The sequence below is a fragment of the Herminiimonas contaminans genome (assembly GCF_015645465.1).
In the GTDB taxonomy this organism is placed as follows: Bacteria; Pseudomonadota; Gammaproteobacteria; order Burkholderiales; family Burkholderiaceae_D; genus Oxalicibacterium; species Oxalicibacterium contaminans.
Window position 1 is genome coordinate 56,270 of sequence record NZ_JADOEL010000011.1, and the last position, 55,023, is coordinate 111,292.

The 55,023-nt window shown below is 54.8% G+C and carries 60 protein-coding genes (2 of these 60 only partly in view); 34 read left to right on the forward strand and 26 right to left on the reverse strand.

Translation table 11 applies throughout. The annotated features are described in order from the left end of the window. Positions 1–790 carry the 3' portion of an MFS transporter gene (locus tag IXC47_RS13420; protein ID WP_195875937.1) on the forward strand. The gene continues 443 nt to the left of window position 1, outside the view, so 790 of the gene's 1,233 nt are visible here — the last part of the coding sequence; its start codon lies beyond the left edge, outside the window; the stop codon is at positions 788–790. A gap of 110 nt (positions 791–900) precedes the next feature. Beyond that, a complete protein-coding gene (locus tag IXC47_RS13425; protein ID WP_175625861.1) occupies positions 901–1,506 on the forward strand; it encodes a class I SAM-dependent DNA methyltransferase in 606 nt (201 codons plus the stop codon). A gap of 92 nt (positions 1,507–1,598) precedes the next feature. Here the strand turns inward: IXC47_RS13425 and IXC47_RS13430 are convergent, their stop codons facing one another. Further along, complete coding sequence (locus IXC47_RS13430) at positions 1,599–1,919, reverse strand: PepSY domain-containing protein (protein ID WP_195875938.1); 321 nt, start codon at positions 1,917–1,919, stop codon at positions 1,599–1,601. Positions 1,920–2,041: 122 nt separating this feature from the next. Between IXC47_RS13430 and IXC47_RS13435 the strand changes: the two genes are divergently transcribed. Genes IXC47_RS13435 through IXC47_RS13445 form a run of 3 tightly spaced genes read left to right on the forward strand, consistent with a single transcriptional unit; the run spans position 2,042 to position 4,383 of the window. Then, on the forward strand, positions 2,042–2,344 hold the full coding sequence (locus tag IXC47_RS13435) for a PepSY domain-containing protein (RefSeq protein WP_175625863.1): 303 nt from the start codon (positions 2,042–2,044) through the stop codon (positions 2,342–2,344). Between the two features lie 12 nt (positions 2,345–2,356). Next, positions 2,357–3,022, forward strand: a complete 666-nt coding sequence (locus IXC47_RS13440) for a response regulator transcription factor (RefSeq protein WP_175625864.1) — start codon at positions 2,357–2,359, stop codon at positions 3,020–3,022. Positions 3,023–3,051: 29 nt separating this feature from the next. Continuing rightward, positions 3,052–4,383 carry a sensor histidine kinase gene (locus IXC47_RS13445; protein ID WP_230089554.1) on the forward strand — a complete coding sequence of 444 codons (1,332 nt, stop codon included), beginning with the start codon at positions 3,052–3,054 and terminating at the stop codon, positions 4,381–4,383. Between the two features lie 18 nt (positions 4,384–4,401). Here the strand turns inward: IXC47_RS13445 and IXC47_RS13450 are convergent, their stop codons facing one another. Next, positions 4,402–5,328, reverse strand: a complete 927-nt coding sequence (locus IXC47_RS13450) for a LysR family transcriptional regulator (protein ID WP_175625866.1) — start codon at positions 5,326–5,328, stop codon at positions 4,402–4,404. A gap of 100 nt (positions 5,329–5,428) precedes the next feature. On the opposite strand from IXC47_RS13450, the gene IXC47_RS13455 reads away from it, so the two are divergent. After that, entirely contained in the window at positions 5,429–6,397 is a 969-nt protein-coding gene (locus tag IXC47_RS13455) for a tripartite tricarboxylate transporter substrate binding protein (RefSeq protein WP_195875940.1), read from the forward strand. Between the two features lie 27 nt (positions 6,398–6,424). Further along, positions 6,425–7,129 carry a class I SAM-dependent methyltransferase gene (locus tag IXC47_RS13460; RefSeq protein ID WP_195875941.1) on the forward strand — a complete coding sequence of 235 codons (705 nt, stop codon included), beginning with the start codon at positions 6,425–6,427 and terminating at the stop codon, positions 7,127–7,129. On the opposite strand, the gene IXC47_RS13465 is transcribed toward IXC47_RS13460, so the two are convergent. The 6 genes from IXC47_RS13465 to IXC47_RS13490 all read right to left on the reverse strand — a co-directional run bounded on the left by IXC47_RS13465 (position 7,126) and on the right by IXC47_RS13490 (position 11,901). After that, the gene (locus IXC47_RS13465) at positions 7,126–8,406 is read right to left on the reverse strand and encodes an MFS transporter (protein WP_175625869.1); all 1,281 of its coding nucleotides are present in this window, start codon (positions 8,404–8,406) and stop codon (positions 7,126–7,128) included. The genes IXC47_RS13460 and IXC47_RS13465 overlap by 4 nt on opposite strands. A gap of 33 nt (positions 8,407–8,439) precedes the next feature. Continuing rightward, positions 8,440–9,039 (reverse strand): TetR/AcrR family transcriptional regulator, encoded by a 600-nt coding sequence (locus tag IXC47_RS13470; RefSeq protein ID WP_175625870.1) that lies wholly within the window; start codon positions 9,037–9,039, stop codon positions 8,440–8,442. A 233-nt stretch (positions 9,040–9,272) separates the two neighbouring features. Next, positions 9,273–9,509: a hypothetical protein gene (locus tag IXC47_RS13475; protein WP_175625871.1), complete on the reverse strand. Its 237-nt coding sequence runs from the start codon at positions 9,507–9,509 to the stop codon at positions 9,273–9,275. Between the two features lie 230 nt (positions 9,510–9,739). Continuing rightward, entirely contained in the window at positions 9,740–10,249 is a 510-nt protein-coding gene (locus tag IXC47_RS13480; protein WP_175625872.1) for a DUF1993 domain-containing protein, read from the reverse strand. 88 nt (positions 10,250–10,337) lie between these two features. Further along, entirely contained in the window at positions 10,338–10,973 is a 636-nt protein-coding gene (locus IXC47_RS13485) for a tRNA-uridine aminocarboxypropyltransferase (protein WP_195875942.1), read from the reverse strand. Positions 10,974–10,977: 4 nt separating this feature from the next. After that, positions 10,978–11,901, reverse strand: a complete 924-nt coding sequence (locus tag IXC47_RS13490) for a LysR family transcriptional regulator (RefSeq protein ID WP_195875943.1) — start codon at positions 11,899–11,901, stop codon at positions 10,978–10,980. A gap of 128 nt (positions 11,902–12,029) precedes the next feature. Here IXC47_RS13490 and IXC47_RS13495 point away from each other — a divergent pair, with 128 nt between their 5' ends. Continuing rightward, a complete protein-coding gene (locus IXC47_RS13495; RefSeq protein WP_407651134.1) occupies positions 12,030–12,806 on the forward strand; it encodes a 3-oxoacyl-ACP reductase family protein in 777 nt (258 codons plus the stop codon). Between the two features lie 69 nt (positions 12,807–12,875). Here IXC47_RS13495 and folE read toward each other — a convergent pair whose 3' ends face one another. Beyond that, the gene (gene folE, locus IXC47_RS13500) at positions 12,876–13,466 is read right to left on the reverse strand and encodes a GTP cyclohydrolase I FolE (RefSeq protein ID WP_175626100.1); all 591 of its coding nucleotides are present in this window, start codon (positions 13,464–13,466) and stop codon (positions 12,876–12,878) included. A 295-nt stretch (positions 13,467–13,761) separates the two neighbouring features. Here folE and IXC47_RS13505 point away from each other — a divergent pair, with 295 nt between their 5' ends. After that, entirely contained in the window at positions 13,762–14,262 is a 501-nt protein-coding gene (locus IXC47_RS13505) for a DUF1269 domain-containing protein (RefSeq protein ID WP_175625876.1), read from the forward strand. A 126-nt stretch (positions 14,263–14,388) separates the two neighbouring features. Then, positions 14,389–14,886 (forward strand): hypothetical protein, encoded by a 498-nt coding sequence (locus tag IXC47_RS13510; protein WP_175625877.1) that lies wholly within the window; start codon positions 14,389–14,391, stop codon positions 14,884–14,886. Between the two features lie 138 nt (positions 14,887–15,024). On the opposite strand, the gene IXC47_RS13515 is transcribed toward IXC47_RS13510, so the two are convergent. Beyond that, a complete protein-coding gene (locus tag IXC47_RS13515) occupies positions 15,025–15,639 on the reverse strand; it encodes an NAD(P)-dependent oxidoreductase (protein WP_195875944.1) in 615 nt (204 codons plus the stop codon). A gap of 103 nt (positions 15,640–15,742) precedes the next feature. Here IXC47_RS13515 and IXC47_RS13520 point away from each other — a divergent pair, with 103 nt between their 5' ends. The 3 genes from IXC47_RS13520 (at position 15,743) to IXC47_RS13530 (ending at position 20,431) form a co-directional block, all read left to right on the forward strand. After that, a complete protein-coding gene (locus tag IXC47_RS13520; protein WP_195875945.1) occupies positions 15,743–16,645 on the forward strand; it encodes a LysR family transcriptional regulator in 903 nt (300 codons plus the stop codon). Positions 16,646–16,996: 351 nt separating this feature from the next. Further along, a complete protein-coding gene (locus IXC47_RS13525; protein WP_175625880.1) occupies positions 16,997–18,307 on the forward strand; it encodes an MFS transporter in 1,311 nt (436 codons plus the stop codon). A gap of 246 nt (positions 18,308–18,553) precedes the next feature. Beyond that, a complete protein-coding gene (locus IXC47_RS13530) occupies positions 18,554–20,431 on the forward strand; it encodes an FTR1 family protein (protein ID WP_230089555.1) in 1,878 nt (625 codons plus the stop codon). Positions 20,432–20,503: 72 nt separating this feature from the next. Here IXC47_RS13530 and IXC47_RS13535 read toward each other — a convergent pair whose 3' ends face one another. From IXC47_RS13535 to IXC47_RS13545, 3 genes are all read right to left on the reverse strand, one after another. Continuing rightward, positions 20,504–20,989 (reverse strand): hypothetical protein, encoded by a 486-nt coding sequence (locus IXC47_RS13535; RefSeq protein ID WP_230089556.1) that lies wholly within the window; start codon positions 20,987–20,989, stop codon positions 20,504–20,506. A gap of 154 nt (positions 20,990–21,143) precedes the next feature. Further along, a complete protein-coding gene (locus IXC47_RS13540) occupies positions 21,144–21,974 on the reverse strand; it encodes a siderophore-interacting protein (RefSeq protein ID WP_195875946.1) in 831 nt (276 codons plus the stop codon). Next, positions 21,974–22,534, reverse strand: a complete 561-nt coding sequence (locus IXC47_RS13545) for a PadR family transcriptional regulator (RefSeq protein ID WP_195875947.1) — start codon at positions 22,532–22,534, stop codon at positions 21,974–21,976. Before IXC47_RS13545 ends, IXC47_RS13540 begins: the two co-directional genes overlap by 1 nt. A 224-nt stretch (positions 22,535–22,758) precedes the next feature. Here IXC47_RS13545 and alkB point away from each other — a divergent pair, with 224 nt between their 5' ends. Then, positions 22,759–23,406: a DNA oxidative demethylase AlkB gene (gene alkB, locus IXC47_RS13550; protein ID WP_407651131.1), complete on the forward strand. Its 648-nt coding sequence runs from the start codon at positions 22,759–22,761 to the stop codon at positions 23,404–23,406. Positions 23,407–23,467: 61 nt separating this feature from the next. Here alkB and IXC47_RS13555 read toward each other — a convergent pair whose 3' ends face one another. From IXC47_RS13555 to IXC47_RS13575, 5 genes are read right to left on the reverse strand one after another with little or no spacing between them, the layout of a single operon-like run. After that, positions 23,468–23,995: an SRPBCC family protein gene (locus IXC47_RS13555; RefSeq protein ID WP_175625884.1), complete on the reverse strand. Its 528-nt coding sequence runs from the start codon at positions 23,993–23,995 to the stop codon at positions 23,468–23,470. Between the two features lie 45 nt (positions 23,996–24,040). Then, on the reverse strand, positions 24,041–24,469 hold the full coding sequence (locus tag IXC47_RS13560; protein ID WP_195875948.1) for a YciI family protein: 429 nt from the start codon (positions 24,467–24,469) through the stop codon (positions 24,041–24,043). A 20-nt stretch (positions 24,470–24,489) separates the two neighbouring features. Further along, the gene (locus IXC47_RS13565; protein ID WP_195875949.1) at positions 24,490–24,972 is read right to left on the reverse strand and encodes a VOC family protein; all 483 of its coding nucleotides are present in this window, start codon (positions 24,970–24,972) and stop codon (positions 24,490–24,492) included. A 52-nt stretch (positions 24,973–25,024) separates the two neighbouring features. Next, positions 25,025–25,228: a hypothetical protein gene (locus tag IXC47_RS13570; protein WP_175625887.1), complete on the reverse strand. Its 204-nt coding sequence runs from the start codon at positions 25,226–25,228 to the stop codon at positions 25,025–25,027. 21 nt (positions 25,229–25,249) lie between these two features. Further along, the gene (locus IXC47_RS13575) at positions 25,250–25,693 is read right to left on the reverse strand and encodes a YybH family protein (protein WP_195875950.1); all 444 of its coding nucleotides are present in this window, start codon (positions 25,691–25,693) and stop codon (positions 25,250–25,252) included. A gap of 86 nt (positions 25,694–25,779) precedes the next feature. Here IXC47_RS13575 and IXC47_RS13580 point away from each other — a divergent pair, with 86 nt between their 5' ends. Then, positions 25,780–26,442: a TetR/AcrR family transcriptional regulator gene (locus tag IXC47_RS13580; protein ID WP_195875951.1), complete on the forward strand. Its 663-nt coding sequence runs from the start codon at positions 25,780–25,782 to the stop codon at positions 26,440–26,442. 4 nt (positions 26,443–26,446) lie between these two features. Here the strand turns inward: IXC47_RS13580 and IXC47_RS13585 are convergent, their stop codons facing one another. Then, positions 26,447–26,659 (reverse strand): DUF3820 family protein, encoded by a 213-nt coding sequence (locus IXC47_RS13585; protein WP_012079690.1) that lies wholly within the window; start codon positions 26,657–26,659, stop codon positions 26,447–26,449. Positions 26,660–26,880: 221 nt separating this feature from the next. Between IXC47_RS13585 and IXC47_RS13590 the strand changes: the two genes are divergently transcribed. The 3 genes from IXC47_RS13590 to IXC47_RS13600 are packed head-to-tail and all read left to right on the forward strand — an operon-like array spanning position 26,881 to position 29,270. Next, on the forward strand, positions 26,881–27,120 hold the full coding sequence (locus tag IXC47_RS13590; protein ID WP_195875952.1) for a FeoA family protein: 240 nt from the start codon (positions 26,881–26,883) through the stop codon (positions 27,118–27,120). Positions 27,121–27,132: 12 nt separating this feature from the next. After that, entirely contained in the window at positions 27,133–28,965 is a 1,833-nt protein-coding gene (gene feoB / locus IXC47_RS13595; protein ID WP_195875953.1) for a ferrous iron transporter B, read from the forward strand. Next, on the forward strand, positions 28,962–29,270 hold the full coding sequence (locus tag IXC47_RS13600; protein WP_175625892.1) for a DUF6587 family protein: 309 nt from the start codon (positions 28,962–28,964) through the stop codon (positions 29,268–29,270). Before feoB ends, IXC47_RS13600 begins: the two co-directional genes overlap by 4 nt. 52 nt (positions 29,271–29,322) lie before the next feature. Here IXC47_RS13600 and IXC47_RS13605 read toward each other — a convergent pair whose 3' ends face one another. Both IXC47_RS13605 and IXC47_RS13610 read right to left on the reverse strand, forming a co-directional pair. Further along, complete coding sequence (locus IXC47_RS13605; RefSeq protein ID WP_195875954.1) at positions 29,323–30,147, reverse strand: D-alanyl-D-alanine carboxypeptidase family protein; 825 nt, start codon at positions 30,145–30,147, stop codon at positions 29,323–29,325. Positions 30,148–30,366: 219 nt separating this feature from the next. After that, the gene (locus IXC47_RS13610; protein WP_195875955.1) at positions 30,367–30,606 is read right to left on the reverse strand and encodes a hypothetical protein; all 240 of its coding nucleotides are present in this window, start codon (positions 30,604–30,606) and stop codon (positions 30,367–30,369) included. A 351-nt stretch (positions 30,607–30,957) separates the two neighbouring features. Between IXC47_RS13610 and IXC47_RS13615 the strand changes: the two genes are divergently transcribed. The 5 genes from IXC47_RS13615 to IXC47_RS13635 all read left to right on the forward strand — a co-directional run bounded on the left by IXC47_RS13615 (position 30,958) and on the right by IXC47_RS13635 (position 37,329). Beyond that, positions 30,958–32,541, forward strand: coding sequence for a glucan biosynthesis protein (locus IXC47_RS13615; RefSeq protein ID WP_195875956.1), 1,584 nt, complete (start codon positions 30,958–30,960; stop codon positions 32,539–32,541). Positions 32,542–32,684: 143 nt separating this feature from the next. After that, positions 32,685–33,869, forward strand: coding sequence for a GGDEF domain-containing protein (locus IXC47_RS13620; RefSeq protein ID WP_195875957.1), 1,185 nt, complete (start codon positions 32,685–32,687; stop codon positions 33,867–33,869). Positions 33,870–33,933: 64 nt separating this feature from the next. Continuing rightward, the gene (locus IXC47_RS13625; RefSeq protein WP_195875958.1) at positions 33,934–35,781 is read left to right on the forward strand and encodes an ABC transporter ATP-binding protein; all 1,848 of its coding nucleotides are present in this window, start codon (positions 33,934–33,936) and stop codon (positions 35,779–35,781) included. Positions 35,782–35,853: 72 nt separating this feature from the next. Then, complete coding sequence (locus IXC47_RS13630) at positions 35,854–36,531, forward strand: alpha/beta hydrolase (RefSeq protein WP_195875959.1); 678 nt, start codon at positions 35,854–35,856, stop codon at positions 36,529–36,531. Positions 36,532–36,750: 219 nt separating this feature from the next. Beyond that, positions 36,751–37,329: a Dps family protein gene (locus tag IXC47_RS13635; RefSeq protein WP_230089558.1), complete on the forward strand. Its 579-nt coding sequence runs from the start codon at positions 36,751–36,753 to the stop codon at positions 37,327–37,329. A 168-nt stretch (positions 37,330–37,497) separates the two neighbouring features. Here the strand turns inward: IXC47_RS13635 and dmeF are convergent, their stop codons facing one another. Next, positions 37,498–38,451: a CDF family Co(II)/Ni(II) efflux transporter DmeF gene (dmeF, locus tag IXC47_RS13640; RefSeq protein WP_175625899.1), complete on the reverse strand. Its 954-nt coding sequence runs from the start codon at positions 38,449–38,451 to the stop codon at positions 37,498–37,500. Positions 38,452–38,521: 70 nt separating this feature from the next. Between dmeF and IXC47_RS13645 the strand changes: the two genes are divergently transcribed. The 8 genes from IXC47_RS13645 (at position 38,522) to kdpE (ending at position 47,808) form a co-directional block, all read left to right on the forward strand. Continuing rightward, the gene (locus IXC47_RS13645; protein WP_195875960.1) at positions 38,522–38,794 is read left to right on the forward strand and encodes a metal/formaldehyde-sensitive transcriptional repressor; all 273 of its coding nucleotides are present in this window, start codon (positions 38,522–38,524) and stop codon (positions 38,792–38,794) included. A gap of 138 nt (positions 38,795–38,932) precedes the next feature. Next, positions 38,933–39,424: a cupredoxin domain-containing protein gene (locus IXC47_RS13650; protein WP_195875980.1), complete on the forward strand. Its 492-nt coding sequence runs from the start codon at positions 38,933–38,935 to the stop codon at positions 39,422–39,424. Positions 39,425–39,694: 270 nt separating this feature from the next. Continuing rightward, on the forward strand, positions 39,695–39,784 hold the full coding sequence (gene kdpF / locus IXC47_RS13655; RefSeq protein ID WP_175625901.1) for a K(+)-transporting ATPase subunit F: 90 nt from the start codon (positions 39,695–39,697) through the stop codon (positions 39,782–39,784). Next, entirely contained in the window at positions 39,785–41,587 is a 1,803-nt protein-coding gene (gene kdpA, locus IXC47_RS13660) for a potassium-transporting ATPase subunit KdpA (RefSeq protein ID WP_195875961.1), read from the forward strand. 19 nt (positions 41,588–41,606) lie between these two features. After that, positions 41,607–43,715 carry a potassium-transporting ATPase subunit KdpB gene (kdpB, locus tag IXC47_RS13665; RefSeq protein ID WP_407651132.1) on the forward strand — a complete coding sequence of 703 codons (2,109 nt, stop codon included), beginning with the start codon at positions 41,607–41,609 and terminating at the stop codon, positions 43,713–43,715. Positions 43,716–43,727: 12 nt separating this feature from the next. Next, a complete protein-coding gene (kdpC, locus tag IXC47_RS13670; RefSeq protein WP_195875962.1) occupies positions 43,728–44,297 on the forward strand; it encodes a potassium-transporting ATPase subunit KdpC in 570 nt (189 codons plus the stop codon). Positions 44,298–44,392: 95 nt separating this feature from the next. After that, positions 44,393–47,113, forward strand: coding sequence for a two-component system sensor histidine kinase KdpD (gene kdpD / locus IXC47_RS13675; protein ID WP_195875963.1), 2,721 nt, complete (start codon positions 44,393–44,395; stop codon positions 47,111–47,113). Beyond that, positions 47,110–47,808 (forward strand): two-component system response regulator KdpE, encoded by a 699-nt coding sequence (kdpE, locus tag IXC47_RS13680; protein WP_195875964.1) that lies wholly within the window; start codon positions 47,110–47,112, stop codon positions 47,806–47,808. Before kdpD ends, kdpE begins: the two co-directional genes overlap by 4 nt. Before the next feature lie 51 nt (positions 47,809–47,859). Here the strand turns inward: kdpE and IXC47_RS13685 are convergent, their stop codons facing one another. From IXC47_RS13685 to IXC47_RS13695, 3 genes are all read right to left on the reverse strand, one after another. Next, entirely contained in the window at positions 47,860–48,507 is a 648-nt protein-coding gene (locus IXC47_RS13685; RefSeq protein ID WP_195875965.1) for an HD domain-containing protein, read from the reverse strand. Between the two features lie 94 nt (positions 48,508–48,601). Continuing rightward, a complete protein-coding gene (locus tag IXC47_RS13690; RefSeq protein WP_195875966.1) occupies positions 48,602–50,323 on the reverse strand; it encodes a DUF3300 domain-containing protein in 1,722 nt (573 codons plus the stop codon). 277 nt (positions 50,324–50,600) lie between these two features. Then, positions 50,601–51,353, reverse strand: coding sequence for a TorF family putative porin (locus IXC47_RS13695; RefSeq protein WP_195875967.1), 753 nt, complete (start codon positions 51,351–51,353; stop codon positions 50,601–50,603). Between the two features lie 323 nt (positions 51,354–51,676). On the opposite strand from IXC47_RS13695, the gene IXC47_RS13700 reads away from it, so the two are divergent. Continuing rightward, positions 51,677–52,039 (forward strand): hypothetical protein, encoded by a 363-nt coding sequence (locus IXC47_RS13700; RefSeq protein WP_175625907.1) that lies wholly within the window; start codon positions 51,677–51,679, stop codon positions 52,037–52,039. A 45-nt stretch (positions 52,040–52,084) separates the two neighbouring features. Then, complete coding sequence (locus IXC47_RS13705; RefSeq protein WP_175625908.1) at positions 52,085–52,687, forward strand: hypothetical protein; 603 nt, start codon at positions 52,085–52,087, stop codon at positions 52,685–52,687. 45 nt (positions 52,688–52,732) lie between these two features. On the opposite strand, the gene cadR is transcribed toward IXC47_RS13705, so the two are convergent. Continuing rightward, the gene (cadR, locus tag IXC47_RS13710; RefSeq protein ID WP_195875982.1) at positions 52,733–53,188 is read right to left on the reverse strand and encodes a Cd(II)/Pb(II)-responsive transcriptional regulator; all 456 of its coding nucleotides are present in this window, start codon (positions 53,186–53,188) and stop codon (positions 52,733–52,735) included. A 129-nt stretch (positions 53,189–53,317) separates the two neighbouring features. Between cadR and IXC47_RS13715 the strand changes: the two genes are divergently transcribed. Next, positions 53,318–55,023 carry the 5' portion of a heavy metal translocating P-type ATPase gene (locus tag IXC47_RS13715; RefSeq protein WP_195875968.1) on the forward strand. The gene runs 535 nt beyond the window's last position, so only the first 1,706 of its 2,241 coding nucleotides appear in the window; it begins with the start codon at positions 53,318–53,320; the stop codon falls past the right edge of the window.

The window sequence follows — 55,023 nt, forward strand, 5'->3', positions numbered from 1 at the left end:
CCTGGTGCCAGATCATTTATTCGCACGGGCAATGTCCTTGATTCTTACCGGCGTTTCTGTCGCCACCGTGGGCGCAGCACCTATCGGTGCGTATATGGGCAATTTGTGGGGCTGGCGTAGTGCGTTTGTCGCAGCCGGTATCGTGAGCGTGATTACCTTGCTGGTGCAGATCTTCGCGATTCCGTCATTGCCACCGAAGGACAATCCTAGCGTCAAGGTGATGTTTGAACTGCTACGCCGCACCAATATCCGGGTTGCCTTGTTTGCCGTACTGCTGGTGATTTCCGGACACTTCGCAGGCTTTACCTATATCCGTCCATTGATGGAGCACATCACGCATCTGTCGGTCAGCGCTATCTCTGCGGTATTGCTCGGTTATGGCATAGGTGGTTTCTTCGGTAACTTTGCCGGTGGCTTTATTGCCGAGCGCAGCGAGCGCTACGCTGTGGTGTGTGGCGGGGCGCTGATCGTTGTGCTGGCAGCGTCCTTGTGGATGGCGGGTAGTTCACCTGTGGTTGCGGCAGTCGCGATTGCGCTGTGGGGTTTTGCGTTTGGTGCATTCCCGGTCGGCTTCCAGACCTGGATAGTGCGGGCTGCGCCGGATCAGGCTGAAGCCGCGGGTGGGTTGATGGTTGCTGCATTCCAGATCGCGATCGCCAGCGGTGCAATTGGTGGTGGCATATTGGTCGATCATGTCGGTGCGCTGGGTGGTCCAATCTTCGCGACTGTGGCGATTACCCTGGGTACTTTGCTGACATTGCGTTATGGTCCGCGTCCGGTAAGGACCTGACGCGTGGTGTTGCGGCGAGTAAATTAACGCTTGCCGCAACGCCTCTTTAAGCAAATCTTCATGCAGAATGTTCGTTTACTTCTTTCATAACCATGAACGACTGCTGAACGATGCCGCTAACCACCACCGCATTAGCCTACGATGAGCTCGCAGAACGTTGGCTGGACGATCGATTTGATCCGCTTAACGGGCTGACGCAACACGAGCGTGCATTACGCTTTCTGCCCGATGACGCTGAGGGATGGGCGCTGAATGTAGGATGCGGCTGCAACACGCGATTTAATTCCTTGATGCGTACGCATGGCCTGCAGATCGAGGGCATAGACGTATCCGCTCGCATGATAGAACTGGCGCGGGCAGCCGATCCTGCGTTGAGCCTGCACCATGCAGATGTCTGTAGCTGGCAGCCACCACGCACTTATCGCTTTATCGCCGCGTGGGACAGTATCTGGCATGTAGCTCTGAAGGATCAGCGTGCGTTGATGTTGAAGCTGATGCATGCGCTGGATGCGGGTGGTGTATTTCTCTTCACTGCGGGTGGGCTTGATGCCGAGGGCGAGCACGTCGATGCGTATATGGGCCCTGAACTCAATTACAGCACGCTCGGTATTCCGGGCCTGCTCAAGGTAATAGCTGAAGCTGGTTGCGTATGCAAACACCTTGAGTTTGACCAGTATCCACAGAAACATCTTGCCGTTATCGTGCAACGGGTTTGAGATGACAAGGGGTAGAGGGTTTATCTCTCCAGAGCTCCGACCCCTCGGCACGATCCGATACAGTGCAATCCCGATTTCGTTGTCATCTGCGTTCAATCCCTTTTGATTTCACGTGCCAGGACTTCGCCGGTACGACGATCAATCATCATTTTTACTTTGCGGTGCTGGCTGTCATAAGCAGTTACCTTGAGTAAGAGATCGCGTACTTCCGCTTTGCTGATCCGCAATCCTTGCGCGGTGACGCGGCGTTCCAGCTCTTCGTAGCTGAGCGTCTTTGCGGCAGGAATAGGCGTCAGCGTGTTTGCGCTTGTAACGGGTGCAGGTTGCGCTGACGCTGGTTTGGCTTGTACCGCAAAGGCAAGGGCCGCTAAGATGGCTACGATGACGGTGAATTTGATAACGTTCTTGTCCATTTTGGAACCTCTTTTTTTAAGTCTGCCGGATTGGCAGTTCCCGTTATACGCAAGGCTTGCTGACATCTGTCTCACCAGTAGCGTCAGGTAAATGTCAGCCAGGCTTTCTATATACTGTTGCCATGCTGAAAAAACTCTTCTTCCTGCTTTTCCTTTGCATCCCGATCGGGATGCCTTTGCTCGTATCGGGCAAGGACAAGGATCACGACGTCGCTTATGAAGCCTTGCAGCGCGGGCAGATTTTGCCCTTGTCGAAAATCCTGGCGCAAACCGCGACCCAGGTGTCCGGCGAAGTGATCAAGGTCGAGCTCGATAGCAAGCGGCTCGAGTACAAGCTCAAAGTGTTGAGTGCAAATGGGCTGGTGCGTAAAGTGCGGGTCGATGCGCGCAACGGGACACTGCTGAGCATCAAAGACGATGATTGAAAGAGATCGCTGATGAGAGCCTTGCTGGTAGAAGATGATCCGGACGTTGGTCAGCACGTACACGATGCGCTGCAAGAAGCAGGCTTCGTGGTGGACTGGTCGCGCGATGGCAATGACGCCTGGTTCAAGGGCGACGTAGAGGAATTCGATGTTGCGATACTGGACCTTGGTTTGCCCCAGCTCGATGGCTTGTCGGTACTCAAGCGCTGGCGCGCTGCCAAACGTACTTTCCCGGTCCTGATCCTGTCGGCCCGCAGCAATTGGGCCGAAAAAGTGGAGGGCATAGAAACCGGTGCTGATGATTATCTAGGCAAACCTTTCGAAGTGGCTGAACTGATAGCGCGTACACGCGCGTTGGTGCGCCGTGCTGCAGGTCATGCCGATCCGGTCCTGACTTGTGGTGCACTGACGCTGGACACGCGCCGCATGACGGCGACGATAGACAAGCAGCCGGTGCGTTTATCGCCACTGGAATTCCGCTTCTTTTCATATCTGGCGCATCAGCCGGGTCGGCCGGTATCCGCCGGAGAATTGGCTGAACATTTGTACGGCGATAGTGACGGCGTTGATACCAATGCGATCGAAGCACTGGTGCTGCGCATGCGCCGCAAGTTCGGTGCCGACCTGATAGAAACGCGTCGCGGCTTCGGTTACATGTTGTCGGGGTCCGGCGATTGAGGGCGCATTCACTTCGTTTGCGGCTGTTATTGGCGGCAGCATTCGCGGTCCTGATTGCGATGCTGATCGCCTGGTTCGTGATGACCTGGCTATTTGCCCGTCATATCGAACGACGCGTGGCGATGGAGCTGGAAAATGAAGCGATTATCCTGCTCGCCGACCTGAAGCTGGACGCCAGCCAGGAACCGCAAGTCGATGAAGGCCCTGCCAATCCCCGTTTCAACCTGCCGTCCAGCGGGCTGTATTGGCAAGTCAGCAATGCACAGGGTATGCAGCGTTCGCGTTCACTCTGGGACGAGTCATTACCGCTACCCACACCCGTGCCACCACTCAGCGCCTGGCGTACTCGCAGCATAGATGGTCCTTTTGGTCAGCGTTTGTTCCTGCTCGAACGAAGCATCTCGCTGTCGCCTGATACGCCGCCTATCCTGTTACAGTTGGCGCAAGACAAAGTGCTGCAATATGTGGCGCGCAAGGAATTTGGTCGCGACCTGGGTTTATTCCTCGCGATACTGGGCGCGGTACTGATTGCTGCTGCGGCCTTGCAAGTCAGTGTCGGACTTAAACCATTGCGCAAATTGCGGCATGAATTACTCAATCTGCAGAGCCATCCTGCGTCGCGCCTGACCGATACCCATCCACGTGAGATTGCACCCCTGATCGATGCGATCAACCGCCTGGCCGATGCACGTGAAGCCGACCTGACTCGCGCCAAACGCCGTGCTGCTGATCTCGCACATTCATTGAAGACACCACTGGCAGCACTGGAAGCACAGAGCAATCGCGCGCGCGCCGCCGGTGCCAGCGAAGCCGCTGACGGGATTGAGCATGCGATTAGTGCGATGACAGCCGCCGTGTATGCTGAGCTCGGACGTTTGCGCGTGGATACGGTGCGCAACAATCTCTACGCCAGTGCGTCATCACCGCAAGAAGCGGCGGAGCAGATAGTCGGTGTGATCGAACATACAGCGATAGGTGAGTCGCTCGTGTTCAATATCGACATTCCTGCATCCTTGCGCGTGCCGGTGCCGCTGGATGATCTCAAGGAGTTACTGGGAGCGTTGCTGGAGAATGCCGCGCGCTTTGCCCGTAGGCAGGTTTGCATGCGTGGCCAAATGGCTGCGGATGGCAAGGTTGAATTGCAGATAGAAGATGACGGGCTAGGTCTGGATGCGGCCACACTATACACACTCCAACATCGCGGCAAGCTGGACGAAGCTGGCCCCGGTCATCAAGGTTTGGGGCTGATCATTGCGCGTGATTTGGTAGAAGCCACCAATGGCCAGATACAGCTTGCGCATAGTGCGCTAGGCGGTTTGAAGATATTGCTGACCTGGTCAGCGCCACAGCGGACAGACTAATTTACGAGGTGACAGCAGTCACCAGATTATCTTGTCCGCTTCAGTTCTGTCGCGGCGATGGTTTTCAAATGCTTTCAGCATGAAATCGACCAGCGCACGCGTCTTGGCTGATAAGTGATTTTTGGTCGGGAACACGATGTAGATATCCGCCGTAGGGAGTTCCCATTCCTCCAGTACGACCCGCAACCTGCCTGAGCGCAGATAGGGTGCGATGTCCCATTCCGAGCGCACTACGATGCCATGTCCATCCAGTGCCCAGGTAGTTGCGCATTCGCCGTCGTTGGCGCTGAGAGTGCCGCGTACTTTGACGGTTTCCTGTTTGCTGCCCGAGCTGAAATGCCAGCTGCCGTAGATCTCGTCGCTTTCACGCAGCAGGATGCAGTTATGGTTTTGCAGATCGCGCGGCACCAGTGGTACACCGTGCTTTTTCAGATAGGTAGGGGAGGCGCAGACCAGGCGACGATTGTCGGCGATTTTGCGCGCCGTGAGTCGCGCATCCGGTAACTGACCGAAGCGGATGTCGGCATCCAGCCCCTGTTCCACCAGATTGACTGGCCGGTCGGTCAGGTGCAGCTGTACTTCGACATCCGGGTATTCACGTGCAAACACAGAGAGTTGCGGCGTGATGTGCCTGCGGCCAAAACCAAAGGTCGCGCTGACTTTTAGCAAGCCTTTGGCAGTAATGTTGCCACCGGAGATGCGTTGTTCCAGCGCTTCCAGTTCGGTCACCAGGCGTGCACCGTCTGCCAGGTAGATTTCTCCTTCCGGCGTCAGGCTGATACGGCGTGTGGTGCGATTCAGCAAACGCACGCGCAGGCGACTCTCGAGTGCCGCTAGTCGCTTGCTGACCGAGGGTGGTGTGACGCCCAGTTCCTGCGCTGCTGCGGCGAGGCTGCCACGTTTGACCAGCAGGGCGAAAAAAGCCAGATCAGAGATACCGTCCATTGATTCCCAAAACGACCGAATGAATTAATTGTGTGGAAATTATATCTGCCGTGATTACGAATAGCATCTGGTCTCATATAAAAAACAAATCGGAGACAACATGAAGCTTCCTACGCTTATCGCGGCGGTCTTGCTACCGCTAGGCCTGAGTGCCTCATTTGCACATGCAGATAACTATCCGACCCGGCCGATCCGTTTGATCGTGCCTTACGCCCCAGGCGGTAGTGCCGACATCGTGGCGCGCCGTATTTCCGACGAATGGGGCAAAGCGCTCGGCGGCAGCATGTATATCGAAAACAAGGCCGGTGCGGGCGGCAATATCGGCGTGGATGCCGTTGCCAAGGCAGAGCCGGATGGCTACACGATAGGTTTGCAGACAGTGTCGCTGGCGATCAATCCATCCATCTTCCCCAAGATGCCGTACGACACTTTGAAGGATTTGGCGCAGATCAGCACGGTTGCGACATCGCAGCACGTACTCGTCGTCAATCCTAATTTCCCGGCGAAGAATGCCAAAGACCTGGTCGCACTGGCGAAGGCCAGCCCAGGCAAGTTTAACTATGGTTCGGCGGGCAGCGGCAGCACCTTCCACATGTCTGCAGAGCTGTTCAAATCAGTTGCAGCTGTCGACATCACCCACGTGCCTTACAAAGGTGGCGGCCCGGCTTTGATCGATACCATCTCCGGCCAGGTCGATATGTGTTTCCCGGTGCTGTCGGCAGCGGCACAGCATGTCAAAGCCGGTAAGTTGAATGCGATGGGCGTGACCGGGCCGAAACGTTCGCCACTGATGCCGGAGGTGCCTACGCTGGCTGAGGCTGGTGTGCCTGGTTATAGCTTTGAAACCTGGTTCATTGTTTTCGCTCCTGCGGCGACACCCAAGCCATTGATTGATAAATTGAATGCGAGTCTGGTGAAGGCACTGAATAACCCGGTCTTGAAAGAAAAAATGATCAAGGAAGGTTTTGATCCCGAAACTTCTACTCCGGCTGAAGCCAGGGCGAAGCTGACCAGGGAACTGGCGAGCTGGTCCAAACTAGTCAAGGAACGCGGTATCACCGCTGAGTGATACATGGTCGGCTGTCATTGAGCACGGATGCAGGCACAGACGTTGTGCCTGAATTGGTGGATACTTACGCTAAGTCTATCCATCCGGAGCAATAAAATTTCAGCCGACAAACTCAATGCGCAGGAACTGGCGCTTATCAGCGACATCACGCTGGATCACTATAATCAGCGTGCCGCAGATTTCTGGGAGGGCACACGTACACATGACGTGAGCCAGAACATCCAGGCCTTACTCAAACACATTACGGCAGCTGCGCCGTACACGATACTGGATCTCGGTTGCGGCCCGGGACGTGACCTTAAAACTTTCAGTGAAATGGGACATATTGCTGTCGGCCTCGACGGTTCCGCCGAGTTCGCGCAGATGGCGCGTGATTATGCGAAGTGCGAGGTGTGGCAGCAAGACTTCCTGCATCTTGATTTGCCGGATGCGCATTTCGATGGCGTGTTTGCCAATGCATCCTTATTCCATGTGCCGAGTCAGGAATTGCCGCGCGTCTTGCGGCAACTATATGCGACGCTGAAAACCGGCGGCGTGCTGTTCAGCTCGAATCCGCGTGGTCAGAATGAGGAGGGCTGGAATCGAGGCCGTTATGGTGCTTACCATGAGCTGGCAAGCTGGCGCGCTTACATGACGGCTGCCGGTTTTACCGAACTCGAACATTACTATCGGCCAGCCGGCTTGCCGCTGGAGCAGCAACCGTGGCTGGCCACTATCTGGCGTAAGGTCTAAGCTGTGGCCTTCACAGGTTTTTTGATCATGAATACGATCACGGCTGCAAACAGACAGGCGATGCCCGCTGCGTACAGGGCAGGGGTGTAAGCCATCAGGATGGTACGCGACAAACCTGCGCCATACGCTGCCACTGCGCCGCCGATCTGATGCGCGGTAAAGATCCAGCCGAACACCATGCCCGCTCTTTCCTTGCCGAACTCGGCACCCGCCAGCTTCACTGTGACAGGCACAGTGGCGAACCAGTCCAGCCCGTAGAACATCGCGAACAGCGACAAGCCATACAAAGTGAATTCCGAGTGTGGCAGCCAGATCAACGACAAGCCACGCAAGCCGTAGTACCAGAACAGCAGTTTGCGGTTGTCATAGCGGTCCGACAACCAGCCGGAAAGGATGGTGCCGACGAAATCAAACGCACCCATCATCGCCAGTACGCTGGCAGCAGGAATCGCTGCCATGCCGTAGTCGCCGCACAGCGAAACGAAGTGGGTCTGGATCAGGCCACTGGTGCTCAGGCCGCAGATGAAGAAGGTACCGGCCAGCACCCAGAAAGTGCGGTTACGCGAAGCGCCGAGCAAGACACGGAATGGCTCCATCATGGTCATCTGTGCAGTAGCCGGTGGTGGCGGTGGCACGCTGTCGGGTGCAGCGCCATAAGCAACGGTACCTACATCATGTGGCCGGTCACGTACCAGCAGGAAGGCCAGTACGGCGACCAAGGCGCAGCACAGGAAGACCGGGATCACCGACATACGCCAGCCATAGTTCTGGATCAGCCATGCACCGAACGGCAGGAAAATCAGTTGTCCGGTAGCCGAGCTGGCAGTCAGCAAGCCGAGTACCAGGCCGCGACGTTTTTCAAACCAGCGATTCGCTACTACCGCCCCCAGCACGAGTGCGGTCAGGCCGGTACCGGTACCAAGCAGCAAGCCCCACAGCAGGAACATTTGCCACAGCTCGGTCATCATGGTCGAGAGCGCGAGACAGGCAGCCACCAGTACCAGCGCAATCGTAATCACCTTGCGCAAGCCAAAGCGTTCCATGAAGATGGCGGCGAACGGGCCGATGAAGCCAAACAGTACATAGCGTACCGCCACGGCCGATGAAATCTGGTCATTGCTCCAGCCGAATTCCTTGCTCAATGGTTGCAGCAGGACGCCCGGCAACCCAAGCGCTGCGGATGATGTCAGCATCGTCAGGAAGGTAATCGCAACGATTACCCATGAGAAATGTATTCCTCTGCGATCCAGCCAGGTAGACAGCGATTGAGCGTACATAAAGATCCTATGGTTGGAACTATGAGTGAGGGTTTAAGGAGCGACTGCAATATTGCCGAGCAATTGTTCACGGGCGACCGCCAGTAGTTCACCGGCTATCGGATAACCTTCGGTGGCGCGTGCCAGCGCCATCGAGCCGACCATCATGCTCCACTGCGCGAGAGCGGTCTTCCGACGCACCGCCGGGTCAGGTGAGGTGCACAGCGAGGCAAGGATTTCGACCAGCTCTTCGGTACCTGCCATGTAGGCAGCGCGTACCGGTTTATCCAATGCTTCGCGTGCGACGTCAGTGGTCAGTGCTGCTCCTGGGCAGCCGTTGCCGACATCGCGTACTTTTTGTGAGGACAGGTAGCCGTCGATGATGGCGTACAGCGCTTGCTGCTCATCCGGTTTGCCTTCCATCCGCTTTTGCCAGCGCTCGGATGCTTCGCTGAAGGCAGTGGCGCATGCGACCGCCGCCAGTTCATCCTTGGATGAGAAGTGGCCATAGAAGCCACCGTGGGTCAGACCTGCTGCAGCCATCAGGTCGGCAACGCTGACGCCGTTAAACCCTTTTTCGCGGAACAGCTTGGAAGAGGCTTGTTCGATGGCGGTACGGTTGAGATCGGTTTGTTCCTTGGATACGCGCGGCATGATGATTCCACCTGAGAAATTGATTAAATCGGATAATAGATGACGTCCATCATAAATGCAATAGATGTCGGTCATCATTTATAAGGTGTGAGGAATCAGCAACCGGCATCAAGCATGGCGACTGCGTGCGGGCACAGCTGTTGATGGCTAAAGACGGCAGCGGCTAGCCGGGTTGGTCGCAGCTATGGCTGCGACCGGTGTGAGAGAGCGAGGCGAGGCAGGTAATAAAGGGATTAGAAGTCATTCCAGTTATTACCGCGAACTTCGCTGCGACGTCGTATCTCCTCAAGAATCAAGGGCTCCGCTTCCTGCCAGCGCAGCATGATCATAGGATCGTCGGATTCGCAAAACAGCGAACCGAAGAGATGATGATCAACGGCATAGATATTGAAGAGTGCGGTGTTGATGATCCGGGAATAGAAACGTTGCGTTTCGATATCCATATCGGCAAACATTTTTCTGTCGCTCATGGCAATCTCCCGCACAGAGATGGATTGAAGTTGCACTTCATTATATGCAGCGATGTCGCAAGCGATACCTTTTTATGCTGCCAGATAATTTTTTTGTCGCTTGCTTGCCGTAGTTTGTCTTTTCTCGCCTATTCTGTGGCGCAAATGAGAAGGGCAGACATCGCTGTCTGCCCTTGCTGTCATGAAATGAGGCGAGCGACCTATACCTTGCTCGCCGATTCATAGTTCTATTAATACGCGCCCATGTAATCACGTTTGCCGATTTCTATGCCGTTGTGGCGCAGGATGGCGTAAGTGGTCGTGACGTGGAAAAAGAATTGCGGCAAACCGAAGCTGAGCAGATAAGCCTGGCCGTTGAATTTCTTTTCCTTCGGTGTACCCGGGCGCAGCACGATGTCACGTGCTTCCTGGCCGTCGATTTGTTCTGGTTTGATCGTGTCAATGAAGGCCAGGGTTTTGGCGATCAGCGCTTGCAGGTCGGCAAAACTTTTCTCGCTGTCGTCGAATTTGGGTACTTCGAGACCTGCCAGGCGGGCCGACACGCCACGCGAGAAGTCACAGGCTACCTGTACTTGGCGCAGCAGCGGGAACATGTCGGGGAACAGGCGCGCCTGCAAGTAGGCTTCCGGTGCGATGCTTTTGGCGGTCGCATACTCTTCGGTTTTCTTGAGGACATCGCTGACGCTGTTAAGCATTTGCTTGAAAACAGGAACTGAAGCGGCGTAGAGAGAGATGGTCATGTGACTTCCTTGGTGAGTGTGACGTAAGTTGCGATCCGAATTCTGGACAGATTATAGGCAGGTTTGCAAAGCGGCGTTGGCGATGGCTTTAAACCTGCGTTTCAGGGCGATACGCCTGTTGTTGCGCAACGAAGCCATCAAACGCCGCCAGCAGCGGCAGATACTTTTCGGCATCATTTTCCATTTGCATCAGCGCATAGCAAGTCGCTTCAAACGATGATAGCTGATCCGGTTTGTGCGCCTTGCGTATCGCGTAATGTGAGGCCGGCATATCGGCCAGCGGCAGTCGGGGCAGCTGTTGCAGCATGGGGTTCAGGTACAGCATCTTGCGGCTCTTGCGCCAGGTCGCGTCCAGTACCACCAGGCGATAAACGCCATCATCACCAGGCGCTTCCGGCCAGGCTGGCGGCATTGCAATCTTGTGGTCGGCGCTGGTGTCGGGGTAGAGCAGGACAGGGCGTACGGCGTGTTCCTCGTCATTGACACCATCGTACAGCAGCCGATGCAGTGCATCGTCATCGAAGGTCTCGCCGACGACCAGGCGGCTATGCGGCAGGCTCAGATGCAACAGGCGTGCACTGTTCTTCGCATTGCCGACTTCCAGCGGATGCTGCAGGAACAGGACTTCCACCTGATGTTCTACCGTGCGTACCCAATGGCAGATGCAAGCGCTTTGCGCACGCAGGCATAGATTGCACATAGAACGTTTGGTAGTGACGGACATGGGATCAGAAGGCGGAAAAGCGTTTCGCGAGGTTTTGCGTACGGAAGTGTTCGACCACATAGTCGACAAAGGCACGTGTTTTTGCAGGCAATAATTTCTGTGCCGGGAAGTATAGCGAGAGCGTACCCATATCGACATACCAGGCCGGCAGGACGCGTTTCAATAGGCCGCTTTCCAGATAACGCAATGCGTTCGGCATGGACACCAGTGCGATACCGAGTCCGCTTTGTGCTGCTTCGCAAGCTGCATCCGGATCGCTCATGGTCATGCGTACCCGCATCGCCGCCGGTGCCTGTTCATTGGTTTGGTTGCGCAGTGACCATGGACGTATGCGTCCGGTTTGTGGTGAGCGTATGAAGATGCCGTCATGTTGCGGCAGCTCGGCGGGTGACTTGAGCTGCGAATGATGTTCAAAGTAATCCGGTGCCGCTACCAGTACGCCATGACCGGGTGACAGGGTACGCGCTACGACCCCGGGCGGCAGTTCAAAGCCGCCGCCTATTGCAGCATCAAAACCTTCGGCAATCATGTCGACGCGCCGGTTATCGAAATGCCAGTCCGGTGTGATGGCTGGATAACGCGTCAGGAAGTCGCGCAGCAACGGCACGATATAGGTTCGCCCGAAACCTGTACCCATGCTGATCTTGAGTGAGCCTGCCGGTTGACCATCGGCACTGGCCAGATTGGCGACCGCGGACTGGATCACAGCTAGGCCACCGCTGACTTCTGCCAGGAAGCGCTCGCCCGCCTCAGTCAAAGTCAGGCTGCGGGTACTGCGCTGGAATAGCCGTACACCCAGGCTGGCCTCCAGCCGCGCTACGTTTTTGCCCACCGCTGCCGAGGTCAAACCCAGTCGCCGTGCGGCTTCCGAGAAGCTGCCTGCCTCTGCGCTGCGGACAAAACACTCTATGCTGGTCATGGATTCCATAGATTCACTTTAAACTTTTAGTATCAATAGATTATATGGATTGCTGGCTAGTCACAACATAATCCTTGCCCGATACTGACTTCGTACTGCTTTTACTGATTCCTTTTAAATACACCTACGGAGAATTCATCGTGACCAACAGCAAATCGAATACACAAACCAACGGCCAACAATTCACAGGCAAAGTGGCCTTCATCCAGGGCGGCTCACGCGGCATAGGCGCAGCCATTGCCAAACGCCTGGCGCGCGAAGGTGCGGCAGTTGCCTTCACCTACGCCAGCTCAGCCGATAAGGCAAAAGAAGTGGCACAGGCGATCGAAGCTGCAGGCGGCCGTGCGCTGGCCATTCATGCCGATAGCTCGGATGAGAAAGCCGTACGGCAAGCGATACAAGCTGCTGCCAAGGCATACGGCGGCATCGACATCCTGGTGAATAACGCAGGTGTGCTGGCACTGGCGCCATTGGAAGATTTCAAACTGGAAGACTTCGATCGCACCATCGCCGTGAATGTGCGCAGTGTGTTCGTGGCGGCACAGGAAGCAGCGCGTCACATGGGCGATGGTGGACGCATCATCACCATCGGCAGCACCAATGCTGACCGTATGCCATTCGGTGGTGGTTCAGTGTATGCGATGAGCAAATCAGCGATCGTTGGCCTGACCAAAGGTCTGGCACGCGATCTCGGTCCACGCGGCATTACGGTTAACAACGTGCAGCCAGGTCCGGTTGATACCGATATGAATCCTGCGAACGGTGATTTTGCTGAAACACTGAAAGGCATGATGGCGATTCCGCGTTACGGCAAGGATGAAGAGATCGCCAGCTTCGTGGCTTACCTGGCTGGTCCGGAAGCGGCTTACATCACAGGTGCCAGCCTGACGATAGATGGTGGCTTTTCGGCTTAAGTGTTAAGCGAAATAAAAAAGGCCTGCACATGATGCAGGCCTTTTGACGTGCTGAGATGCTGCGGGCGATTAGTCTTTTTCGCGTGCCAGCATCATGAATTCATTACGCAGTCCGAGATTGGTGCGCATTTCACCCAGCAGTGCCGAGGTTACGGTTTCTTCGCCTGGCGTGCGTATGCCGCGGCTTTCCATGCACATATGGCGGCAGCGGATAACTACGCCTACCGACAAAGGCTGCACATGTTCCATCAATGTATCGGCGATCTGTATGGTCAGGCGTTCCTGTACTTGTAAACGTTTGGCAAAGCAATCAACCAGGCGTGTCAGCTTGGACAAACCGACGATCTTGCCGTTAGGTGTATAGCCGATAGTCGCAGTGCCGAAGAAGGGCGCGAGGTGATGTTCGCAATGGCTATAGACCGGGATGCCGCGCACCACGATCAATTCATTGTATTGCTCGGCACCATCTTCAAAGACCTTGAGGATCTCTGCCGGGTCCTGGTCGTAGCCCGAGGTCCAGTGCTTCCATGCTTTCTCCACGCGTTGCGGCGTTTCAAGCAAACCCTGGCGGTCTGCATTTTCACCGAGGTGGGTCAGCAGGCGACGCCAGTCATCGGTTGAGAAATCGTCGTTGTGCTCAGTGTTGATAGGATCTTTCAATGGTGCTCCATCTGCAGTGTTCGTGTTGATCGTCGTATTCATCGACTACGGTTGTGGCTCCGGTATAAGTCGTCTGTATTGCCGTTTTCGGACTTAAGTGAAACCGCGATTGGCATGATTGTAGCCTTTATGTGGCAGAGCCTGCAGACGATGCTGTTTTTCGGCAAGTTTTACCCTGTGTTTACATATGTGGATAGCAGGCATTTTTCATTGCGCGCAGGCAAACACTTGTGCATTGCATGTCCGCACAAACTGCCTATACTGAATTTGGGAGCAGGTAAGTAAAGGAGACATCATGAGACACAGACTTTATTATTTTCTTCCGGATATCAATAGTGCCCGTCGCGCCTTTGACAATATGTTGCTCAGCCGTATCGAGCAAAAATACGTGAGCTTTATTTCTGGTGGTGCGCCGCTTCCACATGATTTGCCGGAAGCTAACTTCCTCGTTAAAACCGATGTGCTGCACGGTGCTGTAGCCGGAATGATCATGGGTGCAATACTTGGTGCCGCTTTCGGTGCCTTGCTGATCAATTACTACGATGTGGGACCGGCAACCGTACTGGTGACGACCCTGATGGGTATCCTGTTCGGTGGCTGGGCTTCCAGTATGGCTGCCGCGGCGATGCCGAATTCACAGCTGAAAAAATTCATGCCGGAACTGGAACGCGGCAAGGTGCTGATGATCGTGCATGTACCTGCACGTCGCGTTGAGGAAATTGAAAAGATGCTGGCAGAACGTCATCCGGAAATTCGCTTTAGTGGTGAAGAACCACATATCCCGGTTTTCCCATAAGCGAGCTGCGTGGTTGTAATGCTTCATGCCGTTACCGGAGCGGACATACAACGGCAGGGTGCAGATAGGGTAGTTACCGAGTCCGCAGGCAAGTGATCGGTGACTGTATTTTTAACGGAGGTTGCTATGGAACTTCACATGCATTCGCATCGTTGGGAGCAACGCATGCCAGATTGGACTGTGGCAGCGGTTTCCGGGTTTGCGGCAGGCGCGGTTTTAATGGTGTTGGAACTACTTTGGTCGACGATTATCCAGGGCACAAGTCCATGGGTGACGTCACACATGATTGCCGCGATCGTGCTCGGACGGGATGCGCTGCAATCCACTGACTTCAGTCTGGAAGTAGTCAGCGTGGCGCTTGTTACGCATTATGTATTGGGTATAGGACTGGGTCTGGTACTGGCTGCGATTATCGTACCTTTCCGTTTTGATTCAAGCATAGGTATGGTCTTGCTGACCGGTGCTGTATTTGGTGTATTGGTGTACCTGTTTAATTTCTACGGCATGGTACGTTTCTTCTCGTGGTTTACTGAAATGCGGGGCTGGACCACCATGCTGGCCCATGTGATTTTCGGTATGGTCGCAGCGGCCATGTACTGGAAGTTGGAACAAACAGAAAGATAAGCTGTACTGCAGAATAAGTTGTGCTGCAGATCAGTTGTGCTGCGCATAGTGCAAAAAAGTCGCGCTTGTGAAAAACGGTGAGAGTCTGTCCAGACCTCACCGTTTTTTTCTGTTTGTTTTAATCAGTGTGATTCCTGATTAATAGCCGATGGTAAAGCGCTGACGGCTGTGTGCTGGTTTTTCCAGTTCGTCGATGTAGGCAATCGCATAATCCTTGAACGAGATCCAGCTGCGACCATTTGCATCGACCAGCAGATGGTCTTTGCCCAGGCGGAATTTTTCCGTGCGGGCTTCTTCGACGAACTCTGCAGATGGCGACAGGAAGGTCCAGTCCAGTTCTTTTTCTTGCAGTAGTGTGTCGAGGAAGATGCCGCCAGCAGTTGCTTCTGCCTTGTACGCTTCCGGGAAGTCTGGCGAGTCGATGACGCGCACGCCGGGTGCGACCAGCAGGCTGCCTGCACCGCCGACCACCAGCAAGCGTTTGACGCCAGCTTTTTTGACCGGATTGATAATCGCGCTGGCAGGGATGCCGCTGAAGTGTGCAGCACTGAACACAGCATCATGTCCGGCCACTGCTTTTTCCAAGGCTGCCGCATCCAGTACGTCCACATCAACGGTCTTTACGCCGGGACGACCTGCCAGTTTGCTTGTATTGCGTGCGATGGCTGTGACGCTATGACCGCGACGCAGGGCTTCTTCCAGTAATTGGCTACCGGCACGACCAGTGGCACCGATGATGGCAATCTTGCTCATATGTTGCTCCTAAAGGGTTAAGTGACGTAGGTAGCTTAGTTGCTTAAAGCAGATATAAAAAGCGTATTATGCTAGATAGTTTGTTTCTGAAATCGGTCAAATCATGGATCGCATCACCGCAATGCAAGTGTTTGTCAGTGTAGTCGATAGCGGCAGCCAGTCTGCCGCTGCGGAGCAGCTCGACCTGTCGCGCCCGGTCGTCTCCCGTTACCTGGCGGAGCTGGAAGAGTGGGCCGGAGCGCGCTTATTGCATCGGACTACACGCAAGCTGAGCCTGACCGCAGCCGGAGCCGAGATGCTGCCGCGCTGCAGGCAAATGCTGGAACTGACTACGGATATGAAAAACGCCGTGGCGATTCCGGAGGATGCGCCACAGGGTTTGCTGCGTATCACGGTCAGTACTTCGTTCGGACAGGCGCAATTGGCGGCAGCGGTGGCTGACTATGTAAAGAAGTATCCAGGCGTGACGGTCGATATGCTCTTGCTGGACAGGGTAGTGAACCTGGTCGAAGAACGCATCGATCTGGCGATACGTGTCAGCAAAGAGCTGGACCCGAATCTGATCGCACGTCGCCTGACTGTGTGTCGCTCGGTGGTATGTGCAGCGCCTGCTTATCTGCGCGAACACGGCCGGCCAACGCAGCCGGAGCAACTAGCGCTGCATAACTGCCTGACGCATGCTTACTACGGCAGTGTGTGGTTGCTGGAGCGTGGCGATGAGCCGGTGAATGTTGCGGTAAAAGGAAATATCAGTGCCAACGATGCAACTTCGCTGGTACAGGCGACGTTGGCCGGAGCAGGGGTGGCATTGCTGCCTACCTTCCTGGTGGCACCCTTAATCCGTTCAGGGCAGTTGCAAGCCTTGTTGCCGGAATATCATCCGCAGGAGTTTGGCGTGTTCGGTGTGTATGCGTCGCGCAAGCATATGCCAGCGACTTTACGCACCATGCTGGACTTCCTGGCTGAACGCTATACCGATGAACCGGACTGGGATCAGGCGATCTGATGATAAATTTGCAAGTGCAGCAATAATTCGTTGGTCGACATCCGTTTATATTCTGAAAACAGATGAATTTTGCATTGCTGTCCTGCAGCATTATTTTCATCTGTAGATGAATTGTTTGCATGTGTGTGCAAAAAACCGGGTGCTATGATCGCCAAGTCAGCAAAACTGGCCACCTATCCATGCCCGGTAATATCCCAAACCGGCACCCGCAAACGTCTGTCAATCCAGCATTTGTAGCAGTTTAGTAGATAGCACCTGTCTTTTTGAGGCAGTGCACCATCCGGCATGATCAGAGGGCAGTTTATCTCCTTCTGTGCTTTCGGCCTGACAATTCTGATTTAACACTTATATATGAGCTCCATTCCTCTCAGTACTACCGCCAGCGATCGTACCAAGCTGGAGGACAGCATTTACGCCAAGGTAACCCTGCGTTTGCTGCCTTTCCTGTTCCTTTGCTACGTTGCCGCTTACCTTGATCGCGTCAACGTGGGCTTCGCCAAGCTCAGCATGTTGAACGACCTGCAATTCAGCGAAACCATTTACGGCCTTGGCGCCGGTATCTTCTTCATCGGTTACTTCCTGTTTGAAGTACCAAGCAACATCATCATGCACAAGGTCGGCGCCCGTCGCTGGATCGCCCGCATCATGATTACATGGTCCATCCTGTCGGCTGCGACCATGTTCGTCACGACACCAACCATGTTCTACGTCATCCGCTTCCTGCTGGGTGTTGCAGAAGCTGGTTTCTTCCCAGGCATCGTTCTGTACCTGACCTACTGGTTCCCGACTTCGCGTCGCGGCCGCATGAACGCATTGTTCATGATTGGTATTCCTATCGCTGGTGTAGTTGGTGGTCCTTTGTCGGGCTGGATCATGAATGCCTTCGCTGGCATGAATGGCTGGCACGGCTGGCAATGGCTGTTCCTGCTGGAAGCCTTGCCATCGCTGGCGCTCGGTATCATGACTTTGTTCTACCTGCCTAACAGCATCCGCGCTTCGTCGTGGTTGTCGGAGAACGAAAAAGCGATCCTCGAAGCCAACATCGCAAAAGACAATGCCGGCGGCGAAAAGTCGCACTCGGTAGCAGGCGTCTTCACCAATCCAAAAGTTTGGCTGATGGCTGCAATCTACTTCTGCTGCATGATGGGTCTGTACGGTATCAGCTTCTACCTGCCAACCCTGGTCAAGGCTTCCGGCGTGAAAGACGCGCTGGATGTTGGCCTGCTGACCGCGATTCCATACACCTGCGGCGTGATTGCTACCTTGCTGGTGGCACGTAGCGCTGACCGTATGCGTGAGCGTCGCTGGCACTTTGCGATTGCAAGTGCACTCGGCGGCCTCGGCTTGTTCCTCAGCACCGTCTACGGCAACAACGTCGTACTGGCACTGATGGCCTTGTCGCTCGGTACCGCTGGTATGTTGTCGACCATGCCTGTGTTCTGGACCTACCCAAGCGCAATCCTGGGTGGCGCTGCAGCGGCAGCTGGTATCGGCCTGATCAATTCGGTCGGCAACCTGGCTGGCTTCGTCAGCCCGACTATCGTCGGCTGGTTGAAAGACGTAACCGGCAGCACCAACGCTGGTATGTACTTCGTCGCTGGTGCGTTGGTACTGGGCGCATGCCTGGCACTGTTGCAACCACGTTCACTGGTGAACAAGTAAGCTCTGCTTACTAGTCACTAACTAAAAAAAGCCCGCTGATGCGGGCTTTTTTATTGTGCGTGCCATGCACAAAAGGATTTAAGAGGAGGCTGGAAATCCATATATGGATAAATGGTAATGAGAAACATTCTCATATTATCTGCTACCATCGAGGTTTTCTTTCCTCACACTTTTTTAACAATGCATCTTCAACATACATCCCGGGTCTCTACCATCCACTTATTTGTCTTTTTCGTATTGAGCCTCTTGCTGAGCGCATACAGCGTGGCGGCGACCACCGATGACGAAAAAGCGCAGACCGTGGTGCACATGCTTGATTACATCAGCGTCGACTATCCGGAGTTTGTGCAAAACGGGAAAGTGCTGAACCAGTCCGAGTTTGAAGAGCAACTGGAGTTTTCTACCCAGGCTTTGAGCTTGCTAAAGGAAATGCCGGCCAACGCCGAGCAGGCCAGCCTGCTCGATAAAGGCCAGGCACTGCGTAAAGCTATCGCCGGTAAGGCAGAAGGTGCGGAAGTATCGAAGCAGGCTAACGCTTTGCGCGCAGATGTCATCCGCGTCTACAAAGTGGCAGTGGCGCCGAAAGGCACGCCTGATCTGGCGCGCGCGGCACAACTGTATGCGGCGAACTGCGCGGCCTGTCACGGCACTACTGGTCGTGGCGATGGTCCGCTCTCCAAAGGCATGGACCCTGAGCCTAGTGACTTCCATGACCAGGGCCGCATGAAAGTGCGCAGCATCTACGGCCTGTACAACACCATCGCGCTGGGAGTAGGCGGCACGCCTATGCGTCCTTTCACTGAAATCACGGAAGAAGATCGGTGGGCACTGGCCTTCTTTGTCGGTACCTTGCGCGGTACGGATGAAGAAGTGAAGCAGGGTGAAGCCGAATGGAAAAATGGCACAGGCAAGAAAGAATTTACCAATCTGCGTGCACTGGTTACACAAACACCTGATGAGATAGAACAAAGCGGCGGCAGCGCGCTCACCAAAGTGCAAAGCTATCTGACCAGGCACCCGGAAGCGATCAAGGTTGCTGCGCCTTCGCCATTGCAATTCTCACGTGAAAAACTGGCGCAATCGCTGGCCGCGTATCAGGCTGGTGATGCCGGCACAGCGCGTCAACTGGCGATTACCGCTTACCTTGAAGGCTTCGAGCTGGTTGAGGGGAGTCTGGATAACGCAGACGGCGTACTGCGCCAAAAAATCGAACTGGAAATGATGGCCTTGCGTGCATCGATAGGTGCGGGCAAGCCAGTCGAAGAAGTCAGCAAGCAGGTGCAAGACATCGAAGCCTTGCTCGATGATGCGGAAGAAGCGCTGTCCGGCGACTTGTCGGCAACCACAGCCTTCATCAGTGCCTTGCTCATCCTGTTGCGTGAAGGCCTGGAAGCAATCCTGGTATTGGCCGCGATCATTTCCTTCGTGGTCAAGACTGGTCGCCGTGACGCCTTGCGTTACATCCATTACGGCTGGATGGCGGCAGTTGCGCTGGGCATCCTGACCTGGGTCATCGCGAATTATGTAATCAATATCTCCGGCGCGAACCGCGAATTGACGGAGGGTATTACTGCGCTGATTGCGGCTGCAATGTTGCTATACGTCGGTTACTGGTTGCATAGCAAATCCTACGCACAAGCCTGGCAAAAATTCATCCGTGAACACGTCAGCGCTGCGCTGGAAAAGAAAACGGTGTGGGCGATGGCAGGTGTTTCCTTCCTTGCGGTTTACCGTGAACTGTTTGAAATCATCCTGTTCTATCAGGCTTTGTGGGTGCAGGTCGGCAACGATGGCCACGTCGCGGTACTGAGCGGGATTGCCACTGCAGCTGTACTGCTGGCGATCATAGGCTGGGCGATCCTGAAGTACAGCATACGCCTGCCTATCGGCCCATTCTTTGGCGTGACTTCGGCCTTGCTGGCATTCCTGGCAGTGGTGTTTGCCGGTAACGGCATCGCCGCGCTGCAAGAGGCTGGCGTGATCGAAGCGGATCGCTTTAACTTCATCACTGTGCCGCTGCTGGGCATACACCCGACCGTACAAGGTGTCGGCACGCAAGCGATCGTGCTGGTGCTCGTGATACTCGGTATCTGGCTGTCGCGCCGTCAGGCGAATGCGAAGTAAGGCAGTGCGATAACACAGTACAAAAAAAGCCCGCTGATGCGGGCTTTTTTATTAGCTTATCTTGCGCTGACCTTATACAGAAGTTGCCAGCAAGGATGCCACAGACATTTGCTGTTCTTTGGTCAGATCCAGGTCGCGCGTTAATTTATTCAACTGCCCGTAAGCAGAGTTAAGCGCGCCACTCAATGAATTGATGGTGGCTTGTATTTGCTGCATCTGTTCCTGCTTTTGCTCGGGACTCAGCCTTTGATTCGCCATGATGGTATTCAGCTTTTGCTGTTGCTCGCGTATTTGTTCCTGCAGCTCGCGTATGCGCTTGAGCAAGTCCTTGATGGTATCGGGCAGGCTGCTCTTGTCTATGTCCTGATTCTTGACAGGCTGGTTCGCTGCTTGTCGTTTTGCGGCAAGTGCCTGGCCGAGGTCAGAGAGTGTGACCCGGGTGCCGGATGATTTTTCACTGGACTCTGCATCTGTTTGCCCGTTAGCCTGCGCAGGGACGAGGTCTTGTGCCGAGTTCGGCGCCGGAATTGTGGAACTGTTAACGGATGTGATGTTCATCTGCAAACCTGTGGGATGGGCAGTTAATGCTTCATTAACGACAGGCTGTGAATAAAGTTGAGAGCAGAGTTGCGGCAGGCATGTTCGTCTTGTGTAAAGTAAAAAGCCCGCATCAGCGGGCTTTTGTTTTAACCCCTGATGCCGGGTTTTGTTTTCAGTCGTCGATAGAGTCGTGCGTATCGGCACTACCTTTGCGCCAGTAGCCGGAGGCGCGTATCCATTTCGGATTCGCTTTATGCACATCGATTAAATGCGTGCGTACGGCTTTGGCTGCTGCTGATTCGCAGGCTACCCAGGCGTGGAAATCGCCTTCTGGCAGTACGCTTTGTTCCAGTGCGGTCAGCAAAGGGAATGTACCTGCACTTGCACCGTTGCGATAGGCCCAAATGATTTGCACGTTGGCAGCACTCGGCAAGTCTACCTGGTCGTCAGCGGAATCAACTTCGGCGATGACGATGGCGTGTGCGCCTGCAGGCAATTCGGCGAGACGACGTGAGATCGCAGGCAGGGCAGTGTCGTCACCGACCAGCAAATGCCAGTCAAAATCTGTGGTCACGATGAATGAGCCACGTGGTCCGCCTACACCGATGCGATGGCCAGGGGCGGCTTGCTCGGCCCAGCGTGTTGCCGGTCCCGCCAGGTGTAGTGCGAAATCAATCTCCAGCGTCCTGGCGACAGGATCGTAACCACGCGGTGTGTAATCACGCATGGTCGGTTTGGCGCCATCCGGCCAGACCGGACCGTCCGGGCCTGCGGTAGGCAAGGTCAGGACGCCATTTGCATCAGGGAAGAATAGTTTGACGTGATCATCAAAGGCCGGACTGACGAAGTCAGCCAGTTCGTCACCACCGAGCGTAATGCGTAAGAGATGTGGTGTGACGCGTTCGGTCTTGACGACTTCCAGTGCGCGGAAGCGCAAGGTGTGACGCACACGTTTCGGTGTGCGGTCGGGTTGGGTGGCAGCTGGGGGAAGGTTGGCTGTCATTAAATTTGCTCCAATTGTTGGGCTGCGCGATCGAGGATGGCGGCAAAGGCGTTGGCCTGTTCCGCTGTCAGCGCTTCGCCGGACAGGCGCAGGCGCATCGCGAGCTTGAGGTTTTCGATAGCCCGTTTGACTTGCGGTGGACGACCGCCACGCAGGCCGGCACCATCGACGCCGCCATTCAGGCGCAGCAGCATGGCGTCTACCATAGGACGGTTTTCTTCCAGGTGACGCAAACCGGCTTCGGTGATTTGATAACGCTTGCGTCCGCCCTGGTCGGCTTCATCGACGCTGAGCAGCGTGAGTTCTTCCAGCAGGGTGAGGGTGGGGTAAACCGTGCCCGGGCTCGGGCTGTATGTGCCATCCAGGCGTTCTTCGATTGCTTTGATTAATTCGTAGCCGTGGCTTGGCTTTTCGGATATCAGATGCAGCAGTACGAAGCGCAAGCCGCCGTGGCCGAATATGCGTCCTTCGCCTGTCATGCGGCGGCCTCTGCCGCCACCGATATCATCGCCGTCGCTGCGGCTGGCCATATGGCAGTGAGAATGTTGATGATGTTTCATGTTTTCCTATCTAGTTTATATCTAGAACAATTACGATATATCTAAATGCAGTCTAAGTCAAATTAGATAGGGTAAATATTTGGAGTAGAGTTAGCTGAGCGGATTGGTGCTCAAAGGCAATAAACTCAAGATTTCCCCTGTGCGCAGCAAGCTTTGCTACGTATGGCGATAATGTCGCTCTGGTGTATGTGAGTGCCATGTAGATAGATAACGGGGTATCGGATTTGGACTTGTTTGATGGAATAGAAGAGCGGCGTAGCTGGCGCGAAGACTTGTGCGCAGGTGCGACGGTGCTGCGTGCTTATGCGCTGGCGCACGAGGCTGACTTGCTGGCTGGCGTGACTAGTGTGTGTGAGGTCGCACCGTTTCGCCATATGCATACCCCGGGTGGTTTTCGCATGTCGGTCGCAATGACGAATTGCGGTGATTACGGCTGGGTCACTGATAGAACGGGTTATCGCTACGATGCGATCGATCCTGTCAGTGGCCAGCCGTGGCCGCAGATGCCGGATGCGTTTCTGAGGTTGGCGCAAGCTGCAGCGGCGGCGGCAGGTTTTACGGATTTCACGCCGGATGCCTGCCTGATCAATTGCTATGAGCCGGGTGCGCGCATGTCGCTGCACCAGGATAAGGATGAGCATGACTTCCGTCAGCCCATCGTGTCGGTATCGCTAGGCATACCTGCCGTGTTTCAGTTCGGCGGTGATGCGCGTAGCGATAAGCCGGTGCGTGTGCCCTTGCAGCATGGTGATGTAGTGGTGTGGGGCGGGCCTGCGAGATTGCGTTACCACGGTGTGCTGGCGCTGAAGCAGGCGACACATCCCTTGCTGGGTGGTCGCAGGATTAACCTGACCTTACGCAAGGCAGCCTGATTTGAATATTCATTCTTAATTTGAATATTCGCTTCAGGCATGCTTGCATGCAGCCGCTGGTTTATTGCTCTGCGGCCGCTTTCAGATTGGCGAGACCGATAGCAAAATCATCGCCGACCATTTTGTCCATATTGAAAAAGACACTCATCAGTTTGGACATATAGTTGGCCGGACCGTACATGCTCCAGGTCACCTGGGTCGCATCGCCTTGCGGTTGCAAGGTAAATTCCGCCGTATTGTGTGCTTCGAACGGCGCCAGGAAGTCCAGCTTGATCACGATGCGTGATGCAGGCGATGACTCTGTGATTTCCATCCGTCCCTTACCGACGTTCTTGTCGCCATCCCATTCATAAACTGCACCCTGGCCACTGGCTGCGCCACTGTGTGTGCGTTTCATGTCCGGATCTTTTTTCTCATATGGCGACCATGTGGTCCAGCTATGGAAGTCGTTAATGAGTGGATATATCTTTTCCGGTGGCGCCTTGATGGTCGTTGTGCGTTCGACGCGGAAGGTGTCCGGCTTGGTGGTGGCAAAGACCAGGATGGCGATGATGACAACCAGTACGGCGATGGCGATGATTTTGAACATGGATGGTCCCGTTGTTAGTCGTTGTTATGGGTGCTTGTAGTGGAGTCAGCTCTGGTCCGCTTCTATTTTGGCGCGCAGGCGTTCTTCCTGTAACCGCAGCTCTGGCGTTAGCTCGGCGCCGAAATCTTCCATATCAAATATCTGGCGGATTTCGATCTCCGATTCGGCTCCGGTCGGGTTGGGACAGCGTTTGACCCATTCGATCGCCTCTTCTTTTGACTTCACTTTCCAGATCCAGAAACCGGCGATGAGTTGATTCGTTTCTGGAAATGGGCCGTCGATGACCGTGCGTTTGTCGCCTGAGAATCTGACGCGTGCACCTTTCGAACTGGGATGCAGGCCGTCACCGGCCAGCATGATGCCGGCATTTACCAGTTCTTCATTGAAGTTGCCCATCTCGGTGAAGAGTTTTTCATCCGGCATGACACCGGCTTCCGTGTTTTTGTCTGCTTTGATGATGATCATGAAGCGCATGTTGATGCTCCTCTCTGGTTTTATTTGGCTGGTTCTTCGGTACACATTTTCTGTGCACCTTCACGTATTTCTTCCGGGCTCATATCGCGTATATGAGTAGCGATCGACCATGAATGGCCGAATGGATCTTCCAGTACGCCATAGCGATCACCCCAGAAGGTGTCTTCCATCGGCATTTTGGCGATGGCTCCGGCTGCGACCGCACGGTTGTAGACGGCATCAGCGTTTTCCACATAGAGGTGGATGGTGACCGGACTACCTTTCAGCGACTTGGGGGCGAACGAACAGAATTCCGGATATTCATCCATCAGCATCAGCGATGAATCACCGATGCGTAGATGGGCGTGCATGATCTTGCCGCCGGGGCCGGGTAGTACTGAAGCGTCGGTGGCGTGAAAGGCTTTCTTGTAAAACTCGATGGCGGCCGCTGCATCGGCACATACCAGGTGTGGGGTCAGGCTATGCATTCCTTCCGGAATGGCTTTCACTGCTGGCTTGCTCATGGTGTGCTCCTCGTGGATATCAGATGTATGGTCCCTGTCTGTTGCATGGACTCTACGGACGGACCTTGTTGCCGGATTCGCCGTTGTAGTCTCTGTGGTGTGCTTCGTATTGCTCTATTTGTTGCAGCAGGCTTTGCATCTCGGCCTGCTCGTGTTCAGCCTGGCCGACCGCCCACAGCTGGTCAAAGCGTTGAATCATTTGCAGGTAGTCGGCCTCGCTGGTACTCAACGCTGGTGCTCCGGCTGGGATGTTCATGGCTGCTTCTGATCGCTGGGCTTAGGGTTGCAGGTCGAACAAGGCCTTGCTGGTTTCCATGTCGAAGGGTGCCGAGAAGTGTTCATGCACGATTTTCCATTTGCCATCTATCTTGCGATATCCGGTGCTTGAACGCATCCATGAGGTCTGCTCCTTGCCATCCTTGTCTATGCCGCCGCAGCGGTTCAGGCAATGGCTGAACGCCACATTGCCGTCAACTGCGATGTGCAGGTCATGCACCTTGAAGCTCATGGCGGAACACATAGACATACACATCTGCCAATGCTTTCTGTATACATCCCAGCCCTTGAATTGCAAGGCCAGGATGGCATCGTAGGCGATGACATCGGGGGCATAGTGCGCCATCGTCGCATCGACATCGGCGGCACTGGCGGCCTTGATCCAGCTATCGATCAGTGCGCGGATTTCTGCTTCTGCTGCAGTGTTATTTATCTCCTGACTCATACTGTTTCTCCTATGGAAGGTAGTTATTGTGTACAGTGTTCATAAATAATAGTACAACTAGTGTACGGTGTACACATTTATTCAAGATGACGAAAAAAGTAGTGGTTCCGAAGCGCAATACTTACCGCCACGGGGATTTGTACCGGGCTTTGCTGGAAGCGGGAACGCAGATGGCGCGGGTAGGAGGGCCGACTGCAGTGGTATTGCGTGAAGTGACGCGGCAGGTCGGGGTGGCACCGAATGCCGCGTACCGGCACTTTGCCGATCGCAATGCCTTATTGCAGGCGGTTTGCTTTGTCGCTCAGTCGCAACTGGCGCTGGCGATAGAAGCTGAAATGCAAGCATGTGTCGACAATGGCAATGCTGCCGATCTGGCGCGTGCGCATGTGCGCGCCGTCGGTACTGGCTATTTGCGTTTCGCGCGCGCCGAGCCGGGTTTGTTCCGCACGGCATTCTCGGTGCATGAAGATTTGCAGCAGGCGCAGACACCGGCAATGGCCGGGGAGAGTGGCCTCACGCCATTCCAGTTGCTGGGTTTAGCGCTGGACGAACTGGTGGCGGCAGGTGCGATGGGAGCGGAACGCCGCGCAGGTGCCGAGTTCCTGGCATGGTCGGCAGTGCATGGACTGGCCATGCTCTCGATAGACGGGCCTTTGCGTAGCCTGAATGATGAGCAGGCGGCAGCAATAGGACAACGCCTGATCGATATGGTGGAGTTTGGTATGCCGCTGGCGCGCGGCTGGGGTTGACTGCTTAAGGTTGGCGCAATGGATCAAGCAAATGCCGCAAGGCATTGTGATCCAGTTCATACATGAGTGCGATCAGGCTGCCCAGTTCACCAGACGGAAAACCTTCACGCGCAAACCAGCCCAGGTAGTGACCGGGTAAATCGGCCAGCAGCCTGTCCTTGTATTTCCCGTAAGGCATGGTGCGGGTGACGAGTAGTTGCAGTGCTTCCTGGTTCATGTCTGGTGTGCTTGTATTTGCTGACGTAAAAAATAAAGTTGTGCACTGATGGGAGCGACGATAATGGCGTACGCATATTTTGCGTATGTAAATGATAAAGAAAAAGCGTCGGGCGCAAATTAAATTGCACCAATTTATTAGCCGCGTGAAACTTTTCCCGCCTTATCCTCTCTACAGAATTGTCTTATAATGAGAATCATTGTTATTTGTATTGGCTTGCTGTGAATCTTTCCGAATTGCCTCCCTTTACTTCTGCCGTAGTCGACGACGTGATCAATGTCGATGGCGTTGACCCGATAGCCAAACGCTTGCGTGAACTCGGTTTTGTTTCCGGTGAGCCGGTGCGCATCGTGGCGCGCGGTCCTATAGGCGCTGATCCTCTTTTAGTGCAAATCGGTTTTACCCGTTTTGCTTTACGTCGTTCCGAAGCGCAGCGCGTGCGCGTGCACGTCGCCAGCTAATTTTTATATTCCATGTCCATATCCCGCATTGCGCTTGTTGGTAACCCTAATTGTGGCAAGACTGCCTTATTCAACCAACTGACCGGCAGCCGCCAGAAAGTAGCGAACTACGCTGGCGTGACGGTGGAGCGTAAAGAAGGGCGCTTCACTGCGCCATCCGGCCGTGTGTTCAGCCTGCTTGATTTGCCGGGCGCTTACAGCCTGGACGCCACCAGTCCGGATGAAGTGATTACACGTGATATCTGCCTCGGGAGACGTGCTGGTGAGGCAGTGCCGGAACTAATCGTCTGCGTAGTGGATGCCACCAACCTGCGCCTGCACTTGCGCTTCGTACTTGAGGTCAAGCGCCTCGGACGTCCGATGGTGCTGGCACTGAATATGATGGATGCAGCGCGCAAGCGTGGCGTGACCATTGATCGCGAAGAGTTGCAGCGCCAGCTCGGCATGGATGTAATCGAAACCGTCGCCATCCAGACCGGTGGTGCGCAAGACCTGGTGGCGCATCTGGATAAAGTAGTGGCCAAGGATATGGCTGCGCCGGTGGTGCACGAAGGTGAAGTGCATGACCAGGTGCGCAAGATACTGGCAGCGGCGGTAGTGATGCCGACCGCTACTTCCGGTATCGATGACACGATAGATCGCTGGGTGCTGCATCCTGTGTTTGGCCTGGCGATTCTGGCGTTGGTGATGTTCTTTATTTTCCAGGCAGTGTTTTCCTGGGCTGAGCCTTTGATGGATGGCATTACTGAAGGTGTGACAGTTACTGGTGAGTGGTTCGCTGCGACACTGCCGGATGGTTTGCTGCGCAGCCTGGTCGTGGATGGGCTGTTTGCCGGGCTGGGTGCGGTGCTGGTGTTCCTGCCGCAGATTCTGATCTTATTCTTCTTTATCCTGGTACTGGAAGAATCCGGCTACCTGCCGCGTGCGGCTTTCCTGCTGGATCGCCTGATGTTCAAGGCCGGACTGACCGGACGTTCCTTTATTCCTTTGCTGTCCAGCTTTGCCTGCGCGATTCCCGGCATCATGGCGACGCGCAGCATCCAGGACCCGCGGGATCGTTTGACGACCATCCTGGTTGCGCCGCTGATGACTTGTTCGGCACGTTTGCCGGTGTATACCTTGCTGATCGCGGCCTTCATTCCGGCCAGCACGGTGTGGGGCATCTTTAATCTGCAGGGTATCGTGCTGTTTGTGTTGTATGTGGCCGGTATCGTCAGTGCGATGGCGGTGGCCTGGTTTATCAAGCGCATGCGCAAGGATAAGAGCGAGCACGCATTGCTGATGGAATTGCCTTCGTACCGCATGCCAGGCGCGCGCAACGTCGCTATCGGCCTGTGGGAACGCGCGCTGATCTTCTTGCGTCGTGTGACCACCATCATCCTGTCGCTGACAGTATTGCTATGGTTCCTCTCGACTTTCCCGGCGCCGCCTGAGGGTGCAACTCTGCCTGCCATTGATTACAGCCTGGCGGGTCAGCTTGGACGTTTGATGGAGCCTGTCTTTGCGCCTATCGGTTTCAATTGGCAGATTTGTATTGCACTGATCCCTGGTCTGGCGGCACGTGAAGTGGCGGTGGCTGCGCTGGGTACCGTATATGCAATGTCGGGCAGCGAAGAAGCGGTGGCCGCGCAACTCGGCCCCTTGATTGCCGCGCAATGGTCGCTGGCGACGGCCCTGTCCTTGCTGGCCTGGTATGTATTTGCGCCGCAATGCATGTCGACGCTGGCCGTGATCCGACGTGAAACCAATTCCTGGCGTACAGTAGCCGTCTCCGCAGGTTATCTGTTTGGCCTGGCTTATCTGGCCGCATTCCTGACTTATCAGATTACAAAGGCACTGACATGAGCGCGTATGACTTGCTGCAAGATGTGATTATTGGTGCGATTGTTTTCTTCAGTGCGCTGTACGTGCTGCGCAAATTGATGCCGAAGTGGATGCGCGCCCGTCAACAGGCGCTGGCGACCATCTTGAGTAAACCTGCGCGGCCGTATCTGTTACGCAGCCTCGGTGCGTTTCTGATGCCGGGTGAGAGTTCTGGTGGTGGCTGCGGTAGTGGTTGCAGCACGTGCTCGACCTGCGAATCAAATCCGGAAGCAGAGCCTGAAGCGAAGCTGGAAGCAAAGCCGCTGGAGTTCCAGCGACATATTTGAACTGAAGTAATGCAATCGCCTGATCCTTCAAGCGATTGCAATCCGGCCGGGCTTACTTGAGATTGAGCTTGGCCATCACCGGCTGATGATGTTCTTTCGTCAGCAAACGATGCAGGTAGTTGGCATCCGCAGTCCGGCTCGAACTCCCACGCGCATTCAATAAAACCATGATGGCATCGCGTCCAGCGGCACGTACACGCATGATGATGCAGCGTCCGGCTTCCTGCGTGTAGCCGGTTTTCGACAGCGAGATAGCCCAGTTCTTGTCACCGACCAGCTTGTTGGTGTTGTGATAGTGGCGCATCGAGCCATTGACGTCGATCAGGTCATTGCTGACGGTCGTTATTCTTTCGATTTCCGGATACTTGGAGGCGGCCAGCGCGAGTCTGGCCAGGTCGCTGGCAGTCGAGGTGTTGTACGGCGAGAGGCCGGTTGGTTCTTCTATATTGGTGCGGCGCAGGTTAAGCATATGCGCTTTGTTGCGTACCGCCAGCTTGAAGTGTTCCAGACCACCAGGGTAGCTACGTGCCAGTGCATGGGCGGCGCGATTGTCGGACGACATCAGGGCCAGTTCCAGCAATTCGTGGCGCGACAATACGGCGCCTACCGGCACACGTGAAGAACTGAATTTCAGGGTGTCGACATCCTCTTCGGCTACCGTGATGCGCTCATGCATATCGGGTTTGGCATCGAGTACGACCATCGCAGTCATCAGTTTGGTGAGCGAAGCGATAGGAACGATGTCGGTCGCATTCTTTTCAAATACGACGTGGCCGGTGCTTTCATCGATCACGATGGCATGTTTGGAACCGAGGGGAGTGGCAAAGGCAGAGCTGGCAGCGGTGATGGCAACAGCGAGGAGGATGGAACGGATCATAAACGCTCGAATGAATTTCTTTGAGCGGGAATAATAGCCTCGTTTGTTACTGCAAAGTTGGTGTCAGGTGGTGTGCAGCAGACTATTTTTTGTAACGGATGTTAATTTGTTCAGAGATGGTCTGAATGACAGATGCGGAAAGGGTGGAAGGTGATGCCTGCTGCACAATTTTTAGGCAGTACAGCAGGTGCTTCAATTCTGTGAATTGATGCCGGAAGATTATTTCTTCGGCAGGTTAGGATCAACCGTGTGTGCTACCGCTGCGAACATATCGGCAACGGTTTCGAATTGGTTTTTGCCCAGGTACTCGGCTTCACGCATCAGGTGCATGGCGAGGGCGGTATTGCTTTCATCGTTGCTGCCTTTCAGGCTGCGGCCGAGGTGGCGACAGAAAGAAAGAATCTCGCTTCTGCTGTAGGTATCTTCTGCCGGTGCCGTGTCTGTGTTCTGATCGCTCATTGATGCTCCTATCGTTGGTATGAGTAAGAGGCAAATAGTATCCAATCGGGGCGGGGTTGTCTTGGTATGCGCCCAATAATCATTTTTCCCTAGCTGGATGGCTTGATGCAATTTTCAATAAATTACATTCACTTTATTCCATAATTCATTGATTTATTTGAGTTTAAATTCTCAATTTGAAGTGAATTCTAGAATATTGAATTGCACTGCGGAAAGGCGCTGGTGGCGCACGAATTGCTAGTAAAACGAGATATGTACACAAACCAAAATAATTTTCCTATTGCAAGAAAGTGAACGTTCTTGCATCAGACATGCCAAAGCGTGCTGAACATATAGCTATCAAGGAGCACAATGCAACGTCGTGATTTACTCAAAGCTTCCGCCGCACTGACACTGGCCGGATTTCATGCTCCCGCACTTTACGCAGCGGGCAGCGCCAATTCCAACCTGAAAACCCTGGGCAAGGCAGAAGCCTTCGACTATGCATGGCTCAAAGGGCGCGCTCGCACCCTGGCCAGTCAGCCTTACCATGCGCCCGATTATCCGGTGCCGGCGGCAGTCAAGGCGCTGGATTGGGACCAATACCAGGCCATCGGCTATCGCGACGATCACGCTTTGTGGGCGCAGGAAAAATTGCGCTTTCAGGTCAAGTTTTTCCATCTCGGCATGTATGCCAACCAGTCGGTCAAGATCCATGAAGTCAAGGATGGCAAAGCGCTCGAGATCGCTTACGATCCCGCCATGTTCAACTATGGCAAAAGCGGACTGAAAGGTTCGGAGATGCCCAAGGATCTCGGCTTCGCTGGTTTCCGCGTCAACTTTCATACCGATCTGGTGCGCGACATTACCGCTTTCCTCGGCGCCAGTTATTTCCGCGCAGTTGGTGGCGAATGGCAGTACGGCCTGTCGGCGCGCGGGCTGGCTATCGATTGTGGCATGGAGCGGCCGGAAGAGTTTCCGCGTTTCAGTGAGTTCTGGCTGGAGCGCCCCAGCAAGCAATCGAGTCATTTGGTGGTGTATGCCTTGCTCGACTCGCCTAGCATCTCGGGAGCCTACCGCTTTGAAATCGCACCGGGTGCGACCACCCTGATGGATGTCGATGTTGCGCTGTATCCGCGCAAGACCATAGAGCGCATGGGTATCGCGCCGTTGACCAGCATGTTCCAGATGGGCGAAAACGACCGCCGCATCAGCAATGACTGGCGTCCGGAAATCCATGATTCCGACGGCCTCGAAATGTGGACCGGCAATGGCGAATGGATCTGGCGCCCCTTGCTCAATCCCGAACACCTGCGCTTCAATGCCTACGCCGATGAGAATCCACGCGGCTTTGGGCTGATGCAGCGCGACCGCAACTTCGACCACTATCAGGATGATGGCGTGTTTTATGACCGTCGTCCGAGCCTGTGGGTGGAACCTAAAGCAGGGTGGGGCAAGGGTTCGGTGCAACTGGTCGAGATTCCGACACTCGACGAAACCTTCGACAACATCGTCGCCTTCTGGAATCCGGATGCCAAGCCACAAGCCGGGCAGGAACTGCTGTACGGCTACAAACTACACTGGGGCGCGCAGATGCCATACGCACCCAAGGCCGCAACCGTGGTGGCGACCCGCACCGGCGTCGGCGGCGTGATCGGCAAGAAGCGCACCTATTTCTCGTGGCGCTTCGCGGTCGACTTCGCTGGCGGCGATTTCGCCTTGCTGGGCAAGGACGTGAAGGTTGTGCCGGTCATTTCGGCGACGCACGGCACGGTGGAAATTACTTCGGCGCGGCCTTTGCACGACATTAAAGGCTATCGCGCTATTTTCGATCTGAAGATCGCGGACGACGTCAAAGGCCCGATCGATCTGCGCCTGTATCTGGCCGCCGATGGTCAACCTTTGTCCGAAACCTGGTTGTACCAGTGGACGCCGCCGAACGATCGCAGCTATTAACAGCTGCCGGCAGTTACTAAAACGCAGTCTCGATTCATACAACATTTGCCGATTTTGATCTGGCAAATGTTGCAATGAATCAAGTTTTTGCCGCTAACGCCGATTACAATAGGTATCCATTACCTAAAACCGGCTTCTAGCTCATGCTGACACTCGCATCGATCCTGACCACCACTGCGTTGCTCAGTCTCGCAATGGCGATAGTGCTTGGTTCCTTGCTGCGTTCGTCGGTGCCGGGCGTGCAGGAGTGGTTTGCGTCCAACCTGATGGTAGTGATTGCATTGCCTTTACTGGCTTTGCGCGACCTGATCCCTGATTTCATCTCCGTCGTCATCGCCAATACCGTGCTGGCTTTGGCCGCAGCCTATTATTTCGTCGGCTGCGCGCGTTTCGTCGGGCAACCGCCACGCTGGAAGCTGCTGATAAGCAGCATCGTCCTGATCGCGTTGGGCCTGATCATCTGGCGCTACGCCATTAACAGTATCCCGGTGCGGGTACTGATCATGACCACCTTCTTCTGCACACTGTGCGTTTCTTCCAGTGTGGTCTTGCTACGGCACAAACCACCGCATCGCAATCACTACAACTATTGGTTCGCTGCCGCGCTGGCGCTGATTTTCGCGGCTTGCCAGTTGACCCGTGGCATTTACTTCATTACGCTGGATGAGCCGTCTAGCACCATGATGTTCGATAACTTCTGGAACATCGTGCTAATGGTCATCGGTGCCGTAACCTTGCCGACCATGACCATGGCTGCTGTAATGCTGACCCATGATTCCATGCTGGCGACGCTGGAAGACGCAGCCAATCACGATCACCTGACCGAAGCCATGTCGCGTAAACGACTGGAAGCAGTGGCGCGCGAGCAGATCATGCGTGCCGCAAAGCTGGCCCGGCCCTTGTCCCTGCTGATTATTGATCTCGATCATTTCAAGCGCATTAACGATACATTCGGCCATGCTGGCGGGGATGAAGTGCTGCGCGAATTTGCCCGCATGACACGAGCCTCCCTGCGAGATGGTGATGCGTTGGGACGACTGGGCGGGGAAGAATTCGGCATCCTGCTGCCGAATACCGATACCAATGGGGCGTTGGCGATTGCACGGCGTTTGCGTGAGGATTCCGAACGACACCTGATCTCAGGCGCTTTTGGCGAATGCCATTACAGCATTAGTATCGGCATCGCCACCTGGCGTGACGGTGAAAGTTTTGACCGTTTGAGCATACGCGCCGATCGTGCGTTGTACACTGCCAAGAATGAAGGCCGTAACCGGGTACTGGTAGACGAGCACAACAACCTCGATAGCCTGACATCCGCCGCGGCCTGACCATCGGATAGCGCTTCCGTCTGGCTATCCGCAGCCAGTGATAGTCAAGCACGGAGCGCAAGCCATGCACATCCTCTGGACTTACCTCAAGCCGCACAATCGCCTGGTCGTATTGGCCTTGTTCCTGGCGGCGATCAGCCAGGTATTGGCGCTGATCGATCCCATCATTCTTGGCAAAATCATAGATGAGTACGCGATCCGGCCGGAAGGCAAGACGGATCAGCAACTGGTTGCCGGTGTTCTTTCCCTGCTCGCGCTGGCGCTGGTCATCGCCGTGCTGTCGCGCCTGGCCAAGGCTTTGCAGGAATACCTGACACGACTGGTGGTGCAAAAGCTGGGCACTGAAATCTTCAATGACGGCTTGCGCCAGTTGCTGCGCCTGCGCTTCCAGGAATTCGAAGACTTGCGTAGCGGCGAAACCCTGTCCCTGCTGCAGAAAGTACGTGCCGATAGCGAGCGCTTCATCAATTCCTTTGTGAATACCGTGTTTGCCGCCATCGTCGGTATGGGCTTCTTGACCTGGTATGCGGTGACCAAGCACTGGATGCTGGTGCCGGTGTTCCTGATAGGTGTGCTGGTACTGGGCGGTCTGACCGGTTTGCTCAGTCGTGAAATCAAAAGCCAGCAGCGCTCCATTGTGCGTGAAACCAATCGCAACTCCGGCTTTATCGCCGAATCGCTGCGCAATATTGAACTCATCAAAAGCCTGGGCCTGACTTTTGCCGAGATACGTCGCTTACAGGCGCAAACCATGGTGCTGTTTGCACTGGAAATGAAAAAGGTCAGGCGCATACGCTTGCTATCCTTTCTGCAGGGCACCACGCTGGTGGTGCTCAAGCATGCAATCCTGTTTGCCTTGTTGTGGCTGATCTTCCGCGATGTACTGAGCACCGGTGAGCTGATCGCGATGCAATTCATCTCGGTGGCCATCCTTGCGCCTTTGCAGGAGCTGGGCAACATCATCATTGCTTACCGCGAGGCAGAGGCTTCGCTGATGAATTTCGATGCATTGATGAAGAAACCGGTGGAACGCGGGCCGGAGACGCCTATCGATCTGGGACCGGTCAGCGATGTGCGTTTTGAGGATGTCAGCTTTAGCCACAAGCACGCGAGCGAACCGGCCTTGCAGCATGTCTCGTTCTCGGCCAGTCTGGGTGACACCATCGCTTTCGTCGGGCCGTCCGGTTCCGGCAAGTCGACGCTGGTGAAGCTGTTGGTGGGCCTGTACACGCCAGCCAGTGGCGAGGTGTATTACAACGATATTTCAACCAAGGACTTTCGCTACAACCGGGCGCGTCGCCAGATCGGTTTCGTGACGCAGGAAACGCATTTATTCGCAGGAACCATACGGGAGAACCTGCAATTCGCTAAGCCTGATGCGACAGATGAGGAAATCATCGCTGCGATGGAGCAGGCGTCGTGTGCTTACTTGCTCGAGCAATCGCCGGAAGGGCTGGACACCATGATAGGGGAGATGGGCGTCAAACTCTCTGGCGGCGAAAAGCAGCGGCTATCGATCGCCCGTGCACTGATACGCCAGCCGCGTTTGCTGATCTTCGACGAAGCGACCTCGGCGCTGGATTCGCTGACCGAAGAACAGATCACCGATACGGTGCGCATGATCTCTGCGCGCAGCACCCAAATCACCATCTTGATCGCGCATCGGCTATCAACCATCATGCATGCCAACACCATCTTCGTGCTGGAAAAAGGGCACATCGTAGAAAGCGGCAGCCACCTCGCTTTACTGGAAAGCAAGGGCTTGTACTACGCGATGTGGCGCCAGCAAATAGGTGAACGCAGTAGCTGGCCGGGTACCAAGCAGGATGATGAAGAGCCGGACGAGAGCGAAGCGGACCGAAATGATCGCGAACGTGATGCGCAAATGACGATGTTCAACCTTGGCGAATGATCTATCCGTCAGCAGGCGCTGACATCCGGGCAGGCGGTTTTCAATTCCGGAGGGAAGAGGTAAGATAAGGGCATGTTTGATCTCTCATTAATGGGACGCCTGTCGTTCACACACGCGTCGCCTACCAAATCTCCGTTGCAGCCAGGTCGACAATTCCTCGGGATCTTCGAGGAACGTGACGCTGTGCTGTATGTTCCAACCGGCCTGGAACCGAATACCAAGGTGCCTTTACTGGTCATGTTTCATGGCGCAGGCGGCAGCGCAGAAAAAGTTTTGCCCTTCCTCGAAGAGCATGCCGAGCGCAATAAATTCTTGCTGCTGGTACCGCAATCGCTGTACGTGACCTGGGATATCGTGATCGGCGGCAACGGCCCTGATATCCAGCGCCTGGGTCAGGCGCTGACAGAAGTTGCTTCCCGTTACCTGATCGACCAGGAACATTTCGGTTTCGCCGGGTTCTCTGATGGCGGCAGCTATTCACTGTCAACAGGCATCACCAACGGTGACCTGGTCAGCCACGTCATTGTATTTTCCGGCGGCTTCATGTCGGTCTTCATGCAGGAAGGTGCACCCAAGGTCTTCATCTCGCACGGTTTGGTCGATGAGCAACTGCCGATAGAAACCAGTGCACGTCCGCATGTCGCCAAGCTGAAAGCGGCCGGTTATGACGTAGAGCTGGTTGAATTCAATGGCAATCACTCGATCCAGCCGCCTATCGTGGCACTGGCAGTTGATTTCTTTTTGAAGTAAACACTTGAAATAAAGCAGGGCGGTCGCATTACTAATTAAACGATGATGCGGAACTGATGATGCGACCCGCTATCCAATCGTTTTTCGCTATCTGAGTTATAAGTTTGCTGAACTTGCTGCATGTTGCAGCTTGGGTCAGAATGCAAGAGCGTAGTTTCAAGCATGCCAAATCATATGCATGTGATTCTCAATCACTGAGTAATAACCGAGGAGCGATGTATGAAAAAACCTGTTAAAGCTACTAAAGCCGTGAAGTCTAGCAAAGCCAGTTCGGTAGCAGACATCAAGCGCCGCCAAAGCGCACCTTTGATCACCCCTAGCGACATGGGTACCAAGGCAACGAAAGACATCTCTGCTGCCATGAATGGCGTACTGGCAGACGTGTTCGCGCTCTACCTCAAAACCAAAAACTTCCACTGGCACATGAGCGGCCCTCACTTCCGTGACTATCACTTGCTGCTCGACGAACAAGCCGTACAGATTTATGCGATGACGGATCTGATCGCGGAACGTATCCGTAAAGTAGGCGGCATGACCTTGCGCTCCATCGGTCACATTGCACGTACCCAGCGCATCAAGGATAACGATGCAGACTACGTCGAACCTAACGACATGCTGGCGGAGCTGCGTGAAGATAACAAGTTGCTGACTTCACGCCTGCGTGCAGCGCATGCTGTGTGCGATGAGCATCATGACATTGGCACTACCAGCCTGATCGAAGTCTGGATTGATGAGACTGAACAGCGCACATGGTTCCTGTTTGAAGCAGGGCGGAATGCTGATTCGACCGGTCATTAATTGACGTTTAGTTTGTTTTTGAAGATGCCGCTTGGTTTTGCCGAGCGGCATTTTTTATTGGTGGGTTGCGTTTAGTTGTTGCGGATGGAGTTTTCACTCCGTAGAGACTGGGGTTGCCGGGAATGGCCCGGCGGCCACAGCCTCTTGGCTTTATCGTAGTGAGGTCTTTCAGACGCGTACTATTTCTACCGTTATGTGCGCTAGCTCTTCGTGTATTGCCAGCTGTTGTCTGAAGTAGTCTGGGGCTACATCTTCTCGCACTGCGAGTGTCAGTATGCAGGCATAGGTTTGTTTGCCGACTCGCCATACATGCAGATCACAAATAGTCGCCGCTATCGGACTATCCGCAATGACTTCACGTATTTCCTCGACCACCGGCGCATTCATTTCTGCATCCAGCAGTACCCGACCGCTATCCCGTATCAGGCCATAAGCCCAGATCGCGACCAGTCCGGCACCGACTATCCCCATGACCGGATCCAGCCAGCTTGCACCCCATAGCTTGCCGCCAAAGAGGGCGACGATGGCGAGTACTGATGTGGCTGCATCCGCCACTACATGCATGTAGGCCGAACGCAGGTTCAGGTCGTGATGATGGTCATCATGCGTGTGTCCGTGGTCATGGCCGTGATGATGATCGTGACCATGTGAGTGATCGTCTTTCAAAAGATAGGCGCAGACCAGGTTGACCAGCAAGCCGATGGCAGCGATGGCGATGGCCTGGTCGTAGTGCACTGCGGTCGGATTGATCAGGCGCTCTATCGACTGATACAGCATCAGGCCTGCAACCAGCAGGAGTAGCAGGGCGCTGGTGTAGGCGCCGAGGATTTCTATTTTCCAGGTGCCGAACGCAAAACGGTGGTCGTTGGCGTAGCGTCTGGCCAGTACGTAGGCCATGACGGCGAGGCCCAAGGCGACCGAGTGCGAACTCATGTGCCAGCCGTCGGCCAGCAAGGCCATGGAGTTGTAGGCATAGCCGCTGATGATTTCGGCCACCATCATGACAGTCGTTAGCAGCAGTGCCCACGCGGTTTTCTTTTCGGCTATCGGATTACCACGATTGAAGATGTGTTCGTGCACCAGATGGGCCGGGGCTTGTAGCGTGGTTTCGGAGGTGTTCATATGCTTTTCCGGTGAATTTAATATACTATACCCCAGTATATTAGCAGGCAGTCTGAAAGGATGTTTACAAATGTCACATACCCACGGAAACAAGAAGCTGCTGGCGCGTGTGCGCCGCATGAAGGGGCAAGTCGAGGCGCTCGAGAAGGCACTGGAAGGTGGCAGTGATTGTGGTGCGGTGTTGCAGCAGATTGCGGCAGTACGCGGTGCTGCCAACGGTTTGATGAACGAGGTACTGGAAAGCCATATCCGTGAACACCTGGGGTCGCATGTCGTTTCTGAAGAGGAGCGTCAGGCTGATCTGGAGCAGGTCCTTACCGTCCTGCGTTCGTATCTGAAGTAAACGCCGCTTGTCGCCCGGCCAGATTCCTTGCCTTCATGTATCATCTGCGCGCTACTGAAATGATGGAAATTAAGCTCTGTAGCAGCTCAGTAGACTATGAATTAAAGCAATAGTAAGGAATGGAAATTGAAGAAACTGATGTTGGCGGCTTTGCTGTTTGCCTCCTCTGTGGCACTGGCTCATGATGACGGACACGGTAAGCCGGTATTCGATGCGAGCAAGGCTGAGCAGAAAGAGTTTGGCATAGCCGGTGACCCGACCAAGGTGCACAGAACCATCAAACTGGTGATGAATGACGATATGCGTTTTACCCCGACCCGGATCAAGGTCAAGGAAGGCGAAACCGTCAAGCTGGTCGTCAAGAACAAAGGCAAGATCATGCATGAAGTCGTCCTCGGGACGACCGCATCACTGCAACAACATGCAGCCACGATGCGTAAATTTCCTGACATGGCGCATACCGCGCCGTATATGGCACACGTCAAGCCGGGCGGTATCCAGGAGATTGTCTGGACCTTTAATCGCCCGGGCCATTTTGATTTTGCTTGCCTGCTGCCTGGTCATTTTGAGGCGGGAATGGCCGGCAAGATCGAAGTAGGTGAAAAGAACCGCCGCAATTACTTCAATTAACAGCAAATCCGCAGTATTCCGGCAGTGTCTCCCGCTATGAGGCACTGCGCACCCCTCTACAGAGTTCTCTTTCGCACGCAATTTTTACATCTTGTTTACACCGGCGCGATCAGTCTTTACGAATTTTTTAGATCGATAGGCATACGCTTCTATCCATCAACAACCTGTATGGGGAAGATGGATGGACATAGTATTTATCGCCGCGATTGCGGTGCTGTTTGGCCTTACTTGCGCCTACGCTAGCGGCTGCAACAAGTTGGGAGAGCGTCTATGAATATGTTTTATATCGTAGGCGCAGTGGTTGCTGTTGGCCTCCTGATTTATCTGCTGGCAGCCTTGCTGAATGCGGAGGACCTGTAAATGAGCACGCAATCCATCATTTTGCTGGCAGTGTTCCTGCTGGTACTTCTGGTACTCGCGTATCCGCTCGGCACCTATTTAGCCAAAGTCGGTGGCACCGCGCCTATCCGCGGTCTCGGCTGGCTCGCACGTTTCGAGCAATTCCTGTATCGCCTTGCGGGTAGCAATGCGCAAACAGAAATGAGCTGGAAAGGCTACGCAATCGCCTTGCTGGTCTTTAACGTGCTGGGTACTTTATTTGTCTATGCGGTGCAGCGCCTGCAAGCCTGGCTACCTTTGAATCCGCAGGCATTCGCCAATGTCAGCCCGGATTCTTCGTTCAATACCGCCATCAGCTTTGTTGCCAATACCAACTGGCAGGGCTATGGCGGCGAATCGACGATGAGTTATCTGACGCAAATGCTGGCCTTGACCGGACAGAACTTTTTTTCTGCCGCGACCGGCATCGCTGTGATCTATGCATTGATACGCGGCTTCAGCCAGCGTTCCGTCAAATCGATAGGTAACTTCTGGGTCGACCTGACGCGTTCCACTTTATATGTATTACTGCCTTTGTCGGTGATCGTGGCCGTCATCCTGATGAGCCAGGGCGTGATACAGAATTTCTCGGCATACAAGGACGTGGCGCTGATCGATCCGATTACTTACCAGCAGCCGCAAGTGAAGGCCGACGGCCAGCCCGTGCTGGATGCGCAAGGCTCACCGGTATTGGAAACCCTGACCGCCAAAACACAGACCATCGCAATGGGGCCTGTGGCGTCTCAGGAAGCAATCAAGATGCTGGGTACCAATGGTGGTGGCTTCTTCAATGCGAACTCAGCTCATCCTTACGAAAATCCGACCGCATTTAGCAACTTGGTGGAGATGCTGGCCATCTTCCTGATCCCGGCCGCACTGTGTTTTGCTTTTGGTCGCATGGTCGGTGATATGCGCCAGGGCTGGGCCATCCTCGGTGCGATGACTTTGCTGTTTGTCGTACTGACTGCTGTCGTGATGGGTGCCGAGCAACAGACGCATCCGGGCATGGCAGCGCTGGGCGTGGATCAGGGCGCAAGCCTGCTGCAGGCGGGCGGCAATATGGAGGGCAAGGAAACCCGTTTCGGCATCAGTGCTTCCGCCTTGTTCGCAGCTGTCACTACAGCGGCTTCATGCGGTGCGGTGAACGCCATGCACGATTCCTTTACACCTTTGGGCGGCATGATCCCGACCGTCCTGATGCAACTGGGTGAGGTGGTGTTTGGCGGCGTCGGCACTGGTTTATACGGGATGCTGGTGTTTGCCATCCTGGCGGTATTCATCGCTGGCCTGATGATAGGTCGCACACCTGAGTATCTGGGTAAAAAAATCCAGGCTTACGAAATGAAAATGGTTGCGCTGGTAATCCTGGTGACACCTTGCCTGGTGTTGTTGGGCACGGCGATCGCGGTGGTGGTCGATCCGGGCAAGGCGGGCATCCTGAATCCGGGTGCACATGGATTCTCTGAAGTCCTGTACGCCTTTACCTCTGCAGCGAATAACAACGGCAGTGCATTTGCCGGGCTTTCTGCCAACACGCCTTTCTATAACGTGATGCTGGCCATAGCGATGTGGTTCGGTCGCTTTGCCGTGATCGTACCGGTGCTGGCGATAGCAGGTTCGCTGGCAGCGAAGAAGCGACTGGAGGTCAATGCCGGAACCATGCCTACTCATGGCCCGCTATTCATCGCCTTGCTGGTCGGCACCGTGCTGTTGGTCGGTGTCCTGAACTATGTGCCTGCATTGGCATTGGGACCGGTAGTAGAGCACCTGCAACTTTTTAAATAACAAGCAAAGAGAATCCATTATGCGTATGTCAGAAACCAAGGCAGCCAGCATGACGCGCAAGAACCTGTCGCTATTCGATAGCAAGCTGATAGGTCCCGCCATCGTCGATTCGTTCAAAAAACTGAATCCTCGTTCGCAATTGCGCAGCCCGGTGATGTTTGTCGTATATGTCGGCAGCATCATTACCACGCTATTGTTCATCCAGTCGCTTATCGGGCAGGGCGAAGCCAACCCTGGCTTCATCCTTGCCGCATCGGTATGGCTGTGGTTCACCGTATTGTTCGCCAACTTCGCAGAATCGCTGGCGGAAGGCCGCAGCAAGGCACAGGCGGAATCGCTGCGCGCCTTGAAGCAAACAGTGTTGGCCAAGAAGCTGGCAACACCGAAGCATGGCACTACCTGGCTGCCGGCATCGCCAGGCGATTTGCGCAAAGGCGATACGGTGCTGGTCGAAGCCGGTGATGTGATCCCGGTCGATGGCGAAGTGATAGAAGGCGTGGCTACTGTCGATGAGAGCGCGATTACCGGCGAGTCTGCACCGGTGATCCGCGAATCCGGCGGCGACTTTTCAGCTGTAACTGGTGGTACCCGCGTCCTGTCCGACTGGCTGGTGGTCAGGATCGCGGTGAATCCGGGTGAAGCTTTCATCGATCGCATGATCGCGATGGTTGAAGGTGCAAAACGTCAAAAGACTCCGAATGAAATCGCATTGACGATATTGCTGGTGGCTCTGAGCATCGTGTTCCTGGTGGTGACCGTAACTTTGTTGCCTATGTCGCTGTTCTCGGTCGAGATGGCAAAGGCGGCAGGTGTCGCTAGCTCGCCTATCACCATCACCGTGCTGATTGCTTTGCTGGTCTGTCTGATCCCGACCACCATAGGTGGCTTGTTATCCGCCATAGGTGTCGCTGGCATGAGCCGCATGATGCAGGCGAATGTGATTGCGACTTCCGGCCGTGCAGTGGAAGCAGCAGGCGATGTGGATGTGCTCCTGCTGGACAAGACCGGCACCATTACCTTGGGTAATCGCCAGGCATCCGAGTTTTATCCGGCACCGGGTGTGACGCAGATTCAACTGGCTGACGTTGCACAACTGGCTTCGCTGGCAGATGAGACACCGGAAGGCCGCAGCATCGTGATCCTGGCCAAGCAGAAGTTCAATATGCGCGAACGCGATATTGCGGCCTTGCAGGCGAGTTTCGTACATTTCAGCGCGCAGACCCGCATGAGCGGCGTTGACCTGGGTGACCGCGCCATTCGCAAAGGTTCGGTTGATGCAGTGAAAAAGCATGTGGAAGCGTTGGGTCGCAGCTTCCCGGAAGAGGTATCACGCCAGGTTGACGACATTTCACGTCGCGGCAGCACGCCGCTGGTGGTGGTCGATGATGGCCGTGTGATGGGTGCGGTGGAGCTCAAGGATATCGTCAAAGGCGGTATCAAGGAGCGCTTCTCCGAGCTGCGCCGCATGGGTATTAAAACCGTGATGATCACAGGCGACAACAAACTGACAGCGGCGGCAATTGCCGCAGAAGCAGGCGTTGATGATTTCCTCGCTGAAGCCACACCGGAAGACAAACTCAAACTGATACGCGATTACCAGTCGCAAGGGCGGCTGGTCGCGATGACCGGCGACGGCACCAATGACGCGCCGGCGCTGGCGCAGGCTGACGTGGCGGTGGCGATGAACTCGGGTACGCAGGCGGCGAAAGAGGCGGGCAATATGGTCGATCTGGATTCCAATCCGACCAAGTTGCTGGAGATCGTCGAGATCGGCAAGCAAATGCTGATGACGCGCGGCTCGCTTACGACTTTCTCGATTGCGAATGACGTCGCCAAGTACTTCGCCATCATTCCTGCCGCCTTTGTGAGCACCTATCCACAGCTGAAAGCACTGGATGTGATGCAGTTAAGCAGCCCGTCATCGGCCATCATGTCTGCGGTGATTTTCAATGCACTGATTATCGTGGTCTTGATACCGCTGGCATTGAAGGGCGTGAAGTATCGCGCTGTCGGTGCGGCATCGCTACTACGTCGCAATATGTTGATCTATGGTTTGGGCGGGATCATCGTGCCGTTTGCCGGTATCAAGCTGATCGACATGATTCTGAGTCTGCTACATCTCGTTTAAGGAAATAAAATTATGAAATCCACCTTTCGTCCGGCATTGATCATCTTCGCGATACTGACGCTGATTTGCGGCGTGATTTATCCGTATGCCGTAACCGGCATAGGCAAGCTGGCCTTCTCCAGCCAGGCCGAAGGCAGCATCGTTATTCAAAATGGTGCTGCGGTCGGCTCCAGCCTGATAGGGCAGGCCTTCAGTTCGCCGCAGTACTTCTGGGGCCGTCCTTCGGCAACCGGACCTATGCCGAATAACGCAGCTGCTTCCGGCGGCTCCAACCTGGGCCCGACCAATCCTGCATTGCTCCATGCTGTGAAAAGCCGGATAGATGTATTGAAGGCGGCAGATCCGGACAACATCGCAGCGGTTCCGGTCGACCTGGTGACCGCATCCGGCAGCGGTCTTGATCCTGATATCAGCGTCGCTGCCGCCTACTATCAGATCCCGCGTGTAGCACGGACACGCAAACTGGCGCAGGAAGAAGTCAAAGCCATCGTTGATCGCATCAGCCAGCCGCAATACCTGGGATTCTTTGGCGAGAACCGTGTGAACGTGTTGGCGTTGAATCTGGCACTGGATCAGCGTTGAAACGCATGGTCACTAGCAATTCAGTATAGTTCGGGTGTTGCGTAAGCAGCATCCGAATGTGTCACAATCGATGTCACATCACAGCCCGACCTTACATGCCATCCAGCGAACACCAACGCCCCGATCCTGACACCTTGCTCGCGCAAATGCAGGCGCAGGACAGGCGCGCCTCGCGCGGCAAGCTACGGATTTATTTCGGTGCGTCGGCCGGGGTAGGCAAGACCTACTCAATGTTGAACGCCGCCCGCAGCATGCAGGCGGAAAAGCGCGATGTCGTGGTCGGCTTGGTGGAAACCCACGGGCGCAAGGAAACCGCCGCCTTGCTGGATGGACTGGAAGTCCTGCCGCGCAAAGAGATTCCGTATCGCGACAAAACCATAGCCGAATTCGATATCGACGCAGCGCTGGCACGCAAACCAGCATTAATCCTGGTTGATGAACTGGCCCATTCCAATGCGCCGGGTTCGCGCCATCCCAAACGTTGGCAGGATGTAGAAGAACTGCTTGGCGCAGGCATAGACGTGTTCACAGCGGTCAATGTCCAGCATCTGGAAAGCCTGAATGACGTCATAGGCGGGATAACTGGCATACGGGTGGCGGAAACCTTGCCGGATACCGTATTTGACCAGGCAGATGAAATTGTATTGGTAGATATTCCGGCCGATGACTTGCTGACGCGACTCAAGGAAGGCAAGGTCTATCAGCCGCAGCAAGCCGAGCGCGCATCGCGTAACTTCTTCCGCAAAGGGAATCTGATTGCCTTGCGCGAACTGGCCTTGCGTCGCACTGCGGATAGGATAGAAGATGATGTACAGGCTTACCGCGTTGAGAAATCCATCAATGCAGTATGGAAAACCGATTCCGATTTACTCGCCTGCATAGGGCCGCGTGCCGGTGCCGAACATGTGATCCGCAGTACCGCACAGCTGGCTAGCCAGTTGAATGCGCAGTGGCATGCAGTCTATGTAGAGACACCAGAATTACAGCGACTGGCACCGACAGAACGCGAGCGTATCCTGAAGACGCTGAAGCTGGCGCAGGATCTGGGTGCGACCACGGCGGTTTTACCAGGCAGCGATATCGCGCATGAGATAGTCAGCTATGCGCGCAATCACAACTTCTCGCGCATCATCCTTGGTCGCAATCACAGCCGCTGGCCATGGCGCAAACCGCATGCGCAACGCATCGCCAACTATGCCCCCGATATAGATCTGATAGAAACCGGTGAACGGCAGGAACGTGCCAGCGTTGCCGATAAAACTACTGCCAAAGCTACCGCGCAGGATGACGAGGCAGCAGCAAGTGGAAAATCGCCGTACCTGCCTTATGTATGGACGGTGGCGATCTGCATCCTGACTGCGCTGGTGACGACGCCTATGATGCCGCATCTGGATCTGGCGAACATCGTCATGTTGTTCCTGCTGGCGGAAGTCTTGATTGCTGTACGCTTCGGGCGCGGACCTGCGGTGCTGGCGGCCTTCCTCAGCGTGGCGGTATTTGATTTCTTCTTCGTTTCACCGCGTTTTTCCTTCGCTGTCAGCGATGTGCAGTATCTGGTCACATTCTCCGTCCTGCTGGTGGTCGGCCTGATCGTCGGACAACTGACTTCAGGCTTGCGCTTCCAGGCCAGGATAGCAGCGCAGCGCGAAGGGCGGGCGCGGGCTTTGTATGAATTCGCCCGCGAGTTATCGAGCGCCTTGCAGGCCGAGCAGGTCTTTGAAACCACGCAAAATTTTATCCAGCGCACCTTCCGTGCCCGGGCGATATTGCTGCTGCCGAATGACGAGGCACGGCTGCAAACAACGCAAGACCATGAAATAGACCTTGGTATCGCGCAATGGGCATTTGATCACGCCACACCGGCAGGCATGGGCACCGATACCTTGCCGGCCAGTGCCTACTTTTACCTGCCGCTGGTTGCACCTATGCGCACACGCGGTGTGCTGGCGATCAAACCGGACAACCGTCGCTGGATGCTGGTTCCCGAGCAACGCAGGCAGCTGGATACCTTTGCCGCGTTGGCTGCGATCGCACTGGAGCGGGTGCATTACATCGAAGTCGCGCAAGATGCCTTGCTGCGCATGGAGTCCGAACGCTTGCGCAACTCCTTGCTGGCAGCGATATCGCACGACTTGCGTACTCCTTTGACAGCACTGGTCGGCCTGTCCGAATCGCTGACCAGATCCAAGCCTGAACTGGCCGACGCACAGCAGGAACTGGCACATGCCTTGCATGAAGAAGCGTTGCGTATGGGGAATCTGGTCACCAATCTGCTGGACATGGCGCGCATCCAAAGCGGCGAGGTCAAACTGAATCTACAGTGGCAACAGTTTGAAGAAGTGGTCGGCAGTTCACTGCGTGCCGTGCAGTCCTTACTGGGCAAGCATCAGGTAGTGACCAGACTGGCGGCTGATCTGCCTTTGGTGAATTTTGATGCTGTGCTGATAGAACGTGTGCTGTGTAATTTATTGGAAAACGCCAGCAAATATACGCCACCCGGTTCGCAGATTACGATAGCCGCTGAAACCAACGGGCAGTACTTGAGTGTCGCTGTCTATGACAATGGCCCTGGCTTGCCACCCGGACAGGAAGAAGTTATTTTTGAAAAATTCACGCGCGGTGAACGCGAATCTGCAACGCCTGGAGTCGGTCTCGGTCTGGCGATTTGTCGTGCCATCATAGAAGCGCATCAGGGTACTATCCGAGGCGGGCATGCACCGCAAGGTGGTGCTGCCATTACCTTTACACTGCCTTTGGGCACACCTCCAGCCATGCCGGACATGGATGAAGGTGAAATCACCAATCAAAGACCATGAGCGAATCAGTCCCGATAGCATTGCTGGTAGAAGACGAACCGCAAATCCGTCGCTTCGTACGCGCAGCGATGGAGGAAGAGGGCTGGCATGTGTATGAAGCAGAAACCATGAAGCGCGGCCTCATCGATGCAGGTACCCGCAAGCCCAATCTCATCATCCTCGACCTTGGCTTGCCGGATGGCGACGGCATGGACTTCATCGCGGACATACGCACATGGTCACCGGTACCCATCATCGTGTTGTCGGCACGTGTCAGCGAAAGCGACAAAATTAAGGCGCTGGATGCCGGTGCTGATGATTACCTGATTAAACCTTTCGGCGTTGGTGAATTGTTGGCGCGGGTACGTTCGACGATACGGCGACATAGACGGGTAGATGGCGATGCACAGGGTAGCTTCACCTTCGGCGACGTCAAAGTTGATCTGAATGCGCGACTGGTGACCAAGGCAAGCCAGATGGTACATCTGACGCCGACTGAATATCGCTTGCTGAGTGTGCTGGTGGCAAATGCCGGGCGTGTTGTGACGAATCCGCAGTTACTGCGGGAAGTGTGGGGGCCTTCGCACTCGGAGAGCGGGCATTACTTGCGGATATACATGGGGCATTTAAGGCAGAAGCTGGAGGATGATCCGGCGCAGCCCAGATATTTGCTGACTGAGACCGCAGTTGGGTATCGTTTGCTGCAGCCTTTATGAGTCGTGGTAGTCACTCCGACATATAGGCTTATTGCTTTTGATGCATTGGCATCAACTCCCGCTCCACTCCTGCAGAAAAGTCCCCCGAAACTCGTACAACCATTCCAGTCGCTGCTGTCCCAGCCGTTTCCCAGCCTCAGTCTGCATACTCGCAGGCAGCGTAGCCAGTTTCACCTGTATATGATCTAACGCATAGCGCTTATCATCAAGCTCCCGTTGCGTACCCAAAGCATCATCCGGATGCGCCAGCTCGCTCCCCATTCGTCCAGCGATGTAAAACAAACGCGCCAATCCAACCGCACCCAGTGCGTCCAGCCTGTCCGCATCCTGCACGATGCGTGCTTCTATCGTGGTCGGTGTAATCGCAGCAGAGAAGCTATGCGCTTCTATCGCATGCGCCAGTGCCGGAAGTTTGTCAGCAGGAAAGTTCATCGCGGTCAATTCACGACACGCGAGTTCAGCCGCCTGGCGCGATGCCAGATGACGTTGCGGATCGTTCTTCGGCAGGTTCACCAGGTCATGCAGATAGCATGCTGCCTGCACCACCAGCGCATCTGCCTCCGGATGATCTTTTAGTAACGTTTCGGCGGTGTGCCAGACGCGATGCAGATGATTGATGTCGTGCGCACCATCATCACCAGCAGCATCGGTGGCCAATTGGATGAAGTGTGTTTGCCAGTTGGCAGATGGATGATTCATATGGAAATACAGGCAGTGATTCGACAGCCATCATGATAACAGCCGTCCCGTGTACCCAGGCCGATAGTCGACTGGCCTGGGCATCGGCGGATGCTTATCTGCCTTCGTGGCGTTCTTCCAGTCTGGGAGATGAACGTGGGCGCTCTTGTACATGTTGTTGCGGCCGCTCCTGTTGCTGCACATGCTGTGGCGGACGTGGTTCTTGTGGATGTGCCAGTTGCGGTTGTGGCGTCGGGCGGAACTGTGGTGCTTGCGAATGCTGCGGCTGTTGCTGCATTTGTTGATGCATTTGCGGCTGAGCCTGCATTTGTGGTGCAGCCGGTTGATTATAGGAACGTGTTTCAGGACGTGATTGCTGCCTGAATTCTTCATGTCGCTGGTTGATGCCGCTGTGCTGCACGTCACCGGAACGCAAGCTGCTTGGTGCACGGTTATCTATGCGATCCGGAGCACGCTCTGGAATGTTCTGTGGCCTACCTGTGCTGGATAAGGTGTGGCGCGACGACGCATCCTCCATGCCGGTGGAAGTCACTCGTTCACCTCTTTCCGAACGAGGACGATTGTCCTGCTTGCGCTCAGTTGGTCGTGCTTGCACATCCCTTGCAGGGGCAGATGGAGCAGCGCGGTCTGCATGGAATTGTGGTACAGGTGCGGCTGGGCGTGCACCAGAATGCTGGTCAGCCGGGGAGAAGTGCGGCATGGTCATGACACCATTGTTTGGTGGTGGACGATGTTGGTTCTGATTGCCAGCGACGTTCGGATTGCCGAAATTCGGGCGATTGTCATTACCGTTGTTATGCACGTTGCCACCCAGTGGTGGTTGGTTAACGCCACCGAAATGATTGGTCGTGATGCGCGTATCGTAGTTGCGGTTAATCGTGATGCTGGAGCGGGGCGCATAGACCGTGTTGTTATAGGTCACTGCAGGACGTACCCAGCCGTGGTTGGGGCCGTAGTCAGGTCCATAACCTGGGCCGTGGCCACCCCAGTTCATACCCCAGGAATGCCAGCCCCAGCCTTGATGGCTGAGAGCAGAGCCAACGATGACTCCGACCCCGAAGGAGATGATGCTGCCAGCGATGAGGTTGCCGCCATAGCCCGGATGATAGACGTAGTTGGGATAAACCGGTATGGGCGCGCCATAGACCAGTGCAGGGTTGTAATCCGGCACATACACGACATCAGCTTGTGCCGATTCGATGATGATGGTTTGCGGTGGTGGCGGTACTGAATAGTAACGGGCGTCATCAGCATACTCAGGTGGTGGTGCCAGACGCGGGCTGGAAGTCACTTTCATCAGGCTATTATTTTTCAGATTACCGGATTGCTGGGCGCGCTGGCGCATGGTTTGTACCGCATTCATTACGTCATTCGGTGCATTCGCGTAGGCCATACCGAGCGCAGTCGTCCACTGGATGTTGTTGGCCATCTGGCTCATTACAGCGGGGAAGGCGGTCAGCGATTTAACGCTGACATCCCACGGTTGCTGATTGGCGGCATCCTGCAGCGCCTGGCCTTTCAGCGCCGGGTTTTGTGTCAGCCATAGATTGGCAGCAGTAATCTGATCCGGATACTGTGCTCCCGCGAGGACTTGCGCGAGTAATTTGTCAGGGAACAGGGCGACCGGCGCCACCATTTGCGTAAGCTGTTCGGCAGTTGGCGGTGTGTACGCAGGTGCGGTCGGAGCTTGCGGTGTCGTGGCGACGGGATCTGTGGCCTTGTTGTCTTGCGCTTTATTGCAACCGGCCAGCGTAAGCAGGCTGATGATCAGCGAAGACGAGACGACGGTAGTAAAAGTAGGTTTGCCAGCTTTCATGTTGTGCACCTGTCAGCTATTTGGGGGCGCATTTGCGTATTCGGCGTGTGCGTACTCAGTCTTGATAGATCAAAAACGGCTGTCGACAAGCGGCAGTTGACCCGGTCTTGTTACCGACTGTAACAGCTGACGACACTTGCAGAGCGAGGAAGCGCGCCGACCACGGCAATGAGTAGCAAGTCAGTATTACCAAGCTAATACTAAGACTCCATTTGCCGGTCGGCAGTTCCTGCTGTCGGTGCGGCTTGCCGCTGTGCATGGGCGGCAAGCTAGCTTATCAGAAGGTTTTGCTGATGGAGAGCAGGACAGCATTCTTGCCCATGAATTTGCAGTTGACTGGCGAGGCGTAAGCCGATTTGTCAGCATCGGTGCCGACTACGGCGAACGCACCCGTGAATATGCCGAAATCCTTGGTGACGCCCAGCTTCCAGTCGGTATAGCTAAGTCTGTCGTTACTGATGCCCGCGTTATCACCTGCAACTTTTTGGTGACCGGCATGCAGGTTGAGGATGTAACCATTGCTGATGTCGATGTTGGCACCTATGTCCAGGTAGCCACTGTTTTTGCTGTCGACGAAACCAAACAGGTTGGTTAGCGCATGCGAGTACTTGATGTATGCAGGACCGTAGGAAAGCTGGCCATAGACTTCAGTGGTATTGGCGTTCGGACGCAAACCATTCGACGGATAGACATAGGTCAGCACGCCGAGGTCGTAAGCAATGTCCTTGCTCAGTTCACCACGCTTGCCTCCATAGATATCGACTTCTACATCACCGCTACCGCCGCCATCCTTGACCCATTTGATCGTCGATAACCAGGTGCCTGCGTAAAAGCCGCTGGGATTGTGTACGTAGTCAGCACCGCCTTGTAGTGCAGCTTGTAAGCGGGTCTGCGAAATGCCGCGATAGCGATAGTCGGAAACGACTGCTGCGTTGAAGCTGACTTCGTTGTCCGGTTTGCTGTCTTCTGCGCGTGCCATGTTGCCGCTGACGCTTGCTGTGATGGCGGCGGCCAGGATTAATTTTTTCATGCTGCCTTTCAGTTTGATGGTGAATACAGTGAATTGATGTGCGTGCATATTGCAGCCGTCAACCTGACCGTCAGCTTAGTCATCAACATGTAAAAAATTTCTAAAAAAATGGGAGCAGAAACGTAAATGCCGTATAAAAATCAATGCGCTCAAGCACGATGAGTAAACAGTTGTGATTTATTATTTAACAATTAAATCATTACTTGAGTAGAATAGACCCACCAGACTGAGATAGTAGCCGTACGGACTATCTACCCGTACAGCTATGTGTTTGCACGATAGATCGCTATTTTTCGACAACATCATTACTAAAGGGAGCAAATATGAAGCGATTACTGGTTGCCGGTATGTTGATGACTGCGGCTGTATCTTCCGTTTATGCGCAGTCCAATCTGAGATTCCTGCAAGACACACCTATCAGCAAGTTCAAAAAGGCTGATACCGACCTGATGTTCAAAACCCTGTATCAGGCACTCGATACAGCGGAAGACGGCAAGACCGTCACCTGGGAAAATCCTAAAGCATCAAATAGCGGCAGCATCACGCCTGCCAAAGATCCGCAAGGACGTGCCGATTGTCGTCTGGCGAAAGTCGAGAATCGTCACCTGACCCTGCATAGCACTCACGACGTTGTCTTTTGTAAAGTGGGTGGCAAGTGGAAGTGGGATAAAGCAGGTAAGCAGTAAGCACTCGAAGCAACTGTCTGATTCGTTCAACTTCAGGGGAACTCTATGATGAAACGTTTAATCGGCATCACATTGCTGGCAGCCAGCAGCGTAGGCCATGTGGCTATCGCGCAGGACAAGGCAGCAGCACCTGCTACAGGTGAAGTCAGGGTGGTGAAAAAGCCGGGCAGCCTGGGCGTTGGTGAAACCCTTACTACGCGCGGCACGATTACCTCTGTCGATCAGGCTGCGCGCCTGATGACGGTGCAGCGTGCGAATGGCGAAACAGTCGTGGTGCAGGTCGGCAAAGGCGTGAAAAACTTCGACCAGATCAAGGCTGGTGATCAGGTTGTGTATCGCGTCGGTGAAGCCGTGCTGCTGGAGCTGAAGAAAAAAGGTGACGGCATACGTGAGCGTACCGAAACCGAAGGTGCAGGCGTATCAAAGCCGGGTGAAAAACCAGGTGTGGTCGTCGCACGTCAGGTGCAGGTTGTCGCTGATGTGACAGCTGTCGATAAAAAGAAAGGCAAGATCACTTTGCGGGGCGTCAACGAAACCCGCACACTGAAGGTGAAAGATCCTAAGGTACTGTCCAAAGTGAAAGTCGGCGACCAGGTTGAAATCACCTATCTCGAAGGTGAAGCCTTGTCGGTCGAAGCAGCAAAATAATTTGATTGTTGTCATCCGTCCCGATCATGCGAGCGGGACGGAGTTTCAATGGCATCCGCCACCATGTGTACCCAGGTTTTTCGGTTCACTATCTTCCGCATTTGCCAATCCCTGCAAGATTCCGCATTCCTCTACCGTCTGTATCGTCATACAGCGGCTGCGCAATTGTTTTAACTCCGTTTGCAGGACTTTCAATTCCTTGATGCGATGGGAAACGTGTTCTATATGCTTATCCAGCAAAGTGTTGACGCCTGCGCAGTTTTCTTCCGGCGTATCGCGGAAGCTGAGCAGGGTGCGGATTTCATCCAGCGTCATGTCCAGTGAACGGCAATGACGGATGAATTGCAGGCGTTTGACGTGCGCATCGCCATACAAGCGGTAGTTGCTGGCTGAGCGCAAGGCTTGCGGCAACAGGTTCTGTTGTTCGTAATACCGTATGGTTTCTACCGAAGAACCGGTTTGCAGCGCCAATTCGCCGATTTTCATCGCTTGCTGTGTCATTTGCATACCTTCCGACAGAAATATTCCCGCATCGTCACGCTTATTCAAATAAGTGCTTGACCCTATAGTCACTACAGGGTTTCTAATGCATACAATAGTGACGCATCTAGCGCTTTGCAAGGAGAATTTATGCACTGTTGTGACCATGACCATAAGCACGGCGGCAATACACATGAGCACGCTCATGCGCCAGCTGCGGTACACCCAGCAATCGTCGCCAGCGGCGCAGCGCAGGCCGTGCTGCTGATCCAGAAAATGGATTGCCCGACCGAAGAAAAGCTGATCCGTGATCGCTTTAGCAAGATGGCGGGCATCGTTGCGATGGAATTCAACCTGATGCAACGTGAACTCACCGTGCATCACAATCTGCCTTCGGTAGCAGAAATCGTTGCCGCCCTGAAAAAACTCGATCTCGATCCGGTCGTTAAATCCGATACACAAAACCTGACGCGCGAGGGCCTGGCTGACCAAACCGAATTGTCCGGCGACTATCGTATATCGCCATTGAAGTGGACCTTAATGGCGATCTCTGGTGTAACGGCAATCGGTTCTGAAGTGGTCGCTTGGACGTCTGGCAATGAAACCTCGTGGCTGGTGATTGCACTGGCGCTGACAGCGATTTTGACTGGTGGCCTGGATACGCTGAGAAAAGGCTGGATCGCCTTGCGTCATTTTTCGCTGAACATGAACTTCCTGATGTCGCTGGCCGTAATAGGTGCAGTGCTGATAGGGCAGTGGCCGGAAGCTGCAGTCGTCATCTTCCTGTTCGCGGCGGCAGAGATGATAGAGGCCTTGTCGCTGGATCGTGCGCGCAATGCGATCCAGGGGCTGATGGCGATGGCGCCGGAAATGGCGACCGTGCGCAATGAAAGCAACGAATGGCTAGCCATCAGTGCCGCGCAGGTACAGCTGGATGCATTGGTGCGCGTCAAACCGGGTGAGCGCGTGCCGCTGGACGGCATCATCGTGGATGGCCTAAGCACAGTGAATCAGGCGCCGATTACAGGTGAAAGCATGCCGGTGGCCAAGCAAAGTGGTGACACCGTATTTGCCGGAACCATCAATGAACTTGGCACCTTTGATTATCGTGTGACCGCGCTGCAATCGAACTCGACCTTGGCGCGCATCATTAAGAGCGTGCAACAAGTGCAGGGCGAGCGTGCACCTACGCAACGTTTCGTCGATCAGTTTGCGCGTTACTACATCCCCATCGTAGTGCTGCTGGCAATACTGGTGGCGTTGCTGCCGCCATTGCTGCTGGCGCAGCCATTCCAGCCGTGGTTGTATAAAGCATTGGTGCTGCTGGTGATCGCCTGTCCATGTGCATTGGTCATCTCGACTCCGGTCACGGTAGTGAGCGGGCTGGCGGCTGCGGCACGTCACGGCATCCTGATCAAGGGCGGCGTTTATCTGGAGCTTGGTCGCAAGCTGAAAGCGGTGGCGCTGGATAAGACCGGTACCATCACAGTCGGCAAGCCGCTCGTCACCGATACCCAGCAGATCAAGGAAGGTGATTTGCATGCGATGCTGCGCCTGGCAGCCAGTCTGGCACAACGTTCGGATCATCCAGTGTCTTCAGCGGTCGTGGCGCACTGGCAGGAACAGCAAAACAGCATCTCCTTGTTTGAAGTCAGCGACTTTGAAGCGCTGACCGGACGTGGCGTGCGCGGCATGATAAATGGTGATGCCTATTACCTCGGCAACCATCGTTTGATCCATGAACTCGGCATTTGTGGTCCCGAACTGGAGGCAGCGCTGGATGCATTTGAACAAACCGGTAAAACGGCGGTGGTGTTGGGCTCCAGTGCTTCACCTTTATTGATATTGGCCGCAGC

What these genes read in the sequence shown, in the direction of transcription:
- IXC47_RS13425 (WP_175625861.1), top strand. Translation starts at nt 901, where the DNA reads ATGCCGCTAACCACCACCGCATTAGCCTACGATGAGCTCGCAGAACGT.
- IXC47_RS13430 (WP_195875938.1), bottom strand. Translation starts at nt 1,919, where the DNA reads ATGGACAAGAACGTTATCAAATTCACCGTCATCGTAGCCATCTTAGCG.
- IXC47_RS13435 (WP_175625863.1), top strand. Translation starts at nt 2,042, where the DNA reads ATGCTGAAAAAACTCTTCTTCCTGCTTTTCCTTTGCATCCCGATCGGG.
- IXC47_RS13440 (WP_175625864.1), top strand. Translation starts at nt 2,357, where the DNA reads ATGAGAGCCTTGCTGGTAGAAGATGATCCGGACGTTGGTCAGCACGTA.
- IXC47_RS13450 (WP_175625866.1), bottom strand. Translation starts at nt 5,328, where the DNA reads ATGGACGGTATCTCTGATCTGGCTTTTTTCGCCCTGCTGGTCAAACGT.
- IXC47_RS13455 (WP_195875940.1), top strand. Translation starts at nt 5,429, where the DNA reads ATGAAGCTTCCTACGCTTATCGCGGCGGTCTTGCTACCGCTAGGCCTG.
- IXC47_RS13460 (WP_195875941.1), top strand. Translation starts at nt 6,425, where the DNA reads ATGCAGGCACAGACGTTGTGCCTGAATTGGTGGATACTTACGCTAAGT.
- IXC47_RS13465 (WP_175625869.1), bottom strand. Translation starts at nt 8,406, where the DNA reads ATGTACGCTCAATCGCTGTCTACCTGGCTGGATCGCAGAGGAATACAT.
- IXC47_RS13470 (WP_175625870.1), bottom strand. Translation starts at nt 9,039, where the DNA reads ATGCCGCGCGTATCCAAGGAACAAACCGATCTCAACCGTACCGCCATC.
- IXC47_RS13475 (WP_175625871.1), bottom strand. Translation starts at nt 9,509, where the DNA reads ATGAGCGACAGAAAAATGTTTGCCGATATGGATATCGAAACGCAACGT.
- IXC47_RS13480 (WP_175625872.1), bottom strand. Translation starts at nt 10,249, where the DNA reads ATGACCATCTCTCTCTACGCCGCTTCAGTTCCTGTTTTCAAGCAAATG.
- IXC47_RS13485 (WP_195875942.1), bottom strand. Translation starts at nt 10,973, where the DNA reads ATGTCCGTCACTACCAAACGTTCTATGTGCAATCTATGCCTGCGTGCG.
- IXC47_RS13490 (WP_195875943.1), bottom strand. Translation starts at nt 11,901, where the DNA reads ATGGAATCCATGACCAGCATAGAGTGTTTTGTCCGCAGCGCAGAGGCA.
- IXC47_RS13505 (WP_175625876.1), top strand. Translation starts at nt 13,762, where the DNA reads ATGAGACACAGACTTTATTATTTTCTTCCGGATATCAATAGTGCCCGT.
- IXC47_RS13510 (WP_175625877.1), top strand. Translation starts at nt 14,389, where the DNA reads ATGGAACTTCACATGCATTCGCATCGTTGGGAGCAACGCATGCCAGAT.
- IXC47_RS13515 (WP_195875944.1), bottom strand. Translation starts at nt 15,639, where the DNA reads ATGAGCAAGATTGCCATCATCGGTGCCACTGGTCGTGCCGGTAGCCAA.
- IXC47_RS13520 (WP_195875945.1), top strand. Translation starts at nt 15,743, where the DNA reads ATGGATCGCATCACCGCAATGCAAGTGTTTGTCAGTGTAGTCGATAGC.
- IXC47_RS13525 (WP_175625880.1), top strand. Translation starts at nt 16,997, where the DNA reads ATGAGCTCCATTCCTCTCAGTACTACCGCCAGCGATCGTACCAAGCTG.
- IXC47_RS13535 (WP_230089556.1), bottom strand. Translation starts at nt 20,989, where the DNA reads ATGAACATCACATCCGTTAACAGTTCCACAATTCCGGCGCCGAACTCG.
- IXC47_RS13540 (WP_195875946.1), bottom strand. Translation starts at nt 21,974, where the DNA reads ATGACAGCCAACCTTCCCCCAGCTGCCACCCAACCCGACCGCACACCG.
- IXC47_RS13545 (WP_195875947.1), bottom strand. Translation starts at nt 22,534, where the DNA reads ATGAAACATCATCAACATTCTCACTGCCATATGGCCAGCCGCAGCGAC.
- IXC47_RS13555 (WP_175625884.1), bottom strand. Translation starts at nt 23,995, where the DNA reads ATGTTCAAAATCATCGCCATCGCCGTACTGGTTGTCATCATCGCCATC.
- IXC47_RS13560 (WP_195875948.1), bottom strand. Translation starts at nt 24,469, where the DNA reads ATGCGCTTCATGATCATCATCAAAGCAGACAAAAACACGGAAGCCGGT.
- IXC47_RS13565 (WP_195875949.1), bottom strand. Translation starts at nt 24,972, where the DNA reads ATGAGCAAGCCAGCAGTGAAAGCCATTCCGGAAGGAATGCATAGCCTG.
- IXC47_RS13570 (WP_175625887.1), bottom strand. Translation starts at nt 25,228, where the DNA reads ATGAACATCCCAGCCGGAGCACCAGCGTTGAGTACCAGCGAGGCCGAC.
- IXC47_RS13575 (WP_195875950.1), bottom strand. Translation starts at nt 25,693, where the DNA reads ATGAGTCAGGAGATAAATAACACTGCAGCAGAAGCAGAAATCCGCGCA.
- IXC47_RS13580 (WP_195875951.1), top strand. Translation starts at nt 25,780, where the DNA reads ATGACGAAAAAAGTAGTGGTTCCGAAGCGCAATACTTACCGCCACGGG.
- IXC47_RS13585 (WP_012079690.1), bottom strand. Translation starts at nt 26,659, where the DNA reads ATGAACCAGGAAGCACTGCAACTACTCGTCACCCGCACCATGCCTTAC.
- feoB (WP_195875953.1), top strand. Translation starts at nt 27,133, where the DNA reads ATGTCCATATCCCGCATTGCGCTTGTTGGTAACCCTAATTGTGGCAAG.
- IXC47_RS13600 (WP_175625892.1), top strand. Translation starts at nt 28,962, where the DNA reads ATGAGCGCGTATGACTTGCTGCAAGATGTGATTATTGGTGCGATTGTT.
- IXC47_RS13605 (WP_195875954.1), bottom strand. Translation starts at nt 30,147, where the DNA reads ATGATCCGTTCCATCCTCCTCGCTGTTGCCATCACCGCTGCCAGCTCT.
- IXC47_RS13610 (WP_195875955.1), bottom strand. Translation starts at nt 30,606, where the DNA reads ATGAGCGATCAGAACACAGACACGGCACCGGCAGAAGATACCTACAGC.
- IXC47_RS13615 (WP_195875956.1), top strand. Translation starts at nt 30,958, where the DNA reads ATGCAACGTCGTGATTTACTCAAAGCTTCCGCCGCACTGACACTGGCC.
- IXC47_RS13620 (WP_195875957.1), top strand. Translation starts at nt 32,685, where the DNA reads ATGCTGACACTCGCATCGATCCTGACCACCACTGCGTTGCTCAGTCTC.
- IXC47_RS13625 (WP_195875958.1), top strand. Translation starts at nt 33,934, where the DNA reads ATGCACATCCTCTGGACTTACCTCAAGCCGCACAATCGCCTGGTCGTA.
- IXC47_RS13630 (WP_195875959.1), top strand. Translation starts at nt 35,854, where the DNA reads ATGTTTGATCTCTCATTAATGGGACGCCTGTCGTTCACACACGCGTCG.
- IXC47_RS13635 (WP_230089558.1), top strand. Translation starts at nt 36,751, where the DNA reads ATGAAAAAACCTGTTAAAGCTACTAAAGCCGTGAAGTCTAGCAAAGCC.
- dmeF (WP_175625899.1), bottom strand. Translation starts at nt 38,451, where the DNA reads ATGAACACCTCCGAAACCACGCTACAAGCCCCGGCCCATCTGGTGCAC.
- IXC47_RS13645 (WP_195875960.1), top strand. Translation starts at nt 38,522, where the DNA reads ATGTCACATACCCACGGAAACAAGAAGCTGCTGGCGCGTGTGCGCCGC.
- IXC47_RS13650 (WP_195875980.1), top strand. Translation starts at nt 38,933, where the DNA reads ATGTTGGCGGCTTTGCTGTTTGCCTCCTCTGTGGCACTGGCTCATGAT.
- kdpF (WP_175625901.1), top strand. Translation starts at nt 39,695, where the DNA reads ATGAATATGTTTTATATCGTAGGCGCAGTGGTTGCTGTTGGCCTCCTG.
- kdpA (WP_195875961.1), top strand. Translation starts at nt 39,785, where the DNA reads ATGAGCACGCAATCCATCATTTTGCTGGCAGTGTTCCTGCTGGTACTT.
- kdpB (WP_407651132.1), top strand. Translation starts at nt 41,607, where the DNA reads ATGCGTATGTCAGAAACCAAGGCAGCCAGCATGACGCGCAAGAACCTG.
- kdpC (WP_195875962.1), top strand. Translation starts at nt 43,728, where the DNA reads ATGAAATCCACCTTTCGTCCGGCATTGATCATCTTCGCGATACTGACG.
- kdpD (WP_195875963.1), top strand. Translation starts at nt 44,393, where the DNA reads ATGCCATCCAGCGAACACCAACGCCCCGATCCTGACACCTTGCTCGCG.
- kdpE (WP_195875964.1), top strand. Translation starts at nt 47,110, where the DNA reads ATGAGCGAATCAGTCCCGATAGCATTGCTGGTAGAAGACGAACCGCAA.
- IXC47_RS13685 (WP_195875965.1), bottom strand. Translation starts at nt 48,507, where the DNA reads ATGAATCATCCATCTGCCAACTGGCAAACACACTTCATCCAATTGGCC.
- IXC47_RS13690 (WP_195875966.1), bottom strand. Translation starts at nt 50,323, where the DNA reads ATGAAAGCTGGCAAACCTACTTTTACTACCGTCGTCTCGTCTTCGCTG.
- IXC47_RS13695 (WP_195875967.1), bottom strand. Translation starts at nt 51,353, where the DNA reads ATGAAAAAATTAATCCTGGCCGCCGCCATCACAGCAAGCGTCAGCGGC.
- IXC47_RS13700 (WP_175625907.1), top strand. Translation starts at nt 51,677, where the DNA reads ATGAAGCGATTACTGGTTGCCGGTATGTTGATGACTGCGGCTGTATCT.
- IXC47_RS13705 (WP_175625908.1), top strand. Translation starts at nt 52,085, where the DNA reads ATGATGAAACGTTTAATCGGCATCACATTGCTGGCAGCCAGCAGCGTA.
- cadR (WP_195875982.1), bottom strand. Translation starts at nt 53,188, where the DNA reads ATGACACAGCAAGCGATGAAAATCGGCGAATTGGCGCTGCAAACCGGT.